The sequence below is a fragment of the Niameybacter massiliensis genome (genome assembly GCF_001282685.1).
In the GTDB taxonomy this organism is placed as follows: domain Bacteria; phylum Bacillota; class Clostridia; order Lachnospirales; family Cellulosilyticaceae; genus Holtiella; species Holtiella tumoricola.
In genome coordinates, this window is sequence record NZ_LN875034.1 from 170875 (window position 1) to 228545 (window position 57671).

A 57671-nucleotide genomic window follows, 5' to 3' on the forward strand; every position below is an offset into this window, starting at 1 on the left:
CAAGAAGTTAATAGTTCTACCAACGAAATTAAGGCAATGACGGAAAGAACAAATGATGCTACACAACAAATAGCCCAGTCTATAGAAGAAGTCAATTCAAGTATAGGCATCTTAGCAGACAAAGCTATGGAAGGAAATATAAATTCAGAGCAAATTAAAAATAGAGCAGTACAAATCAAAGAAGATATTAAAGCAGTAACTGAACGTACCATAAGCTTATATGATAATGTAGAAAAAGAAATACTAGAAGCTGCCCAAAAAGGTAAAGTGGTAAGTGAAATAGTAAATATGGCTGAAACAATAGAAAATATTGCAGCTCAAACGAATCTTCTTGCTTTAAATGCAGCAATTGAAGCGGCAAGAGCAGGAGAACACGGAAGAGGATTTGCTGTTGTTGCAGAAGAAGTAAGAACACTCGCAGAGGCATCTAAAGAAGCTGTACAGAAGGTTAAAGTAACTATAGAGGAAGTACAGGGTGCATTTGGTCTTATGGAAGAAAGTAGTAGTAACTTACTTAAGTTTATGAATGATGAAATAAAAGAAGAATTCTATAACTTTGTTAAAATAGGTAATCAATATGAACAAGATGGTGTGTTTATGAATGCCATGAGTGAAGATGTAGCGGCAATGAGTCAAGAGATTACAGCAATCGTATCACAAGTGAGCGAAGGTATACAAAATGTTGCTAATATGGCTCAAACATCTTCAGAAGGCATAACAACTGTTAGAGATAATAGCAATGAAGCAGTACAAGTTATAGAGCAAATTGCTGAGACAGCACAAGAACAAGCTGGATTAGTACAAGAAGTACAAGGTATTATATCAAGATTTCAAGTTTAGAGAACAATGAGAAAGCAGCTACCTTTATGAGGTAGCTGTTTTTTAAATAGCAGCTACATAAATTTTTCAAGAATACCATATAGAATGATAGAATAAAGAAAGATCGTAATGAAAATATAGGAGGTAGGTACATGGCACAGCAATATACTAGAAAAGTAATACGTGATGCATTTGTTCAGATGCTGAATGAACGTCCTTTAAATAAGATTACAGTGAAGGACATTGTTACAGTATGTGAAATCAACCGAAATACCTTTTATTACTATTATCCAGATCTATATGCTTTATTAGAAGAGCTATTTCAGACAGAGTTTCAAAAGGTGAGGGAAGAATATAATGCTTCTCTATCCTGGGAAGAGAGCTTCCTCGTTGCAACCCATTTTGCGCTTCAAAATAAAAAAGCTATCTATCATGTCTATAATTCCCTTCAAAAAGAAGAACTAGAAAAATACTTATATAATGTAGCAGAAAATGTCATGAGTCGTTATGTAGAAGAGATGAGCCGCGATATACCAGCAGCGGATAGTGACAAGCGTCTGATTGTAACCTTTTATCAAAGCGCGCTAACAGAAATGCTACTCCACTGGATTGGCTCAGGGATGAAAGAGGACCCAGAAAAGGTGATTCATAGAATTGGTTTACTCTTTGATGGCAATATTGCTTTATCTCTTCAAAGAAGTGCAAGCTTAAAAGATAAGTGGTAGAAAAAGATACAGACAAAAGTTATCAAGTGCCTAAAATTTCATCAAATTAAAAGTGGTGTTCGAAGTTTGAACATCGCTCTTTTGTTGTCTGTTGTGACCGAATACATAAATTGATAAAGTTAATTTATAAGCGAAATAGATGAATTAACAAATAATAGATAAGAAGTTTAGGGAGGAATGTTTATGTATTATGGTAGTGGTAATTATGAAGCTTTTGCACGTCCTTTAAAACCAGAAGGTGTTGATAATAAATCAGCCTATCTTATTGGGTCAGGTCTTGGTGCACTAGCAGCAGCTTGTTACTTAGTACGTGATGGTCAAATGAAAGGTGAACGTATTCATATCTTAGAAAAAGACCCTATTCCAGGTGGTGCATGTGATGGCTATGAATATCAAAATCTAGGTTACGTTATGCGTGGTGGACGTGAAATGGATAACCACTTTGAATGTATGTGGGATTTAATGCGTTCTATCCCATCTATTGAAACAGAGGGCGTTAGTGTTTTAGATGAATATTACTGGCTTAACAAAAAGGATCCTAACTACTCATTAATGCGTGCAACCATTAATTGTGGTGAAGATGCACATACAGATGGTAAATTTGGTTTATCAGATAAAGGTGCTATGGAGATTATGAAATTATTCTTCACACCAGATGAAGCCCTTTACAACAGACGTATTGATGAATTATTTAGCGAAGAGGTACTCAACTCTAACTTCTGGTTATATTGGCGTACAATGTTTGCTTTTGAAAATTGGCATAGTGCATTAGAAATGAAACTTTATATTAAACGTTTCATTCACCATATTGGTGGATTACCAGACTTTAAGGCACTTAGATTTACAAAATACAATCAATATGAATCAATGATTTTACCAATGGTAAAATACCTTGAATCACACAATGTTCAATTCCACTATGAAACAGAAGTAATCAATGTAGAATTTGATATCAGACCAAGCAAAAAAGTAGCTAAACGTATTATCTTCGTACATGATGGTGCAGAAGATGCCATTGATTTAAGCGAAGATGACTTAGTCTTTATTACGAATGGTAGTTGTACAGAGTGTTCAACACTTGGAGACCACCATACTCCAGCACCATTTAACTATGAAATCAAACCAGGTAAATGTTGGGATATGTGGCGTAAGATAGCAGCCCAAGACCCTTCATTTGGTCATCCAGATAAATTCTGTACAACACCAGATTTAACAAACTGGATGTCAGCTACAGTGACAACACTAGATGATAAGATTCCTCCATACGTTCAAAAGATTTGTCAACGTGATCCATTTAGTGGAAAAGTCGTTACAGGAGGTATTGTTACAGCTAAAGACTCTAACTGGTTACTTAGCTGGACATTCAACCGTCAACCACAATTCCGTACACAACCAAAAGGTCAGTTAGTAGGCTGGATCTATGGATTATTCAGTGATAAACCAGGTAACTTTGTAAAGAAAACGATGAAAGAATGTACAGGTAAAGAAATCTGTATGGAATGGTTATACCACATGGGTGTACCAGTAGATCAAATTGAAGATTTAGCAGAAAATAGCTCAAATTGTATTCCTTGTATGATGCCTTACATCACATCATTCTTCATGCCACGTGAAGCAGGAGATAGACCAGATGTAGTACCACAAGGTGCTGTAAACTTTGCTTTCCTTGGACAATTTGCAGAAACAGAACGTGATACAATCTTTACAACAGAATACTCTATGCGTACAGGTATGGAAGCAGTATACACATTACTTAATGTAGATCGTGCTGTTCCAGAGGTATGGGGAAGCGTGTATGATGTACGTGCACTTTTAAATTCAACAGTACAGTTAAGAGATGGCAAGAAGGTAACTGAAATGAATTTAGGCCTTAAAGAAAAAATGGTTATGAAAGATGTGCTTAAGAAAATTCATGGTTCAGATATTGAAAAATTACTCAAAGAATATAATCTAATCTAGAACGAGAAGGGCAAGGTGAAAAATACACCTTGCTCTTTTTAGAGTGTAAGAAGGTTACCTTTTTGAAAATGTGAAAAGTAAAGTTGAGGTAGTGTATTTCTTGAAAGCATTGGAATGAGTGGTTTTTTTGCGAAAGTGAGATGATGAGGAAGTGTATTTGTTATAAGTAAGATGAATAGATATAAGGTGAAATAAATGAAAATATAAATTCTTTAAAAAGAATATTCAGAATTAAAAGATGTAAACTAATGACAATAGATATATAGATAAATACATATAAAAGCTTAAAATTAATGATTTTATAATAAATGTATTTACATGTGTTGAAAAAATAGTTATGATTAACAAGAAAGATAATGAAGTTTAAAGGGTTAAATAAATCATTTGGGTTAAAAATTAAGAAATTTAATAGCTTAGAATCTACTATTAATGACTGGAGATGATAACATGAATAATGTGTTAAACAAGATGGTATTACCAATAGAGGTATTAGAATTATTAAGTGAACAGTCAAATCTTATTGTACCTAGAAATAGAGAACACTTACTAGAACTAGCATTAGGGGAAAAAGATAATAAAATATTTGAAGTCGCATACCATGTTCCAGAGATGGGCCAAGTTGTAGAAGCGGAAGTTGTAAAATGTAAAAATGGTGTGGCAGTTAACTATAAAGAAATGTATATGAGACGACGTGACCCTCACTGTATGGTCATAGCAGACCATAAACCAACAGATAAACCACGCTATAAAGAAAAATATGGGGAAGAATTTGATAGAACAAGGGAACTTACCTTTGAATGGTTAGGTAGCCAAGAATTAATGGTTGTACCATTTATGGCAGGGGGCCATGAACGAGGCTATGAAGCAATACTTATTGCACCTAAAAATGCAGGATTCTTTGCAGCAGCTTTAGGAGACCTTCAAGGATTAGTACCTGCAGATGAGGTAAGAGATGGGTTTAAACCAAGATCTATTGTATACTTAGCACCTCCTTTTAGACATACACACTTTGATGGGAAACAAGTCGTTGTGCATAATAGATTAGAGGGTGTACATGAAGTATTCTCCTATAACTTATATCCAGGTCCAAGTGCTAAAAAGGGAATGTATAGTGTATTACTGGATATTGGTGAAGAAGAGTCATGGGTAACCTTACATGCTTCAACCGTTAAAGTGATTACACCATACGAAAATGTATTAACCATCATGCATGAAGGTGCAAGTGGTGGTGGTAAAAGTGAAATGGCAGAGTACATTCACAAAGATGCAGAAGGGCATATTTTACTTGCTCGTAACACCGTTACAAGAGATAAAACTTATATTGACCTTAATGCAAATTGTGAACTTCAACCTGTAACAGATGATATGGCAATGTGCCATCCAAGTGTGCAAGGGGATAGTAAGAAGCTTGTGGTAGCAGATGGTGAAGAAGGCTGGTTCCTTCGTATGAATCATATTACAGAATATGGTACAGATCCACATTATGAGAAAATGTGCATTCATCCAAAACAACCACTTATTTTCTTAAACATGCATGCAACGCCAGATTCAACATGCTTAATCTGGGAACATACTCTAGACGAAGAAACGGGTAAACCTTGTCCGAACCCACGTGTAATTATGCCTAGAAGTTATGTGCCAAATATTATTAATGAACCTGTAGAAGTAGATATTAGAAGCTTTGGGGTAAGAGCTCCTATTTGTACAAAAGAAGAGCCAAGCTATGGTATCATGGGGATGTTCCATATCCTTCCTCCAGCACTTGCATGGTTATGGAGATTAGTTGCACCAAGGGGACATGCTAATCCAAGTATCCTAGATAGTGAAGGTATGGTAAGTGAAGGGGTAGGATCTTACTGGCCATTTGCTACAGGTAAAAAAGTAGACCAAGCAAACTTATTATTAGAACAAATTATGAGAACACCAAGTACAAGATACATCCTTATACCAAATCAAAATATTGGGGCTTATGAAGTAGGGTTCATGTCTCAATGGATTGCTAGAGAATACTTAGCAAGAAGGGGTAGTGTGAAGTTTAGAACAGAGCAATTAGAAGCATCTAGATGTCCACTATTAGGTTACTCCTTAGCAAATCTTAAAGTTGATGGTATGGATTTACCAAAAGTACTACTTAGAACACATTTACAACCTGAAGTAGGAACTGAAGGTTATGACAAAGGGGCGACTATCCTAAATGATTTCTTTAAAGAAGAACTCAAGAAGTACTTATCTCCAGAACTTCATCCATTAGGTAGACAAATTATAGAGTGCTGTTTAAATGACGGAACGTTAGATGATTATATTGAGTTAATGCCAATCAGATTGTAATAGAGTATATGATTAATAAATAAAAAAAGCCTCCTAGATTAATTCTAGGAGGCTTTTTTATTTATTATTTAAGCTTTTAATAATTCATATTGTGTTGTGTAAAGGTGACAGTAGCCACCACCTTGGGCGATAAGCTCATCATGTGTACCCATTTCAAGGATCTTACCATCTTGAATGTAGATAATTTTATCTGAGTTCTTGATAGTAGAAAGTCTATGAGCGATAACAAATGAAGTTCTACCTTTAAGGAGCTCATCAAGCCCTTGTTGAAGAAGTACTTCAGTCTGACTATCAATACTTGAAGTTGCTTCATCTAAGATAAGAATCTTAGGATTTGCAAGAAGTGCACGGGCGAATGAGATAAGCTGTCTTTGACCTACAGAAAGTCTATCACCACGTTCATTAACTACTGTTTCGTAACCTTGTTCAAAGCTCATAATGAAGTCATGGGCTTTAACAACTTTTGCTGCAGCGATAACTTCTTCATCTGTTGCATCTAAGTTACCGTAGCGGATGTTATCCATGATGGTACCTGAGAAGATGAATGAGTCTTGCATCATGATCCCCATTTGCCCACGAAGTGACTTAAGGGTTACTTGACTGATATCATGACCATCGATAAGGATACGACCGTCATTAATATTGTAGAAGCGGCTAATAAGGTTGATGATGGTTGTTTTACCTGAACCCGTTGGTCCAACAATGGCAACACGTTCACCAGGTTTAGCTGTGAAACTTACACCTTTAAGAATCATTTCATCATCTTCATAAGCAAATTTAACATCTTCGAATTCTACAAGGCCGTTAATTTGAGGAAGCTCAGTTGCACCAGGTGCATCTTGAACAGTTGGTTCTTCATCCATAAGTTCGAAGATACGCTCAAGGTTTGCCATAGCATTGATGATTGTGTTATAGAAGTTACCAAGGTTTGTGATAGGACCCCAGAAACGCCACACATAAGCAACAAAGGCAACAAGTAAACCAACAGTGATATTATCTACAAAGATAAATACTGCACTACCATATACAAGGGCAACAGTTAAAGTTGCTACGTTATCCATAATAGGCCATACAAGGAAGTTAAGTTTAACAGCACCAAGCCAAGCGTTGCTGTATTCTTCACATACGTGCTCATTAACACGCATACTTTCTTCTTCGTGAGCAAAGGCTTGAGTAACGCGCATGCCATTAATACTTTCACTTACATAAGCGTTCATATTAGATTGCTTTGTACTAAGCTTTTGATGTGCTTTTCTTTGAAGGGCTTTAAGTGGGTACATGAAAGCCATAAGAATAGGAACACCGATTAAACTTACCCAAGCAAGTCTAGCATCTAATACAAACATAAAGACCATAGTAAGAATAATACTAAAGATATCTGCTACTAAATTGACAAAACCGTTACTTAATAAATCACTTAAAGAGTTAATGTAGTTTACAACTCTTACTAAAATTTTGCCGTGAGGTCTAGTATCATAATATGTAAAAGGAAGTCTTTGTAAGTTCACAAAGAGGTCATGACGCATATCGATAAGAATGTCTTGCCCTACGCGTCCCATTGTTTTAATACGATTTTGCATAATCCAACTGATACCAATCAATGAAAGGATGAAAAGTACAGTTGCACCTGTAAGACCTGCAATATTTTTATTTGGAATATAGTCATCGAGTGCTACTTTAATAATATAAGGACCAAGTAGGCCTAGTATACTTGAAATAACCATGAGGAACATACAGAAGAAGATTGGTTTGTTGTATGGTCTCATATAGTCATAAAGGCGTTTTACATGGTACATGCTAAACCCTTGTTCTAATGTTTCGTCTTGATCGAAGGTATTACGTGCCATTTAGTTCGCCTCCTTTTGTGTAAAATCAGCAAGTTCTTGATCAAAGTCACCAAATTGTGTTTCAAATACTTTGTAGTAATGACCTTTAAGTGCCATAAGTTCATCATGTGTGCCTTGCTCAATAACACGGCCACGTCTAAGAACTAAAATAAGGTCAGCAGCTTTAACTGAAGAAATACGGTGAGCAATAATGAACGTTGTACGTTTGCGTGTTGTTTCATTAAGCTTTTGTTGAATACGCATCTCTGTTTCCATGTCTAGAGCTGAAGTTGTATCATCTAAGATTAAAACTGAAGGATCTTTGATGAGTGCACGAGCAAGCGCAATACGTTGTCTTTGACCACCAGAAAGGCCTACACCACGTTCACCAACAACAGTGTCATATCCTTCTGGCATACTACGGATAAAGCTATCTGCTTCTGCCATAGCAGCAAATTGTTGAATTTGGTTAGATGAAGCTCTTGGTACTCCGTAGCGGATGTTGGCTTCAATTGTATCAGAGAAGAGGAATACCTCTTGCATAGCCATGGCAATACTTTCACGAAGCTTTTTAAGACTATAGCTACGAATATCTTTTCCATCGATTAATACTTGACCGCTTACAGGTTCGTAGAAACGACAGATTAAGTTGATTAAAGTAGATTTACCAGCACCAGTATGGCCGATAATACCTATTGTTTGACCAGGCTTTGCTTTAAAGGAAACTTTTCTAAGTGCATCTGTATCTTCAAAGCTGAAAGATACATTTTTGAACTCTATTTCTCCTTTAATACGCTCAGGTTCTTGTGCATCTTCTTGGTTTTGAATCTTAGATTCTGTAGCAAGAAGCTCACGGATTTTTTTAGAACTTGCAATGAAACGTTGTGTATCATTGATAAGGTATCCTGCAGAACGCATTGGGTTATTAAGTGCCCAAAGAAGTCCATTGAATGCCATTAAGTCACCGATAGTCATTTGATCTTGAATAACTAAGATTCCCCCAATAAAGATCATAACAACTGTTAGGAAGCTTGCTAAGAATTCTAAAATAGGAATATAGTGTTGAGTGACCTCAATGGTGTCCATATTTGCTTCCTTATAAAAGGCATTTTGTCTATTAAATTTTTCAATCTCATAGTCTTCTTTAGAGAAGGCTTTAACAATACGATTTCCACTAATGTTTTCTTGAACGACTGAGTTTAATCTTGAATAAGCTTCACGTGCTTTGTGGAAAGTAGGTCCGATACGTCTACTCATCTTTTCTGTAAAGAATGCAATAAATGGGCATACAATGAGCATAGCGATTGTTAAAGTTGGATTAATAAACCACATGCAAAGTAAGCCGAATACAAATACACTTACGTTATTTAAAATATTATAGATAACCCATGCGATAAAGTGTCTGAGGAGATCTGTATCCCCAGTAATACGTGCCATAAGGTCACCTGTTTTCATCTGTTTGTAAAAGTCTACGTCTAGAGTAAGAAGCTTATCGAATAAGTCTTTTCTAATACGTATTAAGATGTTTTGAGAAATACGCTCAAAACTCATCTGATAAGTATATGCTACTATGTTTTTAACAAGAGCAGTAACGATAGTGATGAGCAAGATAGGTATAAGGATATTGGTTTCTCCACCCTCTAATACCCTATCTACAATAATCCCACCGAGAATAGGATTGATCATACTGATTAAAGCTGCTACAAGTACAAGTACTAAGCAAAAGCCATATTTGAACTTATAGTCTTTAAGGTATCCCCATATCCACTTAAATGTCTCCATAATGTCCCTCCTAATAGGTGATTTCAAACTAACACTCTTCATTATATAAAGATTAAAGAAAATAAAAATGTATTATATTAACCTATTGATGGATTTTCTTATAATGGTATACAATAGAAGTAACGATATTTAAAAGAGAGTAGAAGAGGTTTGCTATGTTAATTCCTATACAGTGTATTGATTCGTTCAACCCACATGTTCTATTTATTATAAATGCAGTAACCAATAAAGATAATTTATATCCTACAACTTACCATGATCATGATTTTGTAGAATTATCAATTGTAACATCAGGACAAGTGAACTATTTAATAGAGGACAAGAAATACGTACTTAAAAAGGATGATGTAATGGTATTTAACCCAGGCGTACATCATCAAGCATTATTAGATGCAAATACAACATGTACAGAGCTACATATAGGTATAGGGAACTTACACATAGATTGTACATCCCCTAACTATATGAAATCTTTGAACTGGCCGCCTATTGTATCTATACAAAAATATAAAAATGAATTTATGGAGTGTTGTAATGAAATTGAACAAGAGCAACGCTTAAGACCTTTAGGACATAGCTTTGTCTTAAAGGCATTAGTGATGAAGCTTATCCTTATTATCTATAGGGAAATGGATGAATGCAGTTCACCAACATCATTACAAGCTTCTCAATTTGCAAACCGTGATAAGAAGGTAATTGTTCAAAGCTTGATTGATTACATGCGTTCTTATTACATGGAAGACATTTCTCTTGATAATATTTCTAAAAACATGTATTTAAGTCCAGTTTATATTTCTAAAATTTTCAAAGAAGAAACGGGAACTTCACCTATTAATTATCTGATTCAAATTAGATTAGAGAAAGCAAAAGAAATATTAGAAAAACATGATATGCCTATTAATTTAGTAGCAAAATCTGTAGGTTATGACGATGCTTACTACTTCAGTAAGCTATTTAAAAAGTACTATGGAAGCGCTCCTTCTGCATATATTAAACAAAAGAGAAATCAAATCAAAGAATAAATTGTTTAAAATAAATAATATTTATTGAAAAAATTAGAAAAATATATTGAAATGGTACGAATATCCATATATAATAATAGTAACGATACCGGAACTGATTCCAGTGTCTATTCCAGGAGGTGAGGCATTGCCTAAAAAGAAACTCATTTTTCTAGGAAGTACTGTTATTGTAGCAATATTAGTTGGTGCATTTATATGGAAGGTGATGACGCCTAAAAAAGTAGAAACAGCTTACAAGAACTATGAAGGTCGTGTGTTTTATGAGATTTTTGTAAGGGCATTTAACGATTCTAACAATGATGGAATTGGAGATTTAAAAGGCATAACAGCTAAGCTAGACTATTTGGAGGATTTAGGTATAAGAGGACTTTGGCTTATGCCAATTACAAAGGCAACAAGTTACCATGGATATGATACGGAAGATTACTATCAGATTGATGAAGACTATGGAACACTAGAGGATTTGAAAGAGTTAATTAAAGAAGCACATAAACGTGATATTAAAGTTGTAATGGATCTAGTCATTAATCATACATCTAGCCAACATCCCTATTTTAAAGAGGCAAGTAAAGATGAAAAGAGTGCTTACAGAGATTACTACATATGGACCACAGATATGAGTAAGGAGTTTGAAAGATCCCCAATGGCAACAATGGCATGGGCAAGAAATGGAACAAAGCAAGAACTGTACTATGCAATGTTTGATAAGGGTATGCCAGAGCTCAATTACGATAATCCTAAGGTTGAAGAAGAGATGAAGCAAGTGGCTAAATACTATCTAGATATGGATATTGATGGATTCAGGTTGGATGCAGCTAAGTGGATCTATAACGAGAAGGAAAAAAATATCGATTTTTGGAACCGATTTCAAGAGTATGTCCATGAACAAAGTCCAGAAGCAATCTTAATAGGAGAAGTATGGGATGCGCCTTACAACATCTGTGAATATGCAGGTGTATTAGATTCTTTCTTTGATTTTAATGTAGGTGAAAGTATTTTAAATGGTATTAATAATGGAAGTCTATCCAATGTAGTCTATAACTACAAAATGATAGAAGAGATGTATAAGGAGGAAAAGGCAAGTTTTGTCCTTGCACCGTTCCTTACCAATCATGATCAAAATAGAGTAATGAATATATTAAGAGAAGACACAGACAAAATGAAAGTAGCAGCTGCTATTTATCTGACTCTACCAGGTACACCTTTTGTATATTATGGTGAGGAGATAGGCATGACAGGTGCTAAACCAGATGAGCATATAAGAGAGCCATTTATATGGAGTGGAACAGATAGGGAGCAAAATACGACTTGGATAGATTCTACTAATGATGTAGCAAAAGTGGCTTTAGATACTCAAATAGAAGATAGTGGGTCGCTTTATCATTTATATAGGGAAATTATTCATTTACGAAATACTTATCAAGCATTAAGTATTGGGGATATAGAAGAGGTAAAGACACCTAATGGTAAAGTATTTGCAATGAAAAGGGCTTATGAGAATGAAGTAATTTACATAGTAGCAAACTTGAATAATGAACAGCAGGAGGTAATACTTGATGAAGGTACTTATAAGGCTTTATTTTCAAGTTTAAATGACCAAGGACAATTAGACACTCAATATAACAACCAAGTGACATTAAAGACAGGCGAGATATTAATAGTATTAAAGCAAAATTAAGCAATCTATTTATCTGCTGTAGAAGCCTTCAAGGCTTTTATATAATAAAAACGAATACTAGGGGGTTATTTTAATGAGTAAAAGAATAAAGTTCGCAGCTGCAATGACAGCTATGATTTTAACAACAGGTACAATGTTTGGATGTAGTAGTGCACCAGCAACGACAGATACACCAACAACTGAGCCAACTAAAACTGAAGAAACGGCTAAGACAGAAGAACCAGCTAAAACTGAAGAGTCAACTGAAAAACAAACACTTACAGTATGGTCTCATCTTACTTCACCAGAAGTAACAGCTATTGGTGAACTTGCTAATAAGTGGGGAGAAGAAAATAATGTAGAAGTTAAAGTGTTAGAAGATCAATCTGATATGCAAGGTTTCTTACAAGCTGCAAATAGTAAAAATGGTCCAGACGTGATGTTTGGTTTACCACATGATAACTTAGGTACATTCCAAAAAGCTGGTTTACTTGCAGAAGTACCAGCAGGTAAGTTTGATAATAGTGCTTATGCATCACAAGCTATTGTTGATGCAGTTACAATCAATGGTACACAATATGCAGTACCTCTTGCTCAAGAAACAATTGGTCTTTTCTATAACAAAGACTTATGCAGTGAAGCACCAGAAACTTGGGATGATCTCATTGCAGTAGCTCAGGAAAAAGGCTTTATGTATAACGTAAATGACTTCTATCTTTCATATGGTATCGTAGCTGCAAACGGAGGTTATGTATTTAAAAATAATGCAGGAACACTTGATCCAACAGATATCGGTTTAGGAAATGATGGTGCGATTAAATCTTATCAATTCCTTCAAGATCTTATTACAAAATATAACTTTATGCCAGCAGACATCAATGATGATATTGCAAAAGGTGAATTCCTTTCAGGCAATACAGCATTCTATATTTCTGGTCCTTGGAATGTAGGAGCTGCAAAAGATGCAGGAATGAACTTTGGTATTGCACCACTTCCAAAGATGGGAACAAACCCAACACCTTCTTTCTTAGGCGTTCAAACAGCCTTTGTAAGTGCTAAATCAGAAAAGCAAGACCTTGCTTTTGAACTTGTTAAATATTTAAGTGAAAACTCAGGGGAAACACTTTATGATATGGGAAATAGAATTCCTGTTTTAACAAGTGTACTTAACAGTGATAAAGTATCTGCAGATGCATATACACAAGGTTTTGCAGCTCAAGCTGTTAATGCTAATCCAATGCCAAACATTCCAGAAGTTGCTGCTATGTGGGCACCAGCTGCTGATAACATTAAACTTTTAACAGCTGGTCAAATTGATGCTGCAACATGTGGTAAAACAATTGCAGATCAAATTGCAGTAGGTATTGCACAACAAAAATAAATAGGAAGATAAGAGGGGTTATTACACTAAGTGCTCTCCTCATAAGTAGATGGATGTAGTTAGTTGTGTGTGGAACTCCAACAGCTTCTTCTTCAATAGTACTAAGAATGTGTAAATTCGGTATGCTCAAGAACGCCACAAACTCGCATGCGCTCAGACATGTGGCTAAAACCCTTGATCATCCACTCATTAACGCATTCTAAGTACTACCTCAAGGAAGCTTAAGGAGCATCCACCCCCACCTACCTACATGATAAACGTACGAAGGAGAGCAGGATAAAGGTGTGATAACCCCTTTATTAGAAGAAAGGAAAAGGGCGAATAAGAAGTGCAATAGCCTTTTATTAAAAAAGAGGAAAACCAATAAGGGTGTAACGACCTCTTTATAAGAGGTGGAAGAAAGAAAAAAGATGCACAAGGTAAAAGAATGAAAAGGAAGAGTGTGGAGGGGGATTTTATGCGTAGACAAGGGCGAGCGCTTACGTTTAGGAAGAGTATGACAGGGTATAAATATTTAGCACCTGCTTTAATATCTATTTTTATTTTAACTTTTTTGCCAATAGTATATACTATTTATATCGCATTTACTGATTACACAATATATTCTCAAGGGGAATATAACTTTGTAGGGTTCCAGAACTTTGTTGATGCAATCAATGGGCCATTTAAGGATGTTTTCTTCCCTGTATTTGGATGGACAATTGTGTTTGCAGTAGTTTCAACAGCGGGATGTTTTATTATTGGTCTTATTTTGGCCTTATTATTAAGCAACAAAAATATAAAGGAAGCAGGGTTTTATAAGGGGATATTAATCTTACCTTGGGCACTTCCAGTTACTGTTGCCATTCTTTCATGGCAAGGATTATTTAACTCTAATTATGGCGCAATCAATTCAATGTTAATGACATTAAATATTATACAAGAACCTATTCAATGGCTGATTAGTCCGATGTGGGCGAGAATAGGTATTCTCATTGCAAATATTTGGCTAGGCTTCCCTTACATGATGAATGTATGTATGGGTGCTATTAGTGCTATTCCAGATGATTATTACGAGGCAGCACAAGTAGATGGAGCGAGCAAGTTGATGCAATTTGTTAAGATTACGTTACCTTCTATTGCACAAACAGCTTATCCACTTCTTATCTCATCTTTCGCATTCAACTTCAACAACTTCGGATCTGCATACCTTATTACAAAGGGTGGGCCAGCAAGACTGGGAAGCCAATTTGCAGGGCATACAGATATTTTAGCTTCAACAGTTTATAAACTATCAACTACCTTTGGTCGTTATGATATGGCGGCTACACTGAGCATTATTACATTCTTAGTAATAGGAACCATATCCTTTATTCAAATGAGGGCATCTGGCCAGTTTAAGGAGGTAGATTAACATGGAAGAAAGAATGAATGTAAAAACAATGAACGCTGTTCAAGAACAGGCAAAGTTCAAAAGTGAAATTTCAAAAAGAGATAGAATGGGTGCTTGGGCAAGCAGAATTATTATATGGGCAGTTATTCTAATTACCCTATTTCCTGTTATAGCAGTTGTATCTGCATCTATGGCAGGAGGAGAAGTATTTGTGCAAAAGACAATTTTCCCAAAGGTATGGACGTTATCAAACTACAAAGAGGTTATTCAAGATACCAACTTCTTACAGTGGATGAAGAACTCTCTTATTGTATGTACGACAGTAGCAGTTATCCAACTTTGTTTGGCAGTACCAGCTGCCTATGCTTTTTCAAAATTAAAATTCTTAGGACGTAGAAATGGTCTTATGACGTTAATGCTTCTTCAAATCTTCCCAACAACAATGGCTTTACCAGCTATATTAGGTATCGTTTATCGTTTTGGAGGAATGGATAAATTATGGGTACTTATCTTAATTATAAGTGGTGGAAACGCTTATAATATTTGGTTACTTAAAGGTTACATGGATGGCATTCCAAAAGAACTGAGTGAGGCTGCTTTAGTAGATGGTGCTTCTACATGGCAAGTGTTTACAAGGATTATCTTGCCACTTACAAGGAATATGCTTATTGTTATTTTCTTATTCTCATTTATTGCACCATACAGTGAATTTATTTACTCAGCAGCATTAATCAAAGACCCGTCCAACTTAACCTTACCATTAGGTATGGAACAATTTATTAAAGACAAGTTTGCAACAAACTGGTCTCAATATTCAGCCGCAGCTATTATGTCTTCTCTTCCAATTGTTGTGCTCTTTATGGCATCACAAAAATATATTGCAAAAGGTATAACAGCGGGCTCTGTAAAAGGGTGATAGATGTGAACATTAAAGATATAGCAAAATTATCGGGAGTGGGTGTGAGTACTGTTTCTAGGGTACTTAACAACCACCCTGATGTAAAAAAAGAAACAAGAGATAAAGTTTTAGAAGTGATTAAAGAATGTAACTATGTACCTAATAATAGTGCAAGAATCTTAAAGAGTAATAATATGAAGCATATTGGCGTGCTTGTAAAAGGTATCTTTAACCCATTTTTCTCTGAAATGTTAAAGATCATAGAAACTGGAATTAATGATATAGGTTACACCATGATTTTGCATCATTATGATACCAATAGTTTAGGAGGGAATGAGGGAGAAGTACTTATTTCTTTTATCAAGGAAAAGCGTCTACAAGGTGTCATTTGCCTAGGAGGTAATTTTTCAAAGATAGAGGAAGAGCGTTTTGAAGAGATAGAGATTCCTATTGTTTTGACTTCTGTAGATAGTCACATGAAGATTAATACAAAGCTCTTTTCTAGAGTATGTATAGATAATAAGAAAGCGGCTTATGAAGCCACAAAGTACCTCATTGAAAAAGGACATGAACATATTGCAATTATGCTAGGGGATGAATTTGATGCAGGTGTCAGTAACCGACGTGTAATGGGCTATATGGAGGCATTAGATGAATATCATATACCTATCAATAAAAATTATATTGTAATGGGAGGTTATGATTTTGAACCAGCCTATGAAAGTGCAAAGAAATTATTAACGGCATCGCCAGAGGTCACGGTACTATTTGCTATCTCAGATATTATGGCAATAGGTGCAGGGAAAGCAATGAGCGACTTAGGATTCACGGTAGGTAAAGAAATTTCATTATTAGGATTCGATGGTTTAAACATAGGCAAATATTATACCCCAGCGCTTACAACAATTGAGCAACCTGGAAAGCAAATGGCAGAAGATTGCATTGATCTATTAGTACAACTAATAGAAGAAAAAGAGGCTAATCAAAATATTATTTTGGAAACAAGATTAATTGAAAGAAAGTCTGTATGTAATTTGAAGGGGTGATAGGTATGGATAGAGGAAGTGGCATATTAATGCACATTTCATCTTTGCCGGAGTTATATGGAATAGGAACACTAGGAAAGTCAGCATACCTTTTTGCTGACTTTTTGAGACAAAGCGGACAAAAATATTGGCAGATACTCCCACTAGGTCACACAGGATATGGGGATTCTCCTTATCAATCCTTTTCTGCCTACGCAGGTAATCCTTATTTCATAGATTTAGCAACCTTATATCAAGATGGGCTTTTAACTAAAGAAGAATTAGAAGCACTAGATCCCGAAGAAAATAGTGAAAAAGCAGACTATGGAAAGCTTTTTAATACACGCTATCCAGTCTTAAAAAAGGCATACAAACGAGCTAAAGTAACATTACATGAAGAAATTGAAGGGTTTATAAGTAGGAATAAAGCTTGGCTAGACGAATATACTCTTTATATGGCTGTAAAAGAAGAAAAGGGAAATAAGAGTTGGTTGGAGTGGGATGAACCGATTAGGTTACGACAACCTGAAGCAATCAAGTATTATAAAGAAAAACTAAAAGAACAAATAGAATTTTGGGCATTTATTCAATATGAATTTTACAAACAATGGAATAAATTAAAGGCGTATGTTAATACTCTAGATATACAAATTATAGGGGATCTACCTATATATGTAGCAGTAGATAGTAGTGATGTGTGGGCACATCCAGAAGTTTTTAGATTAGACAAAGATCATAAACCTATAGTAGTAGCTGGTTGTCCTCCAGATGCTTTTACAGAGGATGGACAGTTATGGGGTAATCCTATATATGATTGGGATTACTTAGAGCGCACTGGGTATGCTTGGTGGATTAATAGAATGCAAGAGGCCAGTAAGCTTTATGATGTGATTCGTATTGATCATTTTAGAGGGTTTGAGTCCTATTGGGCAGTGCCTTATGGTGATCAAACAGCCAAAGGTGGCAAATGGGTAAAAGGGCCAGGTATTAAGCTATTTAATGCAATAGAGAAGGCTTTGGGTAAGCTTAATATTATAGCTGAAGATTTAGGGTTTATGACAGATGAAGTCCTGAAGTTTAGGGAAGAAACAGGGTATCCAGGTATGAAAGTTCTCCAATTTGGATTCGATATAGATGGTAAGAGTGATTATATTCCACATAATTGTGGCAAGAATTCAATTATGTACACAGGCACACATGATAACAACACAATAAGAGGATGGTTAGCATCTGCTGAAAATAAAGCACAAGCAGAACATGCTAAGAAGTATTTGAAACTAGATGAAAAAGAAACATATCACCTAGGATTTATAAGAGGAGCGTGGGCAAGTACATGTGTATTAGCGCTTACTCAAATGCAGGATGTATTAGGACTTGATGACAATGCACGTATGAATACACCGGGCACAATGGGCGGCAACTGGATATGGCGTATGAAAAAAGATGTGCTTACTGACGAGTTATCTATGCATATAAATGAAATAACAAAGCTTTACGGAAGGAGCTTAACATGATCGAAAAACAATCTATTAAAGAATATATGGAAATGTATTGTAAAATGACCTATGGAAAAACTGTAAAACATGCGACAACGGCTGAAGTTTGGAGTGCATTAAGTACAGCTATTATGAGTCAGATTGTAGATAGATGGTATGTTACGAATAAAGCCTATAAGTCACAAAAAATGGCTTTTTATATTTCAGCGGAATACTTAATGGGAAGAGCACTTGGAAATAACTTAATTAACTTACAAGAATACGATCAAGTTAAAGACTTACTTAAAGAACTCAACATCAATTTGAATGAAGTAGAAGAGATGGAGGAAGATGCAGCACTAGGAAATGGGGGCCTTGGAAGGCTTGCTGCTTGCTTTATGGACTCTAGTGCTACCATGCATTTACCTGTGCAAGGTTATGGCCTTAGATATCGTAATGGACTCTTTAAACAACGTTTCAAAAATGGGGAGCAAGTAGAAGAGGCTGATGAATGGCTTAAATATGGTGACCCTTGGAGTATAAGAAAAGATGCAGATATGGTTTATATTAACTTTTCAGATATGAAGGTTAAAGCTATTCCTTATGATGTACCGATTATTGGGTTTGGTGGGGCGACTATCAATACATTAAGGCTGTGGCAAGCAGAACCTTTATGTGAATTTGATTTTAACCTTTATAACAATCAACAGTATGATAAAGCCTTAGAGCAAAAGAATCGTACGGAGGATATTACAAGAGTACTTTACCCAAATGACTCTACAGAACAAGGAAAGTTATTAAGACTTAGACAGCAGTACTTTTTAGTGAGTGCATCTGTTCAAGATATGGTACGTGACTTTAAAAGACGTCATGGAAATGTTTTTGATGATTTTGCAAAATGGCATGCAGTTCAACTAAATGATACACACCCTGTACTTGCAATTCCAGAGTTTATACGTATCTTAGTAGATGAAGAAGGCGAAAGCTTTGAAAACGCACTAGGGACAGCAAGAAAGGTATTTGCTTATACGAACCATACGATTTTACAAGAAGCCTTAGAAAAATGGGATGCTTACTTGATGCAAAAGCTTTTCCCACGCATTTATCAAATTATAGAACAAATCGATGCTGCACTTGTACAAGAACTTAGAGAAAAGGGATACAGTGATGACCGCATCAATATGTATCACATTATCAAAGAGGGTAAAGTGCACATGGCACATATGGCAATCTACGTTGGTTTTGCAATCAATGGTGTTGCTAAGCTGCATACAGAAATTTTAAAGAATACAGAGCTCCATCATTGGTATGAGCTCTATCCTTATAAGTTCCAAAATAAGACCAATGGTATCACACCAAGAAGATGGCTGGTACTTGCAAATCAAGAGCTTTCAAGTCTAATCACAGAAAAGCTTGGAAGTAATGAATGGATGATGGATTTATCTTTACTTAAACAGCTTACAAAGTTTGTTGAAGATGATGAAGTATTAGAGCGCTTACAAAGTATCAAATACACAAAGAAATGTCAGTTAGCAGAGGCTATTAAAGCAAGAGAAGGGATAGAGATAGATCCAAATTCTCTTTTTGATGTTCAAGTTAAACGTTTACATGAGTATAAGAGGCAGCTCCTTAATGCCATGTATATTTTAGACTTATACTTTAGACTTAAGGAAAATCCAAACTTAGATATTCCCAAGGTAACCTTTATCTTTGGTGCTAAAGCCTTCCCAGGTTACTATAGAGCGAAGAGTGTTATTAAACTTATCTTAGCTATAGGAGATTTGATTAATAGGACACCAGAAGTTAAAGATAAGATACAAGTCGTGTTTGTAACGAACTATAGCGTATCTTATGCAGAGCGTATTATCCCAGCAGCAGACTTATCTAAGCAGATCTCAACAGCAGGTAAGGAAGCATCTGGTACAGGGAATATGAAGCTTATGCTTAATGGTGCCCCTACATTTGGCACTTATGATGGTGCAAATGTTGAGATTGTAGCAGAAAGTGGTGAGGAGAATAACTTCATCTTTGGCCTAAGAGTAGAAGATATTAATAACCTTAGAAATAACTACAATCCAAAAGAATACTATGACAAGAATCCTGATTTAAAACGTGTACTAGATGCCTTTGTAAATGGTACATTAGATCCCGCGAATACAGGATGCTTTAGAGACTTATACGAAGCACTATTAGTAGGTAAGAACTGGGAAAGACCAGATCAATACTATCTATTAGCTGATTTCAAAGCCTTCAAAGCAATGCAAGATAAAGTGTTTGAGTGTTATAAGGATAGAAGAAAATGGGCTCAAATGAGCTTGATGAATATTGCCAATAGCGGAGCATTTTCAAGTGATCGTACCATTATGCAATATGCAAGTGAAATCTGGGGTATTAGTCCTATAAGCTAAGATGTAAAAAAGGAGATATAAAACTAGCTAGCTAGTTTTATATCTCCTTTTTCCTTAGGTATAAGTCGGGACAATGTCCCTTTTTAAAATCGGGACATCTCATTTATTGTTGCAGTTCTCAATAATAAATATAATAAATGTATTAATATAAAAAAATGAGATAAAAATATAAAACTAGAAAAGGAAATAAATAATGAATAAAAAACTTATCGCATCACTTGTGGCAAGTATGATGATTATGGGGCAGATGCCAGTACAGCTTTTAGCTCAAGATGCTTCACCAAAATTAGTACAACTTGCTGGGGATCAAGAAGTTAAAGAAATTATTGAAAAGGTTACACTCTATAAGCAGGATAGTGCAAAGCCTAGTGATCGTAACTACTCATTTAATAATACCTTACATTCTAATGAACCTTTAGGAATAGAAGTATTAGGAGAAACGACAGTTGAAATTTTAGTAAGAGGTGAAAATGTTACTGGAGGTGCAACACTTAATTATCATGATGTGGGACATCTAAGAAAAGGAACAGATCTTAAAGTAGGAGAACCTATAAGAATTACTATTCCTAAAAAGGGACAACTATTTTTAGATGTAGCTAACTTAAAACATTCCCAGAATCCAGACACACCATTTTCTATAGATGTCCAAGTGACTCTCATTGAGGGGGACTATAAACTCTCACCAACTTATGATATAAGAGCAAATAAAGGTTTTGAACATGCAACATCAGATTCTGAAACTTTTAAGGCACTTGCTCTTGCTCCTGAAAATGCAGAAGATGGAAGTATCTTGATTTCAGAAAATACGAGAACATATATTCCAAAATCAAAATTTATTCCTAAGACAGTGGACCCAAGTGGCGTACTGACTCACCAAGAGGCCATGCTTAAAAGTTACAATGAACTTGCAGATACACCAGATCGTGCAGGATTTATTCTTATGACGGGTATAGAGGAAATAGGTGGTTATATGGCTGCAAGTAGCTGGGCACTTGTTACACGACCTAAAGCTATACTTGAATACTTAAAGCTTCCTAATGAAGATGCATGGGGGATGTACCATGAGTTTGGCCATCTTTATGAACAAGGGTGGGGGTATGTAGAATATTGGAATAATATTTATGCAAATATGTTAACACGTGAACTTCAGAATCGTCCATCAAACTGGACATGGCTCTATGGCAATAATGAAGAAAGCTATGAAACTAATACAGTTGTACCAAGTTTTGAAGGCTACTTAAAAGAAGCTAAGCTTGGGAGCATCCATCCTATGTATTATTTTGTAAGTATAATGGATCACATGGATTCAGAATTTATGGGTAAAATCACTCATTTATATAATAAAGATAAAAAATACAAGGGTGCAGAATACGTTGCATACTTTGTAGCAAAAGAATATGGTATCAATATTATTCCATATTTAGAAGCTGCGGGTCACGCTATTACAAATAGGGATATTATTGAAGATATTATTCTAACAAGTAATGAAACACGTATCCATGTTGAACCAGGTAATATAAGATTTGAAGGAATTGACCAAATTTCAATGCCTCCTACGATGATGACTGGCTTCTACAATCAACCTCTTAGAGGGATGAGTAATCCAAATGCAACAATTATTGTAGATATTGAAGGGACAGAATATACAACGACTACAGATGAAAGAGGACAGTTTGAATTTGACTGGCCAGTATCTGTTACAAATAAAACAGCTATACGTGTAGCGTCAATTGAAGCAGGAAAAGCGAAAAGTTTTTATAGAGATGTTATAGTAGAAGACACAGAGAATCAAATTGTTTTTAAAGGTTACAAAGATGAAGTATTCTTAACTGTAGATATTGATGAAGCAAATCAAGCCTTTCATGCTGTTTCAAGTGGTAAAGTAGCAAATCAATTCTATAATGGACAATATGCAAAGATAGAGCAATTTAATAAATTTGGTGAGCGTAAAAATATCATTTCTATGAATGGTGGAGCAATTGCTGATAAAATGGCTGAAGCACTTAACGGATGGACTTATGAAGCGGGGGACTATTTAAAACTTTATCATCCAGAACAAGGAAGAATTTCTCTTCAAGGTTATGTTGAAAACGATGTTAATAAGCTTTATGCAAATATGAATGCTATTAATATGAATGAAAGCTACTTCTATCTAACAGGTGAACATGTCTTATATTCAAATAGTCAATTAGAGCCTCAAATAACAATTCTTGATCTTCAAGAAAAATTAAATAAATTTAAACAGTTACAATCCAATGATTATACACCATCTTCTTGGGAGCTATTCCAAACTAAGATTCAAGCTGTAGAAAATGCTATTTTAGATTCAAATACTACACCGGAAATATTACAACAATTATGGAGAGATATAGATACTTATGAAGGTCTATTAATACCAGTAAGTGTAATTGTTGTTAAAGGATATAATAATCAAGTTGCACTTCGCATAGGATTTGATCTAGAAACAGGTAAACTTGTAGCTAAATCCACTGGTGTCGCAGCCAATATATATCATGGTGGAAATATTTACTTTAAACTTGAAGTTCTATCAAGTACGGGAGCAGTTGAAGCAACTTATAGTTTAAGAGGTCAAGAAAATGCTGATGCAATAGCAACAGCTATTAATACACTTTCACTTCAAAAAGGGCAAAAACTAAGACTTAGCCATTTAGAACCTCAGCGTTTAGCTGTTGAAGGGTATGTTATTGATGCGCCTTATGATCTAAGTACAGGGCTTCGTCAGCTTGACTTAAAGAATACATACTTCTACTTATGGGGTGAAAGTTTAGCCTATACAGATCAGTTAGAAGAAATAGTTAAAGTAGATAAAACAGCTTTAAAAGCAACTATAGATGAAGCTTTAGCACTGGATGAAGAAGTGTATACAAGTGAGACATGGGCAAATCTATTAGGACATTTAGACTATGCGCAACAGGTATATGCAATAACTGATTATACGCTTACTCAAGAAACTATAGATCAAGCAAATGAACAGTTACGTGAAAGCATTCAGCAATTAGTGGTAGCGCCAAAGTTAGACTATAATGAGCTTGACTTACTTATTCAACAGGCAGATGAATTAGTTACAGGTGGTCAAGGTAACTATGAGGAAAATAGATGGAATAACTTATTATGGGCATTAGATTGGGCAAAAGAAATGCGCCAAGATAAGTCACTTACTCAAGAAGAAATTAATCAAGTAAGTATCTACCTAAAAATAAATATTAATGATGTACTTGAATACCAACAAACAGATAAGACAGCTCTTAAAGTTGCTATAGATGAAGCATTAGCATTAAACGAGTCAGACTATACAGTAGAATCTTGGGCAAACCTGATACATGCTTTAGAAAATGCTCAGCTTAAATATGAATTAGTTGGGACAACTGTTACACAAGAATCAGTAGATAGAGTAACACAAGCATTACAAAATAGTATAAAGCAATTAGAAAAACTATCAAAACTAGATTATATCAAGCTTGATTCTATTATTGAGCAAGCAGATGAATTAGCTAGTGGTGGTCAAGGTAGCTATGAACAAAATAGATGGGATGGTTTTATCTGGGCATTGAACTGGGCAAAAGAAATGCGTGTAGATACAACACTTAATCAAGAACAAGTAGATCACGTAGGTCGCTATTTAGCAATATGTATGAATGATGTCCTTGAGTATCAATCAGTAAAAGAACTTTCTACTGAGGTAAATAAAGTACTAGAAGATGAAGTTTTAAATGATGAAGTAGAAATTTAGAAGAAGTATTTACTTATAAAAAGTAGAGGAAACTTAATAAATAGTTTTCTCTACTTTTTAATACTGTTAAATAAATTAATTATTGATTTTATGATAAACGTGGCTGATGAGTTCAATTTGTTTTCTTTGATTACACTCTACATCGTTAAGCCATTCGAGTGCAGCGCCTATGACAAAGCCAAGGAACATGTTAAGGATACCAAGACCAACTAAACCAACACAAATGATAAGACTTAACATATTTTGACCAGCATAAAGTGTAAGGCCTCCACCGGCAAATAGGGCAAGTCCAAAGAGTACACCAAGAATCTTACTAATCACTTTAAGTCTAGCTAAAGAGCCATATTTAGGTGTAATACGTACAGGTGTGCCAGGTCTTGGTGGAGAAGTTGTAAGTGATGGGACAGGTGTTGTAGGAAGTGGTACACCTGTTGTAGCAGCTTCTTGGTTAGCAAGTGTTGCATCTTTAGAAGAAGCTTGTCCATGATTTACATTTGAAGTTGATACTATAGCATCATCAAATGAACTAGGCTCATCTGATTGGGTAGGTTTACGGATAAAGTCTGTGATGTTTGTATTTGAATCAAATACAGGATTTGGCTGAGGTATAAGTTCATCACTTTCTATTTTTGCTTTTAAAATGTGAAACTCATCTTTTGCAGTTGAAGCAGTATCTTTAGAGACATTTTTATTTGTAGATGTTTTATTATTGTTGGTTATTTCTCTATTTATGGATGGGCTATCATCTTTAGTAGTTTCTTTACTTGTAGATGAAGTATCATCTTTGATTGCTTCTTTGTTTGTAGGTACTTTATCATTTTTTTCTATTTCTTTATCTGTAGATACTTTATCGCTTTTGGTTATTTCATGAGTAGTTGATTCCTTAGAGAGTGTAGCTTGTTTTTTAGCCTTTGTTTTTTGAGTAGATTTGCTAGTAGGTGTACTCGCAGTATCCTCTTCGGTCGTAGTTGTATCAGATAGCTTGTCTACATTCTCAGTAGTAGTATTTGACTCTGTAGATTGGTTTACCTCTTTAGTCTCTATGGCAGGATTGGTTTGGTCTGATGAATCAGTAGGTAATAAGGAACCGCATTTAAAGCAGTTACGATCACTATCTATATTTGGAAAGTTACAATTTGGACATCGTTTCATTTTTATTCCCCCTCCTAAAAAATTACATATCTACCTTTATTATAACTTTAAATTCTAATTTTTCCAATAAAAATTAAATAGAATTGCTTTTGTATAAAAATTAGGGTATAACAAGAGGAAAGGAATGGAGGAGCTAGCATGTATACATTATTAATTTCAGGATATGGCACAGTACCAGAAAAGACACTTAAAGTGTATCAGTTTAATGAGGAAACAAAAAGTATTACAGAAGTATTTGGAGAAAGTTTAGCTAATCCATCTTATGCAGTTATTGAAGGTGCTCTTATCTATACAATGAGTGAAGTAGAAGATGAAGTACCATTAATGAGTTATAAGCTTGATAATCAAGGATTTATGAAACTTGCACAGCAAAAGTTTGAAGGTGGAGGTATAGCTCATATAAGTTATTCATCTACTCATAAGGCCTTATTTGGTGCATGTTATCAAACAGGGGATGTACTAAGTATTGGTGTAGAGAAAGGACAATTTTATGGAGTAAAGAGCTTTATTTCTCTACCTAAAGGTGAAGGAGACATTTCAAGAGCACACTGCGTTCAGTTAGATGCAAAAGAAGAATACCTTTATGTGACCAATATTCATACAGATAAGATTTATTGTTTTAAAGTAGACCAAGGAACACTACACTCTAACGAGGCTTTTGAAGCTTTACAGCTAACAAAAGGGATAGGACCAAGAGATATTGTCTTTCATCCTAGTAAGCCGGTAGCTTATATTACTGGAGAGTATAGTAATCAAGTAACTGTAGTAAGTCAAGATTCAGTAACGGGAAGACTTCAGGTTATTCAACAACTAAGTGCACTAGCAGAGGAGTATACAGGGGAGAGCTATTGTGCTAATGCAGTTGTTACACCAAATGGAAAGTATCTATTTGTAGCGAATAGAGGGGCGAATAATGTGGCAGGATTTGAGATACAAGAAGATGGCACATTAAAGGTAGAAAGCTTTACTTGTGTAGAAGGTAATTGGCCAAGACTGATCACTTGTACACCAGATGGTAAGTATATACTTATCTGCAATCAACGTTCAAATGAAGTAGTTATTAAGTCACTTGACCAAGAAATTGGTGAAATAGGGGGACTGGTTGCGGCTATCCCATTTAATGAACCAGCCTTTGTTAAGACGATTTAAAATAGATATTTTATAGAATGAGGATAAAGGGAGCAATACAAAAATGAGTGAATGTGTATTTTGTAAAATTATTAATAGAGAGATTGAATGTAAGGTAATATATGAAACAGAGTCAATTATATCATTTTTGGATATAGACCCTATTAATGAAGGCCACGTGTTAATTATACCTAAAACACATGTTGATTCACTTGAAGAAGTATCTTCGGATATGCTAAATGAAATGTTAATTTTAGCACAAAAAATAGTAATAGCTTATAAAAAAATATACGATATAAAAGGTTATAGTATAATGCAAAATGGAGGAGGATTTTGTGATTTTGGACATTTTCATCTTCATATATTCCCTCGTTATTCAAATGATGGTTTCGGATGGACTTATCCAGAAGGACCATTTGAATACTCCCAAGAAGTTGCTAACAAAATCAAAAAGGAATTACAACCCCAAAATTAGTTATTCTAAAAGTTAAAAGAGGATATCACCATACCATCTTGGTCTAGTGATATCCTCTTTTTTAGATTTATAATCCGTGTGAAACTACGTTTTGTGATGCCATAGTAGCATATTGATCATGGTTCAGCATACCTTCTTCTGTATGCCAGCCTAGGTGGAAAGGAAGACGATCGCCGTCTAATTCTTCAATATGGTCAACCTCACCATTTAAGTAGCTATTTACACGGTAGATAGCTGTTTTGGCACGTCCAATAATACCGTTTAGACGTACATCTAGAATTTCAAATCCGTTACCTTTGCAGTCTGTATACCATATAGTACGTAAGGCTTCTATGAAGTCTTCTACATCACCGATAAGCATAGGAAGGACTTCTTCAGCAAGCATAGCAAGGGTGTCGTGGTCTTCTTCAAGGTAAGCTTGACGAAGTTCAACACCAATGGTTGCTTTAGTAGCAAGTACAGTACTTAAGGCTGCATACATTTTAAACATGGAGCTATAAGCACAGCTTTTGTATGAGATTGCCTCATATTTATCAGCTAAGTTAGAGTAGAATGTTGTAAGGTCAAGATCCTCAGCATAGATGTCAAAAGCACCAAGTAAGATGTCTTGGTATAAGAAGTATTTTGAAGGATTGTAAGAGTTAACATTTGGTCTGTCCACACCTTCTACTAAGTTCAGTTCTTCAGGACTTCTAAGATCTTCTAAGCTAAGGCCGGTTAAGTATTTACAACGTCTATCAATCCAAGCATCATCTACATCTTGAAGGTAGCTATGTTCTGCAAAGAAGATAAGGCCTAAAAGGGATGTATCGATAGGTGCTTCATCCCCATCATCTCCCCACATTGTAGCAAGGACTTCTTGAATGCCTTGTTTCTTACAAATGTTAAGTGCTGCCTTGGTTGTAAGGAAAGTACGTTCATAGTTTGGTGCATAACCTACCCATTTCCACACCCCACCTGCAAAGATAAGTGGTTTATTGAATTTTTTCTTTAAGTTAATAGAAGCATCGTAGAAATCTTCTTCTAAGTGGTAGTAATCCCAATAAACAAGGCTCATCTTATCTGGAATGCTCTCAATAACACTTTGATCAAGTTCAATGTTTAAGTCGTAGTGGTCTCCAGAAGGCGTAGCAGCACGCATAAACATATCATCCCACATCATTGGTTCAAAGTTGTATTTATCCAGTAGCTTACAAACCTCTTTAAGGTGCATCGCCATAAGCTCTTGATGATGTTTGTAGCCATTTACTTCAATAGAGCGGCCAAGACCTAAGTCCCAAGCTTCATCCATACCAATATGGATACGGTTTGTTCTAAATGTAGCACGAAGGGATTTGAACATATTATCTAGGAACTCGTAAGTTTCTGGCGCACCCACTAAAAGTACATCTGATGTATCTCTAAATTTAAGGGCATAGTTCCATTTAAGTGTTTGTTTAAGGTGAGCAAGTGCTTGAATACAAGGAATAAGTTCAATGCCTAATTTATAAGCGTATTCATCTAATTCTTTGATTTCCTCTTGTGTATAACGACCACGCATGTAACCAAAGTAAGGATACTCCGGAATGGTATATGTATCTTCACTGTAAAGCATACATGTTGAGTGACCCATCATAGCAAGATGAACAAGGAGTTGTTTAACCTTGTCTACTTTATACACACTATTACGTGAGACATCAAACATTGCACCTGATACAGGAATATAAGCTTTTTCTTCATAAGTAAAAGTAGCTTGTCCTTCTTCTACAAATTGCATATAAAGGCTTAACCCCCTAAAGAAGTGGTGCTTCTTTTTGTATGCAATGCTATTTTCTTCCCCACGAATAATACGTAGGCATATTTCATCGTTTTCATCTAATTGAACAACGTTAATATTATCTTCTAAAGCAAGATTAAAGTAATTTCTAATCTCATTTAAGCCAAATTCTAAATCTAGTACTTCCCCAGAAAAATTCATAGTCTTCCTCCTTAGTATGAGCTGAGTTATTCATTTAATAAAACAGTATATAAGAAGTATTTTAATATACTTTTTTTGGAGAGTATAGTGTATATTTTTGAAAATTATTTCAAACAATGGAGTATAAGAAAAAAATAATCAGCGAGGTGTGCTATGGCTAAATTACAAGAGATGATGAGCATCTATATTGTGCTTGTCATGCTAGGAGTAGGGCTGAACATGGCGTTCTTGAGGTATAAGACCTTTAAGCAAGTCAATCACTTAGAAAGAGAGGCACAATTTTCTAGAGTAGTAGGCTATATTTATATTGCTTTAGGTATATGTAGTGCTATTTTCTTAATAATAAATTAGAACACTAGAATGAGACCAATGACAAGAGAGGGTGACCTAAAATGGATAATGTAAAGCAAGTCAATGAACCTAGTCGTGAAGATGCTTTTCATGATAAGGATAATAAACTCATCATTCCATTCGAAGAATCATTAGATAAGAATATAGATAACATTACTTATTTATTTAAAAATTGTACAGATGTGGTCAAGCGAGAAGTGAATATAGGAATGCTAACACCTATTCGTATATATGGTGTTTACATCGATGGGATGGTTAATCGTGATGTCTTAGAAAATTTCTTCTTAAGTCGTATCATTGATTACAAGAATTTAAATGGTGAACGCATTCCAATGACAGGTCCTAAGACTCAGATTATTATGGATCATTTTTCTGCAACTTTTGATATCAGAGAAGCCCAGAACATGGATCAAATGGTAAGTGGAATCCTTTCAGGTGATGCAGCCATCTTTATAGATGGTGAAAAGAAAGGACTTATTATTGCTTGCCGTAGTTGGCCAGTACGTGGAGTAGGTGCACCAGAGACAGAAGCGGTTGTAAGAGGACCAAGAGATGGATTTGTAGAAACCATACGTTTTAATACAGCGCTTATTAGACGTCGTATTCGTGATACCAAGTTAAAGGTAGAGATGACTTCTGTAGGGACAAGAAGCCGTACAGATATTGCTATTATGTATATGGAAGACATCGTAAGACCAGAGCTTGTAGAAGAAGTTAAAACACGTCTTGAAAAATATAAAATAGATGGTGTCTTTGATAGTGGCTATATTGAACAACTGATAGAAGATAGTTGGAAGAGTCCTTTCCCACAAACCCAATCAACAGAAAGGCCAGATAAAGTAGCTTCTAGCTTAATGGAGGGGAAAGTGGCTATTGTAGTGGATACCTCACCGTTTGTTATTGTTGTACCGACGACACTCAATACCTTCTATCAAGCATCTGAAGACTACTATCAACGCTGGCAGATTATGAGTTTTACAAGAATTTTAAGATACATTGTATCCTTCTTATCTTTCTCGTTGCCAGGTTTATATATTGCAACCATCAACTTCCATCCAGCTATGCTGCCCACATCCATTGCTGTGTCCTTAGCCGCCTCCCGGGAGGGGATTGTCCTGGCAAGTGTGATGGAGATGTTGGTCATGGAGATGGCATTCGAGCTGTTGCGGGAAGCTGGTATTAGGCTTCCAGGTCCAGTAGGACATGCTCTAGGTGTAGTAGGTGGTATCGTTATTGGGCAAGCTGCAGTAGATGCTAAGCTTATAAGTCCGATGATTGTTATTATTGTAGCCATTACAGCGGTAGCAACCTTTGCCATACCAGATTATGGTTTAACAGCAGCTTATAGATTGTTGCGCTATATATTCTTATTTATTTGTGCCCTATTTGGGTTATATGGGTATTTAATTGCCTTTATTTTATTGCTTGCCCATTTATCTTCATTAGAAAGTTTTGGAACACCATTCTTAGCACCCTATACAGCAGGTGACCAAAATGATTATCGGGACTTTAGGGATACCCTTATTCGCTTCCCTATCTTCTTGCAAAATCGTAGACCACGTTACGCAAGAGAACATCAAAAAACACGTATTCGCTTAAGTGATGCAGATAGTGTAACAGAAACACCACCAGGACCTGATAGTGCACAAACAGCTACAGATATCCAAGGTGAACCAAGGGAAGGAGATGAATAAATATGTATACACATAATGCTAATGTATCTGTAAGACAAATGAAAATTTTATTCATCCTCCAGATGTTTAATATGTCTATGGTGATTTTGCCACGTATAGCAGGTAAAATGGCAGGGCATGATGGTTATTTGCTCCCTATATTAGGCTTTGGCTTTGGAGCAATCTATGTATGGAGTATTGTATCTTTATTAGAACGTTTTCCAGGTGAAGGCTTAGATACAATCGCACCTAAACTGATTACAAAAGGGTTAGGGTGGATTTTAATTGGATTATATGTCATTAAAGTGCTTATAGGAGCAGGGCTAGAAGTACGTATGTTTGCAGAAATGGTGTCACAGGTGTTATTACCTAAGACACCTTTACCAATCATTATTTTAATTTTACTTTTTGCTGTTCATTATTTAATTAAGTCAGGATTAGAAGCAAGTGGACGTATGGCAGAAATTGTAGCCTACTTTGTGTTTGTTCCATTAGCCTTTGTCCTTTCAGTTGTAGCTATCAAAACAGATTACAAGCAACTTATGCCTTTTATGACAGCTAAGCCAGATGGATTTATTAAAGGGGCTTACTTTGTAAGTATGACCTTTATGCCTTTAGAATTTCTACTCATTATAGGTAACCTTGTAAGTAAGCCTCATAAGCTTAAACATATAGGCCTCTGGTCAATAGGTATCATAAGTGTACTAGAAATTATTTTAATTGGTTTAACCTTTACAGGTGTAGGTATGGTGACTTCAACGAAACAAATCTGGCCAATGCTTACTTTAATGGAAAGTATACAGCTACCAGGTTCATTCTTTGAAAATCAAGAAATTTTCATGATGTCTTGGTGGATCCTAAGTGTATATATGTATATCTGTGGCTCTATGTATGTAGCCAGTCTAACCATTAGTAGATTAGCTCACTTTAATAGACAAAATGTTACTATTCTACCACTTATACCAATCGTATTCTTGATTAGTATGTATCCAGGAAGTTTAACAGAAGCGTATAGATACTTATTACACTTCAATGGGAAATTTGGCCTTCTTTTCTTATTCGTTGTACCTATTGTACTTATTGTAATAGCTAAGTTAAGGAAAAAGGGGGGTGAAGGTAATGCCTAAAAAGATTGTAAAATTAATGCTTTTGATAGGCTTATCATGTTTGACCCTTACAGGATGCTGGGATAGTACTGAGGTAAATAATAGATCTATTATCTTAGAGTTAGCAGTAGATAAGAATACGGACTATGCGTATGATACGACCAAGCTTATAGATGATCAACCAATCTATGATATTTACTATGCTATTCCTGATTATGGTAAGCTATCAGGAACCAATACTTTAGCAACCAATGTAGAAACCAATATTGAGGTTCAAGCACCTACAATAGGAGCAAGTATTGATGATTTAGAAACCAAAAATAAAAATTCAGTAAGCTTTAGTCATGTTAAAGCACTCTTGCTAGGAGAAGAATTACTTAAAGATCCTGAACTCTTTAAGCGTGCAATGGATTCGGTATCTCGTGATATGCTTATCGCAAGGAATGTACCTCTACTCGCAGTGAATGGTGATGCTAAGCTAATTACTAAAGTAGAAAGTGAAGAGCAACCTATATTAGGGTTATACATTATGGATTACTTTAATAATGGCGAGCGTGCTTCTAGTTTTTTCAAAAAGCAGTTAGTAGGTAATTACATTAGAGAAATGGATGACACAGGTGTATCAACCTTGCCACTATTCCATACAGAAAAGATAGATACTACTGACCCAGAAAGTAAAAGTACAGAGATTGATATAAGTGGTGCAGCGGTGATTCATGATTATGAATTAGTAGGTTATTTAACTAAAGAAGAAGTGCGAAGTCAACTTTATATAGAGGGTCAAATCAAAAATACACCAGTTGTGATCTCTGATGAGGGTACCCTGCTTAGCTATACTGTAAAAAGGCAGCAAAGTAAGCTTAAATTTGGAGAAACACAAACAGGCCCATGGTGCTTAATAGAAATAGAAGTAGAAGGTAATATCTCAGAATACCTCAGTGAAGAAGAATCCAAACTTATCAGTCCCCAAGGATTAGAAGAAGTTAAGCAAGCCATCGCAAATGAAATCATTAAACAAATCAATGTAGGTATTAACAAATCAAAAGAAATGAATATGGATTTCTTAGGAATAGGTGAAGCCTTCTATAGACAGCACCCAAAAATGTGGATGAAGTATCAACCAACTTGGCTTTCTACAAGCTATAGGAATCTACCTATTAGTATAGGCGTTGATGTATCTATACAAAGTACAGGTATTTCTGAATAAAGAATGGGAGTGAAAACTTATAGTACAAGAGAAGGTCCGGGCAGCGCTATGCATGTGTCCTCTCTTTCGCTTTTGCTCAAATGGACTAAGAAGCTGTAAACTCATACTCAGGTAGAAAGCGCGAAAACTCGGCTACGCCTCAAACACTCGCGCAACCCCCTACCTTCATATTCGTTAACACCTTCTAAGACCACTCTCGAAAAAAGCTACAGTGAGGTCACCAGCATATCTTATGCCCTATTCTACTTGTAAGATGAAATTTTCACTGTGTAGAACACACCGGTAGAAGGGGTAAAGTTGAACCTCAAAGAAAGGGCAGATCTTCCTGTAACTTTCTTAGCTTGTCTGAGCAAAAGTGAAAGGGAGATGGTACACACAGTGGAGCCTTTCCGTATAATATAAACAGTATTTACTTATCAAGGCAAAAGAGCACCTCAGTTTATGAGGTGCTCTTTCTATGTCCAGGGTATTAAGATTGCTTATAAAAAACTAAAGTTTAAAGTGATCGTACATAACTTGTAATTCTTTAATTGTTTCATTAAGTGTTGTAGAACGGTCACTGATTTGGTAGGCATAACTTGTTTGTTGTGAGCTTTCTGCATTTACTTCTTCAGTTACGCTTGTAGAATTTTGGATAACTTTTGAGATATCTTCTAAGTTACCATATACAGAATTTTTATCTTCTTGAACTTGTTGAAGAAGGTGATTTACTTTTTGAATTTGCATGTCTACGTTGTGCATTTGATCTTGGATGTTAAGGAAAGTTTGGACTGTTTCATTAACAACAGGAATTTGGTTATCGAAAACTTTCATTGCTTTTGTTACTTCTGTTAAAGCAATTTCTTTTTTCTCTATAATGCATGCAACAGTAGATTCAATCGTTTTAATTGCATTACTTGTTTGTTCAGAGAGGTTACGAATTTCTCCAGCTACGACAGCAAAGCCACGCCCAGCCTCGCCAGCACGAGCAGCTTCAATTGAAGCATTAAGGGCAAGTAAGTGGGTTTGTTTATTAATATTTGTGATTAAAGTCATGATTTGATAAATATTGCTTGCTTCTTCACCCAGTGATTTAACTTGATCAAAGATGTGCTGACTCATTCCAAGACTATTTTGAGCTTGAGTGGTAAGTGTATCAAGATGTGTTTTAGTATCTGCACTCATCGTCATTGTATCATGAGAAGCAGATTGAACAGTGACAAGCATTTCATTCACATCATCAATGTTGGTTGAAAGTGTATCCATAAAGGTGAGAGAATGCTCAATACTTGCAGCTTGTTCACTAGCACCGATAGCAATACTATCAATGGCATCTTGAACTTGAGCAGCAGAAGATGCTGTACTTGTTGAAAGTGTTTCTAGAATATTAGAGTTTTCTTGTACTCTAGTAGTTACATGTTTAGCTTGAGAAATAATAGCTTTTAAAGTGTGTAACATATCTAAGAATCCATCTAATAACAGCTTTGTTTCGTGGTTCCCCAATTTAACCTTAGAAGTAATTTCATCTTCTAAATCTAGATCTCCTTGTTTAATACGTCCCATGTAGAATGAAATTTGGTTAAGCGCTCTTGTGATTTCTTTACTAATTAAGATACTAAGTGCAACTACAATCAGGAGCATTACTGATACAATGACACCAATTTTAATATAACCGCCATAAACATCTTTTAATAAAAGTTTAAGTGGTGCATCAATGATAATGTTCCAACCGTTTGAACATTGGGTAGTGCTGAGTAAAGTATTATGATTAGTTAAGCCAGTAGATTTCTCCTGTGCTATAAAATCATTTACAGAATCAATGATTTTATCATCTACAGATGTACCAATAAGCTCTGCTTGACTAGAAAGCATAATGTTGAAGTTATTATCTGTGATCATAAAAGGAATTTCATCATCAATATTAGCCACACGTAGAAGGTCTTGATAGAAGGTTGTATCAAGGCTGAATATTGCTATACGGTCAGACTTATCTGTATGTCCAGGGACTGTTTTTGCAATAAAAATATTAGATATTTTATAATCTGGTTCATTCACCCAAAACCAAGTGATTTTGTTTGAATCGACTATCTTTTTATAGTGTTCGGAGCTTTTAAAGTCTGAAGATGTAAAGTACTTTGAAGCAACGAGTAACTTTTGAAAACTACTTGTATCATGAATATAAGGTGTTTCATCTCCTGCTAAGATCATTAGGCCTTCTAGGTATTGATCAGTTGTTAAGAGACTATTCATTTCCGGTTTAAGGTTAATGGCAAGCCAAGTACGGTCAGCATCAGATAAGTTATCATATTGACTTGCATATGTACTAAAGTTGGTGTTAGATAAAATGCTTCCCATTTTTAATTGAACGGAGTTAATAGAATAGTTAACATTATACGTAAGTTGATCAACTATTTTTTGTGAGTACATACTGAGTGAGTTTTGCATAGATTGCATAACTGTTGAATTTGAAAGATTAATAAGGATTAAGCAAGGTGTAATGGTTAAAATTAAAAAGAAAGCAATAAGCTGATGAGACAGCTTGAATTTAACAGAAATGTTTCTGAAGTGCTTAGACACATTGCTTGTTTTTAAATTATTAGATTTATTACTTTTGCTAAATTTGGAAAAAATATTAATCTTTTCTCTTCTAAACTGAAAAAGATTTGGTTTGATATTAAATTTAGTTTTCATCAAAACTCTCCTAAATAATATAATTAAATAATATAATAATTGTACTACTTGTTTAAAAATAATTCAACAAAAGTATAAAAATGATTGAAAAGGTAACTAAATGATGCAAAATTAATATAATCTACATTAAAGTGGTATAATCTAATTTATGAGATTAATAAAAGGAAGTGAAATAAATGAGTTTGGTAAGTATTATTATTCCTATATATAACGTTCAAAAATATTTATCAAGATGTTTGGACTCCCTTTTAGCACAGACGCTAAAAGATATAGAAATTATACTTATTAATGATGGTTCTAGAGATAATAGCCTTACAATATGTGAAGCTTACGCTGAAAAAGATAAAAGAATTATTGTTATTGATCAAATTAATCAAGGTGTATCCGTAGCTAGAAATACAGGAATAGCAAAAGCTACAGGTGAATATATAGGATTTGTAGATCCAGATGATTGGCTAGAGCCTAATATGTATGAGTTAATGGTAAATAAAATCAAAGAATCAGATTGTCCAATCTGCTTTTGTAATTATTATAAAGATGAAAAAAACAATAGTGTCCCAAAGGATTTTAAAATTGAGAAGGATCTTTTAGATAAGGAAGAAATAACAGACGTAATCATAAGTAATATGGTGGGAGCAGATGATATTATGCCACACTATAACTTTGTTATGGGATGTGTTTGGAGAGGCCTCTATAAAAAAAGCTTTATGGATGAATATGGACTAGACTTTGAGCCAGGAGTCAATATTATGGAAGACTTAGTGTTCAATATTAGAGCATTGCTGAAGGCAGATAAGCTTTGCATTGTACCAGATCACCTTTATCATTATGTACAAAATCCAACATCTATTTTACACAGCTATAAAAAGAATATGTGGGAAGATCAAATGAGAGTACATGAACTCTTAGAACAATACATTATAGAAGCAGGTCTAGAGGAGAAAATGAGAAATCGCCTAGACATGCGTTATGTAGGTATGGCCTTTAGTGCTATCTATAATGAAGTACAGGCTAAAAATAAAGAAGATATGCGTAACAAGATGATTAAAGTCAAAGAAATCTGTGCGGATGAAAAGTTTAAGATGAGTTTAGAACGCATACGTCCTATTAGAGGTAGTGAAGCCTCTGGTAAGGAAGAAGAAATCAGTGAAAAGAAAGTAGTTAACAAGCGTAACAGTAAAAAGGGCATTAATAAAAAGGAAATAATTAAAAGGGAAGTAATTAAAAAAGAAATGCCCAAAAGAGAAATAACTAAAAAAGAAGTTAAGAAGAAAGAAAGTAATAAAAAAGAAACGACTAAAAAAGAAATAAACAAAGAAACTCAGCGCCGATTTATACAGATTATTAATAGAAAAATAGATAAAGAAGAAAATAAAAAAGAGCTGGCAGCTCAAGATACAACTGCCAGACGTCTTAGTGTAAAAAAGAAATCAGTAATAAAATAAATTATAATAGCCCATGACAAGAGCTGCCAGAGCAGGAAGGTAGAGATAAAGAAAGTATTAATAAGAGGTTGTAGCGCATATACACCTACAAGACATAAGCCCATCCATGCAATAGAGAAAGGCAGGCAAATGAGACCTTGAAAGTTGGGGCGCACATTGGAGTAATCCCAGTACAAGATCCCCCAGAAAGATTTGATTAAAAAACCGCTCATATACTCTACGGCAGTAGGTACAATCAGAGCGAGGACAAGCATAATAAAAAAGTTAGAACCAAGTACATCTTTAAAAAAGACTAATAGTGTCATAGCAAAGCCATACATTGGTTTAAAAGGTCCGTATAAGAAGCCTTCGCTTTTGAAGTGCTTACGTGTAAATAAGGCATAAAACTGTTCAATCACATAACCTAAAAAAGAGTATAGTAAGAAATTGAACAATAAATAACTCCACATCATGAATACCCCTTTTCCCATAAAATAGATAATTTTAATATCTACTAAAAAAGGGAAAAATATGCATTAATTATTTTTGATAGGTGTATAAAATAAGTTTAGAAGGCAATACTCCTCATAGATAGATTTGAGGAGGATAAGGCCATGACAAAATGGGTTAATAAATATTGGTTAGAAGTTATTTACATATCAAGTGTTTTATGCTTTGTAGGAGTATTTGCACTACTCTCTATGTCGGAGTATGCAACGACCATGTCGCAAGGACTTAGTGAGAGTGTGATTCGCTTCCACGTACTTGCAAATAGTGATACCAAAGAAGATCAGTTACTTAAGGAAAACGTAAGAGATGCAGTCCTTCTTTATATGGAACCTATTCTTAAAGATTCTCCAAGTATTGATGAGACACGTAAACGCATCAATGCACATTTAGAAGAGATTACACAAGTAGCTGAGCAAGTGATTGCAAACTGGGGTAAGGACTACAGTGTTTATGTAGAACTTAAACATGAGGACTTCCCAACAAAAACCTATGGAGATATTATCTTCCCAGCAGGTAACTACGAAGCATGCCGCATTGTAATAGGAGAAGGTGCAGGACAAAATTGGTGGTGTGTTATGTTCCCACCATTATGCTACGTAGATGCAGCGACAGGCGTTGTACCACTAGAAGGTAAGGAAGAACTTAAAGAAAACTTAACAGATGAACAATATGAGATTGTAGCATTTCAAGCGGACAAACCTTATGATGTAAGATTTAAAATCGTAGAATGGTTTAATAAATAAAGGTCGTTATCAAACGACCTTTTTGTTTGCAATAAATAACATATAATCTTTTAAAGTTTTTACAAAGGCCAAGTTTCGCAAATAGGCAAGTCTTGAATATTTATAATAAAAGTAATACAATTAACTTTAACTGTAGGAATGAAGGGAGAAAGAGGTATCATGAAAGAAAGTATATTAGTGTTATTTGGAGGGCAGTCTTCAGAGCATGAAGTTTCTTTAAAGTCAGCAACTACGATTATTAATCATATGGATACAGATAAATTTGAGATTTACCCAGTAGGGATTACAAAAGAAGGTAAATGGTTACTCTATACAGGTAATAACCTAGACTTTACAGCAAATAGATGGCAAGAAGTAGGTATTCCTGCTGTTCTAAGCCCAGATGCGACAACAAAAAGTTTAGTGGTATTAAAAGAAGAAGAGCCACCAGTGTATATCAGAATCGACAAAGTATTCCCAGTGCTTCATGGTAGAAATGGAGAAGATGGAACAGTACAAGGTCTTTGCAAATTAGCAGAAATTCCATTTGTAGGTTGTGGTGTACTTGCTTCAGCTGTATCTATGGATAAAGCTTTCACTAAGATTGTAGTGAAAGAAAAAGGTGTACCACAAGCTGATTTCGTGCTTGTGTATGAAAGAGAAATGAAAAATGCAGATCAAGTTGTAGCAAAAGTAGAAGGTGCTTTTGGTTACCCATACTTTATTAAACCAGCCAATGCAGGTTCATCTGTAGGTATTTCAAAAGCGCATAATAAAGAAGAGCTCATTGCAGGTATCTTAGAAGCGCTTAAACATGATACAAAAGTACTTATTGAAGAGACAATCATTGGACGTGAAGTAGAAACAGCTGTACTTGGAAACGGCGATGTACAAGTTTCGGGTGTAGGTGAAATTCTTGCTGCGGCAGAATTCTATGATTTTGATGCAAAATACAATAATGCAGAATCTAAAACAGTTGTAGATGCCAATTTAGATCCAGCAATCAAAGAACAAATTAGAGCATACGCAAGAGATGTATTTGAAGCAGTAGAAGGTAAAGGTATTTCTCGTATCGACTTCTTCGTAAAAGAAGATGGTAGCATCATCTTTAACGAAATCAATACATTACCAGGATTCACTTCTATCAGTATGTATCCAATGCTCTTTAACGCAGCAGGTACCCCAACACGTGAGCTTGTAACCAAATTACTAGATTTTGCAAGCCTTTAAGGAGAACATTATGGACAATAGACCTATAGGCATATTTGACTCGGGCGTAGGGGGACTTACAGTAGTAAAAGCAGTGATGGAACGTCTAAAACATGAGTCCATTGTGTATTTTGGAGATACCGCAAGAGTACCTTATGGGAGTAAATCCAAAGAAACTGTGACTAAGTTTTCAGCACAAATTATTCGTTTCTTAGAAACACATGATGTAAAAGCCATTGTTATTGCATGTAATACAGTCAATGCAAACTGTATAGAAGAGTTACGTGCTATGTTCCCACACCTTCCAATTGAAGGTGTGGTAGAACCTGGCGTACGTATGGCACTTAAGGAGACACGTAATAATCGTATAGGCATTATTGGAACAGAAGCAACTATTGCAAGTGGTAAATACCCTTACTTATTAAAACAACAAAATCCGAATCTTGAAGTATTCGGTAAGGCTTGTCCACTCTTTGTACCGCTTGTAGAAGAAGGATGGGCAAACCATAGCATTACCAAAGAAGTTGTGCAAGAGTACTTATTACCACTAGCAGAAAAAGATATTGATACCCTTATATTAGGGTGTACCCATTATCCAATGCTTACTCAGACTATAGGAGAAGTATTAGGAGATGGGATTACACTCATTAACCCAGCTACAGAGGCAGCCTTTAGCCTCAAGCGTCTACTCAAAAGCCGAGATATGCAAACAGAGCATACAGAGGCGACGTACAAGTTTTATGTAAGTGACCACACATGTCGTATGCAAAAAATGGCGCAAGTCTTTTTAGACTACCCAGTAGAGTATGTAGAAAAGGTAGACATTGAAGCCTATTAGATAGACAACAGCAAAACTCCCAAGTTATTGAGTATCAATGGCATGGGAGTTTTGTTTCAAGGATATACTATAGACAAGAATAAACTACAATAATTTTATTAAAGTGATTGAAGGAGACATAAGATGGAAACTAGAAAATTTAAATTAGTGACAACGCAAAAGTATGAGTCACATGATAATGTAGATGAAATGATCGTAGAGGGTGTAGTGGCTGAACGTAATGGTAGCCAGTACATTAAATTTGACCAAAAAGATGCAACCCATAATATAACAGTGAATAACCTGATTAAACTTAAAGATGGTGTTGTAACCATTAAGCGCTCAGGTGCATTATCTTCAAATATGGTTTTTGATACAGCTAAGCCTTATTCAACAAGTTATGAAACAGAATATGGACAACTTGATCTATTAGTGACGACTCACGAGATCAAAAGTCAATTTGGTGAGGATGTAAGCCTTATGATTCAGTATGAAATGATGATGCAAGGAAGAAAAATAAGTGATAATATATATTTTATAGAGAGTACAAAATAATAGTTGCACTTTAAAAGTCGAAAGGGGTTTGGACATGAAAATTAAAAAAGCTATTATACCTGCAGCAGGTCTTGGGACAAGATTCTTGCCTGCAACAAAAGCACAACCTAAGGAGATGCTACCAATAGTAGATAAACCAACGATTCAATATATCGTAGAAGAAGCTGTAGCTTCTGGTATTGAAGATATTGTTATCGTAACAGGTCGTACGAAAAAAGCTATTGAGGACCACTTTGATAAGTCTGTAGAACTAGAAATGGAACTTGAGAAACATGGGAAAGATGAGTTGCTTGAGATTGCAAGAGATGTGTCTCAAATCGCAAACATCTATTATATCCGTCAAAAAGAGCCTAAAGGGCTTGGACATGCAGTCCTTACAGCAAAGAACTTCATTGGGGATGAACCTTTTGCTGTCCTTTTAGGAGATGATGTCATTACATCTGAAACACCTTGTCTAAAACAAATGATGGACATGTATGAAAAATATGATTCAACCATTTTAGGTGTACAGACAGTAGCAGATGACCAAGTTAACAAATATGGTATTGTGCAAGGCGATAAAATTGCCGATAGAATGTATACAGTGGAAAATATGGTGGAGAAACCAAGTATTGGTGAAGCACCTTCAAATGTAGCTGTACTTGGTCGTTATATCATCACTCCAGCCATCTTCCCTCTTCTTGAAAAACAAGAAGCAGGAGCAGGTGGAGAAATTCAACTTACTGATGCCCTTTGTAAATTAGCACAGCAAGAGAAGATGTATGCATACGACTTTGTAGGTAGACGCTACGATGTAGGAAGCAAACAAGGATTCTTGGAAGCTACTGTAGATTTTGCATTAGATCGAGCAGACTTACGTGATGAATTCATGGCTTATTTACAAGAAGTTGTGAAGAGAGGGTAAGTGCTAAAGGGAGGCAGCGCATTGAAAAGAGCAATACGCGTGGCAGTTGCAAGTTGGCTTATATTAGGGTCAGCTTGCACAACTTTTGCCATGGATCATAACTATCTTACACAAGAAGAATACGAAAGCTTAGAAAGTTCAATTGTCTATTCAGATAAAGGTATCGTTGTAGAGAATGAGCCAGGACTGGGATATCTTGTATACAGAGATGCAGCAGGAACAGAAAAAGTAGCTAAATATTATAGTGGTGAGATAAAAGTAGAGAAACAACCTTATTATGATGAGGAAGATAGAATCGGTTATATCGACCAACTCTTCCCTACTTTTAACTTTGATAATCGTGATACAACGATAGGTAATATAAAACCAGGCGACAATATTTATATCCAGTTTGATAATGAAGGTTACATACAATACATAAGTGCATACAATGACTACATTGTACGTTACGGAAAAGTACATACATTTAATATGGGTGCGAATAGTATGAGAAGTTTAGTACTAGAAGATAGTACAGGTAGACTCTATCACTATAGTATTGGTCAAGATACACCGATTAGTAAAGCTAGTGCACCTTACTCTTTAGGAAAACTTAAAGAAGGTGAATGGGTAAGATTACTTGTTAACCAACGTATACTCGGTGCAGGTCAAATCGAAGAAATCGTAGAAGAGATTGTTGTAGATCCAGATAGTAAGGTCATATCTGGGATTTATAGAGGTGAATTGGTAAGCGTGAATCCTTATCAAAATACTATTGGGATTAAGAATAACCAAGTTCTACAAAAAAATGGTTGGGGCATGTATGAATCTATCAATCAGCTTCGTGTAGAGCCAAAGACTGTAGGTACCTATTACCTGGGAAATGCAGTATCCTTTGACTACATCAAAAACAGAATTAAAAGCTTAGATGGTTATGTGTATGCAGCAGTAGAATCTTTTAGAGGTAAAGACGAAGCGGTTAAGCTCAACTTCCAAACCAAGAAACAAATCACTTTAGAGCCTACAACAGTAACCTATGCTTCACCAGGGGTGGTTAAGCTCTTAACAGGAGAACAAATCTATCTTGCAGATGATGCCATCATTGTGAGAGAAAATCGTCTAGTAGGTCCAGCAAGTATTATGGTAGGGGATCGCATTCAAGCAACTATTACAGGTGAGAATAAACTTGCCGCTGCGAATATCCTACAAGGGGTAGCAGAAGGTAGTTTAGAAGTTTATAGAGGACGTATTAAACGTATTGATAATTACCAAACCTTTGAAGTAGAAACATTCTCCCTTTTAGAAGATGGTATATGGTATTACCATCCAACACCACAAACCTTTAGTATTCAAGCAAATACCAAGTTCTTAACAGAAGCGGGTATTCAAATGAATGGTATAGATGAGTTCTTAACTTATGGAGATAACTCTAAAGAGAGTGAAGTCTATACAATCATTGCAAAAGGTGGAGAAGCAGTAGCCATTAGTAGTATGCCATATAGCAAGGAAGCCATAAGAGGAGAGGCATATCTTACCTCATCAGGAGATATCCGCCTTAAAGACACTTATTACTATGACCGTACGAAGAAACGTTGGTCACTTTTAAGCCGTAAAAATGCAGCTGTGAACTTAGAACTTTCACCAAATACAGTAATCGTGAAAGAAGGACAGCTTGTATCAGCTAAGGCTATCAAACCAGGAGATAGTTTAATGGTTATGATGGAAGAAAGTATCCAAGATCAAAATAAACAAGATAATTATACAGCCAAGTCTTATATTGTTATCGTAGAGTAAGGAGACAAGATGAGAAAATTTGCAGCATTTATATTAACATGGATTATAGCAACGACACCTCTTCTTGCCTATGAAGGAGAGATGGGGTATTTTGGAGGCACAGTGCCTGGACAGAAGCTACTTACAACGACTGAAGCAGCAAATACCAAACGTAGTACTTCAAAAATTACTTTACCTTATAAAGAAACCATCTATTTAACAGGGGAACCAGTAGTGGTAACAGGTACCATTCAGTTTAAACCTAACGAAATAGATAAAGAAAAAGGTTCTGGCAACTATACAGAAAGCTATGTGATTAAAGCAGAAGATGCCAGTGGAGAAAGTAAGATTACACGTACCATTTCATTAGAAACCAATTACTTATATGACCCTGTAGCAAGACAGACGACTAAAACAACCGAGATGAAAAAATGGACAGAGTTAGCTGTAGTAAATGGTAATACCTATCAGCTAGACAGCAAACAGTCCTCTTTTTCTAAAAGTATGATAGAGGACTACACACCAGGTGCAACTTACTATAGAGGTGATGTGAGTTATGAAGCTGTCTATAAAGATGTAACAGGTGGTGCAAACAATGTAACAGTTACTGTGAATGGACCAATCTATGGCTATGAACATAACTTTGCAAAGACAGAAACACAAAAACGAAGTATTACCATTGAAAATGGTAAACAAGGCTATTACATAGAAGAAATGCCAACCTATACAGTTCATAAAGAACTTCAATATGGAGCCAATGAGCCAGATGCCATCAGCTTTGCAGGTAACTACAAAGAGATTATTAGAGGTGAGGGGTCTAATACCTACAATATTATTGCAGGTAGTCCAAACCTTTATGATAATGAATCAGTAGGGAGTTATAATGTATTAGACACACCAAAGATTGAACAACTTTCTGCCGTAAATCTTTCGAAATTCAAAGGGCATCCAGCAGAATCAGACATTAGAAAAATGTATAGCCTTAAGATCTTTACAGAAGATATCAATAGCTTCTCACCAGATAAAGTTGTTACAAGAGGTGAATATATTAAGATGCTTGTAAATTCACTAGGTATAGAAGTACCAGATACCGAGGAGAAGAAGTCTAATAAGAAGAAGGATGAAGAAGAGGTTGTAATCTTTACAGATATCTCTAAGACAAGTCCATATTATCCATATGCAATGGCGGCCTACAATGCAGGCCTTATAAGTGGAGGGACATTCTCAGCGAGTACCCCTCTTACAAGAGAAGCGATGATCCAACTCAATGTAAAGGCAGTAGGACTAGAACGATTAGGTACAGGTGCAACTCAAACTTCTTATATAGATGATGATAAAATTGCTGTATGGGCCAAACCAGCAGTTTATGCTGCAGCGCAGCTAGGCATTGCGCCAGATAATAATGATTACTTCTTACCTAAGAAGCAAGTAACTTATAGCGAAGCAGCAGCCATGATGAATCAATATTTAGACTACCTACGCTATGAACTACAAAAAGATTATAACGATAAAATGATGCCATAAGACATGATTGCCTATAAGGGAGTAACACAGAGAAGAGACTGTGTTACTCCTTTTTGCTATTAGAAAAGAGATGTTTTAAATGTAAAAGAGTAGGTGTAGATCATAAGGGGTTGATTAAGGTAGTAAAGCGGCTGTAAGTTGATGAAAACATAGTCAGTATAAGGGGTACAGCAGTAAAGGTATAATATGGATAAATATAACCCGGTTTAATATTTTAACTAAATATTAATAAATATTAACTGAAATGAGGGTGCAGAAAAAATTTCCATATTGTTCAAGGGTAGGGTACAAGCCTTGGGAATACAAGAAAGAACCATGTTTGTATATTTCTGTAAGATTACACTAACATTACAAACGGATAAAAACACTTGATAACACAAGGAAATGTCTTGTATAATCATCATGTAAACAAAAACGAAGAGCAACGACGGTAGGCGTAACCACTTATTAAAAGTATATTAAAAAATATTAAATAAGTATTACAAAACATTACATACACATCAGCCGAGTCGTTGACTTAAGACAACTTAGGGAGGCTTTATTATGAAATTACGTCAAAAATTAGCTGTAGTTTTAGCTTCAGCAATGATCATTACAGCAGTACCAGTAGTAACAAGTGCCGCATCAACAAACTCATTCAACAAAACTTTATCAATCGTAGCTGATAAAGAAATCACAACAGCACAAGGTTTAAACCTTACAGTAAAATACGATGATAGTGCAGTAAAAACAATTGCGAATGGTACAAAAGATACTTTCTTCGTAAATGCAACAGATTTCAAATTCTTAAATGACACAAACGTATACACAGGTGTTGAAAAAGACGGTGTTACAATTACTCGTTTATCTGATACTCAATTAAAAGTTGAAGTTAAAGCAGGTACAAACCTTACAGGAAAAGAATTAGAAATCGCTATCGCAGGTACACCATCAAAAGGTACACCAGCAATTATCGTAGATGCAGAAGATTCATTAGCTACATCAGGTAAATATGCACTTTCAAACTCAGAAGTTGTAACAGATAAAGTATTAACTGCTACAGCTGGTGATGTTAAAAACATCTCTATCGATGGATACGGTTCAATCGCTGATATTACAATTGAAGAAAAAGCTGCAGATACATTATTAGAAAAAGGTGAAGTAACTATTACATTACCAAACAGCTCAGAATTAAACTTCAATAGCACATATAAAACAGCTCAAGAAATTGAAATTGCTGCAAATAGAGGTCTTTCATCAGCATCTATTAAAGCAACAGCTAAATATTTCGAAGATGCAAACGGAAAACAAGATAGCAAAAAACTTGTAATCACTCTTACAGGAAACAAAACAGCAAGTAGAGGTTCTGTAGTACTTAAAGGAATCAAAGTTGAAGCTGAAGACAAAAAAGCTGATGTAGCTACAGGAGAAGTTAAAGTAACTGTTAAAGCTAATGGTATGGAAGATACTAAATTAGTAGTTGCAAACGTAGCAGATTTTGGTGTTAAACTTAATGTAAAAGAAGAAGTAGAAGTAGTAGCTGGTAAAGATGGCAAAACAGTAAAAGTAACATTAGAAGAAAGTGCAATCGACAGCTTAAACAAAAAACAAAACGTTTACTTCACAGTAGATGGCGCTAAAATTGATGCATCATCTCTTAAAATTGTAGAGGGTGCAAAAGACATCATTACAGCTGCAAAAGCTGATGATGAAGTAGAACTTACTTTAGATGCATCAAAACTTACAGCAGATGCAATTAACAAAGTTGTATTTGAATTTGCTGTAGAAGGTAAAGCTGCTAACACAGGAGATATCGTTTTAAAAGCAGAAAGTAGAGCACTTGAAAATGATATTGAAGTTAAACTTGGTACAGTTAAAGAAGCTGTTAAAGTAGAAGCTCAACCAATGACAGTTAAAGTTGGTCTTAAAGGTCAAAAAGGTGGTCAAGTTGTTATCACAGAAACAGATGCTGAAATGTTACCACGTGGTGAACAAATCATCGTTGAAGTTGCTAAAGATAGCACAAAAGGTATCAATGTAACAAATGCTACAGTAGAAGCTAAAGATGTAGAAATCAAAGATGTTAAAGTAGAAGACGGTAAAATCTTCTTCACAATCGCTAGAACATCTGAAGAAGCTGGTTCAATCACAATCAAAGATATCACTGTAGATACAGATAGAACAGTTCCAGAAGGTTCATTCGATTTAGTAATCGGTGGTAAAGCGATTTCTAAAGATAACACAAATAAAGTTTCAGATTCAAAAGATGCTAAATACTTCGAAGATGCAATCACAGTAGCTGATTTCTTCGTAGTAGGTACACCTAACACAGAAGACAATGCTGCAAACGGTCTTAAAAAAGGTACAGGTATCTTCAAAGTTGGAGAAAAATCATACACAGTAAATGGTGAAGCTAAAGAAATGGACGCAGCTCCATACATTGCAAAATCAAACCGTGTAATGGTACCAGTAAGATACGTATCAGATGTATTCGGTATCAATGGTAACGATGTACTCTTCTCTAACGAAAATGGTGGAACAATCACTATCTTTGCTGGTAATAAAGTACTTCAAGTAGTTAACGGAAGCAATATTGCACTTGTAAACGGTGTTAGAGTTCCTATGGACGAAAAAGTATCAATCGTTGATGGTAGAACATACGTACCAGTTGGTGAAATGGGTAGATTATTAGGTGTTGATGTTGAGTGGTCAAACGAAACAAAAACAGCTACATTCTCAAATAAATAATTCAAGATAATAAATTCATCTATTAACATTCCCCTAAAAAGGTGGCATAGTATACAGACTATGCCACCTTTTTTACGTTATGATTACGAATAACACTAAAGGATTGTATTTAAAAAACAAAGGTCTATACTAAAAATGTAGACATATATCAAAATATAATCTAAAGGAGAATATAAGATGAAAAAAAGAAATAGAAAAATACTATCCTTTATCCTATTAAGTTGTATGACTTTAGTGAGTATGCCGGTTGGTTTAAGTGCCAAATCAACTAACAGTTATAATAAAGAGATTTCTGTTGTTCAAGGAACAGAAGTAAATACACAAAAAGGTCTTGTGTTTAACATGGCTTTTAAGGCTGGAGAATTACAAAGAGGCACTAAGTTTGAAATTCAAGCAAAAGATTTTGACTTAGATCGTAGAGCGTATAATGGAATCAAAATTCAAGGAGCAACAGTTACTTATCAATCAGGTAATAGCCTGAAAGTAGAAATAGATAAAACATCAAAAGAAACAATGATTAGTATTCCTGTCTATGGAACAGTTTTAAAAGGAACGCCAAGACTGATTGTAGAAGGAGAAGATTCAGTTGCTACACCAGGTGAATATATTATTGGACGCAATGAGCAAGTAGATCGTTATGGTCTAACTGTAATAACAGGGCAAGTGCCAAATATATCAGATACGGCTAATGGACAGTTGGCGGATATTATCATAGAAGAAAAGGCAGCAGGAACATTGGTATCGGGAACTAAGATTAGATTAAGATTGCCAAGTGCAACAAATTTAAAATTTAGATTACCTGATACAGATTCGAAAGGGTATGCAACATCTATCAAGGTAGAAGGATTAAGAGGTTTAAGTAGTGAAAATATTAAAGTTAAAGCAGAGTATATAGGTAATAATAGCAATGAATTATTACTCACGTTAGTAGGTATACAACCATCTATAGCTAGAGGTGGCATTCAGATCAAGGGTTTAGAATGTCAAGTTGATAATAAAAATAGTCAAGTAGGTTATGGCCCGGTACAGGCCACCATTAGACTAGATGATGCAGATACAACAACACTTACTGTTGCGAATGTTAGTGGAGAGGGCATTAACCTAAAGGTTAAACAGCCTATTAAGTTGACTGCAGGCAAAGGAAGCCAGACTGTAGAAGTGACGATGAGTGAAAATGTTGCAGGAAGTTTGAGTAGACGTAACGATGTGTATTTTGAAGTAAAAGGTGCACAGATAGTGCCTGGTACACTTAGAGTAAATAATAGTACAACAGCTACAATTAAAGAGGATAAAGATTCTAAAAATCAAGAGGTTATAGGATTTACGTTAAATACTAGAAAAATAGATCCAACACGTATTAACACAGTGACATTCTCTTTTGATGTACAAGCTGAGGCAGGAACAGAAGGTGCCATAGAGTTAATAGCAGATTCTATGAAATTAGAAGAAAAAGTTACAATTGGTCAAGTAGGATCGGCTCTTGCAGTTACAATGAATACCATCAATCTTAAGCCAGCGCTTAAAGATCAAGTTGGTGGTAGTATTACAATAAAGGAAATGAGCTCAGGCATATTCGAGCGTGGCAGTCAACTTGTTGTCTCTATAGGTAGAGGTGCAAGAGGCATTAGTTTTACGGATGCTAAAGTAGAAGTTGAAGATATGAAATTGGGTAATATGAAAGTAGAAAACGGAAGTATTATACTAGATATTGATAGGGGATCAGATGAGGGTGCTACCATTAGATTAACAGATCTTGAAATGTATGTTGATGCACTAGTAGAAGAAGGAACCTATGACATTGTTCTGAGTGGTAGTGCAGTTTCTGATAATGAAAAAGATAGAATCGTTCTTAAAGATAAGATTAAGGTAGCTAAACAAGCGAATTCTAATAATCAACAAGAATCAAATGGACTAGCTAAAGGCACTGCATCTTTTAAAATAGGTGAAAGAAACTATATTGTGAATAATAAAGTGAAAGAAATGGATGCAGCATCTTATTTATCATCTTCAAATCGTGTAATGGTACCTGTTAAGTATGTATCTGATGCTTTTGGTATTACAGAGGATAAGATGCATTTTGATAAGGAAGATGGAAAAAGTGTTGTTATTATAGAAGCAGGTGAACGTACACTTAAACTTATAGATGGTAGTAATTTAGCAGAAGTGAATAATGTAGTGAAACCAATGGATGATAAAGTAACCATCTTAAATGGTAGAACTTATGTACCTGTAGGAGAGATGGCTAGGATGTTAGATATAGATGTAGAGTGGTCTAATGAGACAAAGACAGCTATTTTTACTAATAAATAAGAAGATACAAAGTGTTATTAAATGGTAAAATTTATGTTACTGTAATATTACTTTAAGATTAAGAAATGAATACAGGTGTTGAAAGTTAATTTGAAGAGTCATATACTTAAATAAATAGAGAAATTAAACTTAGTTTTACATAAGGGAGGATATAGTGATGAAATTAAGAAGTAAGAAAATTTTAGCTGTACTCTTAGCAGGGAGTATCGGTACAGGTGCATTTGCAGTAGGTGCTGCAAACTTAACAAAAAATGTACAACTTAGATATAACAACATTGCAGTTAAAGTAGATGGGCAAGTGAAACAACCAAATATGGAACCATTCTTCATTGGAGACTCTGTTTATGTATCACTTCGTGATGCAGGTCAGTTAGTAGGGAATCAAGTTAATTGGAATGGCACAACACAAACAGTAGAAATCAATACAAATACAACATCTAACTCAATTATTGAGCAAGACCTTGCGAACAAAAATCATCAATTAGCAGTTGCTAACTCAAAAATTAAAGATATGGAAGCTAAAATTGCTAAATATGAAAAACAACTTGGCATAACAGATGGCAAAGAAGATAGCAAAGATGATGATAAAGATACAAGTACATCTAAAGAATTAGATCTTAAAGCAACACTTAAAAAACTTGAAAAATACTATAGTGATAAATATGATGTAGAGTGGACTTTCCGTCTTAAAGGTGATGAAAGTAAATTAACCTTTGAAGTAAGATATGATAGTAAGAAAGATGGTAAATACTTCAAAGAAATTTCTAAATCTACACTTGAAAAGTTCACAAAAGATATGGTGAAAGATATTCAAACAGAATGTGGATCAATCAAAGTAGTGGGTGAAGTTTATGATACTTATGATGAAGTAACAGTGGCAACATTTGAGATGTCTACAAAAGGATCATTCGACTTTGAATACAAACGTAATAGCAATTACAAACAATCTGACTTAGATGATTTTGCAAAAATCTTAAAAAATAAATTTGGCACCTTCCCAAGACTTGACTTAGGAAGCATGTTTGATGGAAGCTCTATTCGTGTTAGAGATATTAAACTTGAAGCGAATAATGATGTGATTGAATTCTCAATCTATACAGATTATGCAGATATGACAGTAGCAGATAGTGCTTGGTATGAAATGAATAGTACACAAAAAGATAAATTAGAAACTTATTTAAATGATATGCAGGATTATATTGAAGATGAATTTGATACAAAAGCAAAAGGTTATGTATATAACGAAAGTAAAGAAATCATTGCAAAATATGATAGCAGTTTAAAACTTAACTAAATAGAATAAGAGAATTTGTTACAGGAAAATTACAAATCTATTTAGAAAGTTGACTTTGAATATATACCATTATATAATTTAACATGAAATGGAAAGTTATATATTAAATTAAATTATAATTATGAAGGGGGACGTTAATAATGAAATTACGTCAAAAATTAGCAGTAGTTTTAGCTTCAGCTATGGTTATCACAGCTGTTCCTGTAACTACAATGGCTGCTTCAACAAACAGCTTCAACAAAACTTTATCAATCGTTGCTGATAAAGAAATCACATCAGGTCAAGATTTAATGTTACAAGTTAAATATGCAGATAACGATGTTAAAGCTGCAAAAGGTGATGTATTCTTCATCAATGCAACAGATTTCGAATTCACAGAAAAAGCTTACAATAAAGGAACAACAGTTGGTCATACAAATGACAAACATGTAGGTGCAGAAGTTGAATTCTTATCAAAATCTCAATTAAAAGTAACAACAACAGCTACAGATGGTAAAGTTGAAATTGCTATCGTTGGTACTCCTAAAAAAGGTAACCCAGCTGTTACTGTAGATGGTGAAGATTCACTTGTAACTTCAGGTAAATACTCACTTACAGGTGCAGAAGTTGTAACAGATAAATTATTAGCAGCTACAGCTGGTGATGCTAAAAACATTTCTGTAGATGGATACGGTTCAATTGCTGATATCACAATCGAAGAAAAAGTTGCTGATTCTTTAAGCAAAAAAGAAGTTACAATTACATTACCAAATAGCTCAGATTTAATCTTCAACTCAAAATATGCAAAAGGTGCAGAAGTAACAGTTGAAGGTAAAAGAGGTCTTGCTGGTGAAGTAACAAAATTAACAGCAAAATACTATGAAGATGAAAAAGGCAATGTAGACAATAAAAAACTTGTTGTTACATTCCCAGAAATGAAAACAGGAACAAGAGGTTCTGTAGTACTTAAAGGTATCGAAGTTCAATCTGAAGATAAAAAAGGTGACGTAGGTACTGGTGAAGTTAAAGTAACAGTTAAAGCTGAAAAAATGGAAGATACAAAATTAGTTGTTGCTAATGTAACAGAATACGGTGTATCATTCAAAGTTGACGAAGTAGAAAAATTAGTTTCAGGTAAAGGTTCAAAAGAAATCGAACTTGCAATTAAAGAAAATGCTGTTGACAGCTTAGATTCTAAAAAAGATATCTACTTCACAATTGAAGAAGGTTACTTCGATGTTGAAAGCCAAGCTAAATTCAACGAAGCTAATGCAGAAAAAGGTCTTTCAATCAATAAAGATTTAGATGAAATCACACTTGATTTAGGTCATACAAATACAAAAGATGGTAAAACTACACCAATCTTTACAGCAGATAAAATCAATGAATTCAAATTCAAAGTAAACGTTGCTACAAAAGCTGAACAAAAAGGTCCAGTAGTAGTTGTTGCATCAAGCAAAAACTTTGAAGAAGACATGAAAGTAGAAGTTGCTACTGTAACTCCAGCTGTTAAAGTTGAAACAGAAGCTATCACTGTAAAAGCTGGTCTTAAAGATCAAGTTGGTGGTAAAATCGTAATCACAGAAACAGAAGAAGAATCACTTGAAAAAAATAAAGAAATCCGTATCAACTGTGCAGAAGCTAAATACGGTTTCGATGTTAAAGATGCAAAAGTTAAAGTAACAGGTGGAGATATCCAAATCGATTCAGAAGTTAAAAATGGAGAAATCATCATCAAAGTAACAAGAACATCTGATGAAGCTTCAACAATCACAATCAGTGATCTTGAAATTACAACAGATAGAACTGTTCCAGAAGGTACATTTGACTTCCAAGTTGGTGGTACAGCTATCTCTACATTAAACAACAAAAAAACAGGCGAAGTTAAAGATGGTAAAGATGTATACACAAGCCAATACAAAGATGCTATTGAATTAGCTGATTTCGTTAAAGTTGGTACAAAAAATACAGAAGATCTTCCAAACGCTGCTGTAGCAAAAGAAATCGTTTTAACAGCTGGTAGCATGGCTTACACAGTAAATGGTGAAGCTAAAACAGCTGACGCTGCAGTAACAATTAAAGATGCAAGAACTATGGTACCAGTTCGTTTAGTAGCAGATGAATTTGGTAAAGTTGATTTCGGTACAATCAATGGTGTTGGTACAGTAACAGTATTCAAAGATGGTAATGTACTTCAATTCCAAAATGGTTCAAACATCATGAACAAAAATGGTATTGCTATTCCTATGGATGCTAAATGTGAAATCGTAAATGGTAGAACATTTATTCCAGTTAAATATGTTGCTGATGGTCTTGGAATCAGCTACACATGGGATGCTGCAACAAAATCAGTTACATTCACAAACTACGCTAAATAATTTGTGATTTTTATAAAAAAAGCAACTCCTTCGGGGGTTGCTTTTTTATTTTTGATGATTATTTTACTCTACATATGCTATAATACAAATTATGAGGTCATACAGAATAAGAGGTGAAATATGATTGAAAAGGAAAAAGAAGTTCAAGGTAAATATGCCTTTAATTTTGCATGGATAACATTTGTTCCTATAATGTTATTATTGGGGATAGTACCCCTTATAGTAAGACTTGTAAAGACAGATATTCCGGCTGAATATATACTTTATGTAACAGGTAATAATATCGACTTCTTTACTCAATTTAAGGCACAAGCGATAGTTGCCTTAGTAATTGTCATGGGAATAATTTTATTCTTAACATGGAAGAAAGAATATCTAAAAAGAGATAAAATATCTTATATTTATTATGGTATGTCAGTGATATTTATCCTTATGACATTACTATCAGGCTTTTTATCTTCTTATAGAGAAGTAACAACGTGGGGACTTCCAAATCATGCAGAGGGCATGGTAATTTTAGTATGTTATATTGCTATGATGCTTTATACATACTATTGTGTGAAAGAAAAAAAAGATTATAAATTTATCCTTATACCTTTAGCGTTTTTAGTAGTGTGTACAACAGTACTAGGATTTTTCCAATATATTGGTAAAGATTTATTTATGACAGAATTAGGGAATAAGATTATTATCCCTGAGCATTATGCAGAGGATAGAGGAATATTAACAGGCCTATATGAAAGTAAGCGTATATATGGGACCATGTTCCATTACAATTATGTAGGTAGCTTTGCTGCAATGATGGTTCCACTATTCTTAACTTTGACTTGTTTAATGAAAGGGTATAAGAGTAAATTAGCTTTTGGATTTTTAAGCCTATGTAGCTTATTCTTACTTTTTGGTAGTACATCTAGAGCAGGTCTTATAGGTTTTGCTTGTAGTATTGTTGTATTTATTATTTTGTTTGGAAGAAGTTTCATGAAGCATTGGAAAGGACTACTAATAGCAGTTGTTATAGGAATTATAAGTGTTATAGGATTGGATATAGTTACTAATGGAAGTATCTTTTCGAGGGTGCCAGCCTTAGTAGCAGATATAAAAGGAATGTTTCAATCTACACCACAAGATTTTAATTACAAAGCTAATTTACCTATTCAGGATATTGTTCAAGAAGATAACAAAATAACTTTCCAGCTCAAAGGTAAGTCACTGACAGTAAGCATGACAGAAGATGGACCTAAATTTGAAGATGAAGTTGGTAATGAGATTGTATATATTTATATGGATTTAGGTCAAGGAGCCAGATACTTTACTCAAGAACCAAAGTTTGAAGATGTGATTTTCCATGTAAGACAAGTTGAAAATCAATACTACTTAATTCTAGCTTATCAAAATACAAAAGTATTAACGTTGGGGATGAGTAACGATGGTATTCAATTGGTAGATGATTATACTTATGAGCCTAAAGAATTCGTTGAACCACCTGCTATTGGATTTAAAGGTAAAGAAAGGATGGGGTCTGCAAGGGGATACATTTGGTCCAGAAGTTTACCACTTTTAAAAGATACCTTATTCCTGGGATTTGGCCCGGATACCTATGCGTTTGAATTCCCTCAGGATGATATATTAGGAAAATGGTGTGCATATGATTCACCTAATATTGTGGTTGATAAACCTCATAATTTATATTTACAAATTGCTCTCAATGAAGGTGTGATAGCATTAATAGCCTTTTTGGTATTAGTTGGAACTTATGTAGTACATGCTATTCAATTATATGGATTTAAAAAGGGTTATAGTGTCATAGAAATACTAGGGAGTGCAGTGCTTCTTGCTATTATAGGTTACTTAGGGGCAGGTATGTTTAATGATTCTGTTGTACCAGTAGCACCTATATTTTGGATACTTCTAGGAACGGGTATGGCAACTAACTTTATGGTAGCAAAAGAGCAAAAAGGAGCACGTGCAAACATGCCACACGCTACAATTAATATGAAGACAAGAAAGCATGTATAGATAGGATTCTACTTTATGTGTTTAAAATAGAAAGATAAAAATAAGGGTTACCTCATGTGATAATGAGATAACCCTTATTTTAATATGCATTTTTATTAACGAAGCCTTTAAAGATAGTCAGTAATATAATTTTTAGGTCAAAGCTAAAAGTCCAATTTTCAATATAATATAAGTCATGTTCGATACGACCTTCTATAGAAGTATCTCCACGATAGCCATTAATCTGTGCCCATCCTGTAATGCCGGGGCGGACTTGATGTTTGATCATATAACGTGGAATGGTTTCTTTGAACTGATCGACAAAGAAAGGTCTTTCAGGTCTTGGACCTACAACAGACATATCACCTTTTAATACATTGAAAAATTGAGGGAGTTCATCAATACTTGTTTTACGCATAAAGCTACCCCACTTAGTTTTTCTAGGGTCGTTAGGTGTAGTCCACTTAGCTTTTTCTTCTTCTTTTGTTTGGACACGCATGGAACGGAATTTATACATATTAAAGTTTTTGCGGTTAAGGCCTACACGCTCCTGTTTATAAATAATAGGGCCAGGAGAAGTAAGCTTGGTCATAAGTGCTGCGAAAAGTAAAAGTGGACTTGTAAGAATAATGGCAACTAGAGCAAAAACAATATCAAAACTACGTTTTATAAAGTTTTTAAATACATTATCAAGAGGAACATGACGAATATCAATAACTGGTAGTCCATCTAGATCATCCATATAAGGTTTAGCAGGTATATACTTATGATAGTAAGGGATGATCTGAGTTTTAACACCTGACTTTTCACAGACTTGGAGAATATGTGAAAGTTCACTAAGATCGGCACCTGATACTCCTATAATTACAATATCAATAATTGATTTAGAAAGGAGAGTTTCTAAATCATTAACATGACCTAATACTTCATATCCCTTAAAGTTTTTTATATGATTATCATTAGAAGTAATAATTCCTGCAATATTATACCCCCAATGAGTATGCTTCTTTGTTTTATCTAAGAATAAAGCGCTGCTATCAGTTGTACCTACAACTAAACAATGTTTTAGATTATACCCTAATCTACGATACTTCTTCAAAACTAGGCGAATACCTATACGTGTACTAATTGTTAAGCAGGTATTAATAATAAAAAATAGAATCAGTGTAAGGCGAGAAAAGTCTATAACTTTAAAAGTAAAGAGGCCTACCATAAGTATAATGCCAGATAGAATATTGGTTTTAACAATAGCAGATATCTCTATGTGGAGGGGTTTTGTACGTCTAGTACTATAGATATCAAATATATTATATAAAATGAAATATGTAGGGATACATAGTAAAATTGGTTTTAAAGAAGTTGTCAACGACAATGTAATTGTTCCTGAATCCAGTATGTAGAAACGAATGCCATAAGCTATCATG

At 34.9% G+C, this 57671-nt stretch carries 38 protein-coding genes and 1 pseudogene (2 of these 39 only partly in view); 32 read left to right on the plus strand and 7 right to left on the minus strand.

The window, feature by feature from the left end:
- The 4 genes from BN2390_RS03305 to BN2390_RS03320 all read left to right on the plus strand — a co-directional run.
- Positions 1 to 840, plus strand: the final stretch of a protein-coding gene (locus tag BN2390_RS03305) for a methyl-accepting chemotaxis protein (protein ID WP_053982925.1). 873 nt of this gene lie to the left of the window's left edge; 840 of the gene's 1713 nt are visible here — the last part of the coding sequence; the start codon falls outside the window, past its left edge; its stop codon occupies positions 838 to 840.
- Positions 841 to 971: 131 nt separating this feature from the next.
- A complete protein-coding gene (locus BN2390_RS03310) occupies positions 972 to 1544 on the plus strand; it encodes a TetR-like C-terminal domain-containing protein (protein ID WP_053982926.1) in 573 nt (190 codons plus the stop codon).
- 183 nt (positions 1545 to 1727) lie between these two features.
- Entirely contained in the window at positions 1728 to 3503 is a 1776-nt protein-coding gene (locus BN2390_RS03315) for an oleate hydratase (RefSeq protein WP_053982927.1), read from the plus strand.
- Between the two features lie 447 nt (positions 3504 to 3950).
- Entirely contained in the window at positions 3951 to 5831 is a 1881-nt protein-coding gene (locus BN2390_RS03320) for a DUF4914 family protein (RefSeq protein WP_082238560.1), read from the plus strand.
- A 68-nt stretch (positions 5832 to 5899) separates the two neighbouring features.
- Here BN2390_RS03320 and BN2390_RS03325 read toward each other — a convergent pair whose 3' ends face one another.
- Both BN2390_RS03325 and BN2390_RS03330 read right to left on the minus strand, forming a co-directional pair.
- Positions 5900 to 7678, minus strand: coding sequence for an ABC transporter ATP-binding protein (locus BN2390_RS03325; protein WP_053982929.1), 1779 nt, complete (start codon positions 7676 to 7678; stop codon positions 5900 to 5902).
- The gene (locus BN2390_RS03330) at positions 7679 to 9439 is read right to left on the minus strand and encodes an ABC transporter ATP-binding protein (RefSeq protein ID WP_053982930.1); all 1761 of its coding nucleotides are present in this window, start codon (positions 9437 to 9439) and stop codon (positions 7679 to 7681) included.
- Positions 9440 to 9594: 155 nt separating this feature from the next.
- Between BN2390_RS03330 and BN2390_RS03335 the strand changes: the two genes are divergently transcribed.
- The 9 genes from BN2390_RS03335 to BN2390_RS03375 all read left to right on the plus strand — a co-directional run bounded on the left by BN2390_RS03335 (position 9595) and on the right by BN2390_RS03375 (position 24428).
- The gene (locus tag BN2390_RS03335) at positions 9595 to 10461 is read left to right on the plus strand and encodes an AraC family transcriptional regulator (RefSeq protein WP_053982931.1); all 867 of its coding nucleotides are present in this window, start codon (positions 9595 to 9597) and stop codon (positions 10459 to 10461) included.
- A 127-nt stretch (positions 10462 to 10588) separates the two neighbouring features.
- Positions 10589 to 12139, plus strand: a complete 1551-nt coding sequence (locus tag BN2390_RS03340; protein ID WP_053982932.1) for an alpha-amylase family glycosyl hydrolase — start codon at positions 10589 to 10591, stop codon at positions 12137 to 12139.
- A 73-nt stretch (positions 12140 to 12212) separates the two neighbouring features.
- Positions 12213 to 13499, plus strand: a complete 1287-nt coding sequence (locus tag BN2390_RS03345) for a sugar ABC transporter substrate-binding protein (RefSeq protein WP_053982933.1) — start codon at positions 12213 to 12215, stop codon at positions 13497 to 13499.
- Positions 13500 to 13956: 457 nt separating this feature from the next.
- Entirely contained in the window at positions 13957 to 14892 is a 936-nt protein-coding gene (locus BN2390_RS03350; protein ID WP_053982934.1) for a carbohydrate ABC transporter permease, read from the plus strand.
- Position 14893: 1 nt separating this feature from the next.
- Complete coding sequence (locus BN2390_RS03355; RefSeq protein ID WP_053982935.1) at positions 14894 to 15787, plus strand: sugar ABC transporter permease; 894 nt, start codon at positions 14894 to 14896, stop codon at positions 15785 to 15787.
- 5 nt (positions 15788 to 15792) lie between these two features.
- Positions 15793 to 16815, plus strand: a complete 1023-nt coding sequence (locus BN2390_RS03360; RefSeq protein WP_053982936.1) for a LacI family DNA-binding transcriptional regulator — start codon at positions 15793 to 15795, stop codon at positions 16813 to 16815.
- Positions 16816 to 16820: 5 nt separating this feature from the next.
- Positions 16821 to 18308 (plus strand): 4-alpha-glucanotransferase, encoded by a 1488-nt coding sequence (gene malQ, locus BN2390_RS03365; protein ID WP_053982937.1) that lies wholly within the window; start codon positions 16821 to 16823, stop codon positions 18306 to 18308.
- Positions 18305 to 20677, plus strand: a complete 2373-nt coding sequence (locus BN2390_RS03370; RefSeq protein WP_053982938.1) for a glycogen/starch/alpha-glucan phosphorylase — start codon at positions 18305 to 18307, stop codon at positions 20675 to 20677. The genes malQ and BN2390_RS03370 overlap by 4 nt, the downstream gene beginning before the upstream one ends.
- A gap of 193 nt (positions 20678 to 20870) precedes the next feature.
- Positions 20871 to 24428, plus strand: a complete 3558-nt coding sequence (locus BN2390_RS03375; RefSeq protein ID WP_053982939.1) for a putative mucin/carbohydrate-binding domain-containing protein — start codon at positions 20871 to 20873, stop codon at positions 24426 to 24428.
- Positions 24429 to 24503: 75 nt separating this feature from the next.
- On the opposite strand, the gene BN2390_RS03380 is transcribed toward BN2390_RS03375, so the two are convergent.
- On the minus strand, positions 24504 to 25580 hold the full coding sequence (locus BN2390_RS03380; RefSeq protein WP_053982940.1) for a hypothetical protein: 1077 nt from the start codon (positions 25578 to 25580) through the stop codon (positions 24504 to 24506).
- A 138-nt stretch (positions 25581 to 25718) separates the two neighbouring features.
- Here BN2390_RS03380 and BN2390_RS03385 point away from each other — a divergent pair, with 138 nt between their 5' ends.
- Positions 25719 to 26729: a lactonase family protein gene (locus BN2390_RS03385; protein ID WP_053982941.1), complete on the plus strand. Its 1011-nt coding sequence runs from the start codon at positions 25719 to 25721 to the stop codon at positions 26727 to 26729.
- A 31-nt stretch (positions 26730 to 26760) separates the two neighbouring features.
- Positions 26761 to 27183: pseudogene (locus tag BN2390_RS03390) on the plus strand (HIT family protein); the annotation flags it as partial.
- A gap of 67 nt (positions 27184 to 27250) precedes the next feature.
- On the opposite strand, the gene BN2390_RS03395 reads toward BN2390_RS03390, so the two are convergent.
- Positions 27251 to 29140, minus strand: coding sequence for a beta-N-acetylhexosaminidase (locus tag BN2390_RS03395; RefSeq protein ID WP_053982943.1), 1890 nt, complete (start codon positions 29138 to 29140; stop codon positions 27251 to 27253).
- Positions 29141 to 29293: 153 nt separating this feature from the next.
- Here BN2390_RS03395 and BN2390_RS03400 point away from each other — a divergent pair, with 153 nt between their 5' ends.
- The 4 genes from BN2390_RS03400 to BN2390_RS03415 are packed head-to-tail and all read left to right on the plus strand — an operon-like array spanning position 29294 to position 33477.
- A complete protein-coding gene (locus BN2390_RS03400) occupies positions 29294 to 29491 on the plus strand; it encodes a CLC_0170 family protein (protein ID WP_053982944.1) in 198 nt (65 codons plus the stop codon).
- Between the two features lie 41 nt (positions 29492 to 29532).
- Positions 29533 to 31185 carry a spore germination protein gene (locus BN2390_RS03405; protein ID WP_053982945.1) on the plus strand — a complete coding sequence of 551 codons (1653 nt, stop codon included), beginning with the start codon at positions 29533 to 29535 and terminating at the stop codon, positions 31183 to 31185.
- A 2-nt stretch (positions 31186 to 31187) separates the two neighbouring features.
- Positions 31188 to 32291, plus strand: coding sequence for a GerAB/ArcD/ProY family transporter (locus tag BN2390_RS03410; RefSeq protein ID WP_053982946.1), 1104 nt, complete (start codon positions 31188 to 31190; stop codon positions 32289 to 32291).
- Positions 32284 to 33477 carry a Ger(x)C family spore germination protein gene (locus BN2390_RS03415; RefSeq protein WP_053982947.1) on the plus strand — a complete coding sequence of 398 codons (1194 nt, stop codon included), beginning with the start codon at positions 32284 to 32286 and terminating at the stop codon, positions 33475 to 33477. The genes BN2390_RS03410 and BN2390_RS03415 overlap by 8 nt, the downstream gene beginning before the upstream one ends.
- Before the next feature lie 489 nt (positions 33478 to 33966).
- Here the strand turns inward: BN2390_RS03415 and BN2390_RS03420 are convergent, their stop codons facing one another.
- Positions 33967 to 36147, minus strand: coding sequence for a methyl-accepting chemotaxis protein (locus BN2390_RS03420; RefSeq protein ID WP_053982948.1), 2181 nt, complete (start codon positions 36145 to 36147; stop codon positions 33967 to 33969).
- Positions 36148 to 36323: 176 nt separating this feature from the next.
- Here BN2390_RS03420 and BN2390_RS03425 point away from each other — a divergent pair, with 176 nt between their 5' ends.
- Positions 36324 to 37592, plus strand: a complete 1269-nt coding sequence (locus tag BN2390_RS03425; RefSeq protein ID WP_053982949.1) for a glycosyltransferase — start codon at positions 36324 to 36326, stop codon at positions 37590 to 37592.
- Here BN2390_RS03425 and BN2390_RS03430 read toward each other — a convergent pair.
- Positions 37538 to 38041, minus strand: a complete 504-nt coding sequence (locus BN2390_RS03430) for a putative ABC transporter permease (protein WP_053982950.1) — start codon at positions 38039 to 38041, stop codon at positions 37538 to 37540. The genes BN2390_RS03425 and BN2390_RS03430 overlap by 55 nt on opposite strands.
- 144 nt (positions 38042 to 38185) lie before the next feature.
- Here BN2390_RS03430 and spoIIR point away from each other — a divergent pair, with 144 nt between their 5' ends.
- The 12 genes from spoIIR to BN2390_RS03490 all read left to right on the plus strand — a co-directional run bounded on the left by spoIIR (position 38186) and on the right by BN2390_RS03490 (position 56268).
- Positions 38186 to 38824, plus strand: coding sequence for a stage II sporulation protein R (spoIIR, locus tag BN2390_RS03435; protein ID WP_053982951.1), 639 nt, complete (start codon positions 38186 to 38188; stop codon positions 38822 to 38824).
- Between the two features lie 159 nt (positions 38825 to 38983).
- Positions 38984 to 40033 (plus strand): D-alanine--D-alanine ligase family protein, encoded by a 1050-nt coding sequence (locus BN2390_RS03440; protein WP_082238562.1) that lies wholly within the window; start codon positions 38984 to 38986, stop codon positions 40031 to 40033.
- A gap of 10 nt (positions 40034 to 40043) precedes the next feature.
- Positions 40044 to 40850: a glutamate racemase gene (gene murI / locus BN2390_RS03445; protein WP_053982953.1), complete on the plus strand. Its 807-nt coding sequence runs from the start codon at positions 40044 to 40046 to the stop codon at positions 40848 to 40850.
- A 123-nt stretch (positions 40851 to 40973) separates the two neighbouring features.
- On the plus strand, positions 40974 to 41384 hold the full coding sequence (locus BN2390_RS03450) for a YwiB family protein (RefSeq protein ID WP_053982954.1): 411 nt from the start codon (positions 40974 to 40976) through the stop codon (positions 41382 to 41384).
- A 34-nt stretch (positions 41385 to 41418) separates the two neighbouring features.
- Complete coding sequence (gene galU, locus BN2390_RS03455) at positions 41419 to 42288, plus strand: UTP--glucose-1-phosphate uridylyltransferase GalU (RefSeq protein ID WP_053982955.1); 870 nt, start codon at positions 41419 to 41421, stop codon at positions 42286 to 42288.
- Positions 42289 to 42309: 21 nt separating this feature from the next.
- The gene (locus BN2390_RS03460) at positions 42310 to 44061 is read left to right on the plus strand and encodes a hypothetical protein (RefSeq protein ID WP_053982956.1); all 1752 of its coding nucleotides are present in this window, start codon (positions 42310 to 42312) and stop codon (positions 44059 to 44061) included.
- Positions 44062 to 44070: 9 nt separating this feature from the next.
- The gene (locus BN2390_RS03465) at positions 44071 to 45564 is read left to right on the plus strand and encodes an S-layer homology domain-containing protein (protein WP_053982957.1); all 1494 of its coding nucleotides are present in this window, start codon (positions 44071 to 44073) and stop codon (positions 45562 to 45564) included.
- A 543-nt stretch (positions 45565 to 46107) separates the two neighbouring features.
- The gene (locus tag BN2390_RS03470; protein WP_053982958.1) at positions 46108 to 48291 is read left to right on the plus strand and encodes a copper amine oxidase N-terminal domain-containing protein; all 2184 of its coding nucleotides are present in this window, start codon (positions 46108 to 46110) and stop codon (positions 48289 to 48291) included.
- A gap of 177 nt (positions 48292 to 48468) precedes the next feature.
- Positions 48469 to 50601 (plus strand): copper amine oxidase N-terminal domain-containing protein, encoded by a 2133-nt coding sequence (locus tag BN2390_RS03475; protein WP_053982959.1) that lies wholly within the window; start codon positions 48469 to 48471, stop codon positions 50599 to 50601.
- Positions 50602 to 50758: 157 nt separating this feature from the next.
- Complete coding sequence (locus tag BN2390_RS03480; protein WP_053982960.1) at positions 50759 to 51895, plus strand: stalk domain-containing protein; 1137 nt, start codon at positions 50759 to 50761, stop codon at positions 51893 to 51895.
- Between the two features lie 140 nt (positions 51896 to 52035).
- Positions 52036 to 54252: a stalk domain-containing protein gene (locus BN2390_RS03485; RefSeq protein WP_053982961.1), complete on the plus strand. Its 2217-nt coding sequence runs from the start codon at positions 52036 to 52038 to the stop codon at positions 54250 to 54252.
- Positions 54253 to 54372: 120 nt separating this feature from the next.
- Positions 54373 to 56268, plus strand: coding sequence for an O-antigen ligase family protein (locus BN2390_RS03490; RefSeq protein WP_053982962.1), 1896 nt, complete (start codon positions 54373 to 54375; stop codon positions 56266 to 56268).
- 79 nt (positions 56269 to 56347) lie between these two features.
- Here BN2390_RS03490 and BN2390_RS03495 read toward each other — a convergent pair whose 3' ends face one another.
- Positions 56348 to 57671 carry the 3' portion of an undecaprenyl-phosphate glucose phosphotransferase gene (locus BN2390_RS03495; RefSeq protein ID WP_053982963.1) on the minus strand. The gene runs 74 nt beyond the window's last position, so 1324 of the gene's 1398 nt are visible here — the last part of the coding sequence; the start codon falls outside the window, past its right edge; its stop codon occupies positions 56348 to 56350.

Excerpts from the sequence above, each read along its gene's own strand:
- BN2390_RS03490 (WP_053982962.1), top strand. The coding sequence starts at position 54,373 with ATGATTGAAAAGGAAAAAGAAGTTCAAGGTAAATATGCCTTTAATTTT.
- BN2390_RS03470 (WP_053982958.1), top strand. The coding sequence starts at position 46,108 with ATGAAATTACGTCAAAAATTAGCTGTAGTTTTAGCTTCAGCAATGATC.
- BN2390_RS03400 (WP_053982944.1), top strand. The coding sequence starts at position 29,294 with ATGGCTAAATTACAAGAGATGATGAGCATCTATATTGTGCTTGTCATG.
- BN2390_RS03440 (WP_082238562.1), top strand. The coding sequence starts at position 38,984 with ATGAAAGAAAGTATATTAGTGTTATTTGGAGGGCAGTCTTCAGAGCAT.
- BN2390_RS03425 (WP_053982949.1), top strand. The coding sequence starts at position 36,324 with ATGAGTTTGGTAAGTATTATTATTCCTATATATAACGTTCAAAAATAT.
- BN2390_RS03310 (WP_053982926.1), top strand. The coding sequence starts at position 972 with ATGGCACAGCAATATACTAGAAAAGTAATACGTGATGCATTTGTTCAG.
- BN2390_RS03375 (WP_053982939.1), top strand. The coding sequence starts at position 20,871 with ATGAATAAAAAACTTATCGCATCACTTGTGGCAAGTATGATGATTATG.
- BN2390_RS03345 (WP_053982933.1), top strand. The coding sequence starts at position 12,213 with ATGAGTAAAAGAATAAAGTTCGCAGCTGCAATGACAGCTATGATTTTA.
- BN2390_RS03385 (WP_053982941.1), top strand. The coding sequence starts at position 25,719 with ATGTATACATTATTAATTTCAGGATATGGCACAGTACCAGAAAAGACA.
- BN2390_RS03415 (WP_053982947.1), top strand. The coding sequence starts at position 32,284 with ATGCCTAAAAAGATTGTAAAATTAATGCTTTTGATAGGCTTATCATGT.
- galU (WP_053982955.1), top strand. The coding sequence starts at position 41,419 with ATGAAAATTAAAAAAGCTATTATACCTGCAGCAGGTCTTGGGACAAGA.
- BN2390_RS03355 (WP_053982935.1), top strand. The coding sequence starts at position 14,894 with ATGGAAGAAAGAATGAATGTAAAAACAATGAACGCTGTTCAAGAACAG.
- BN2390_RS03320 (WP_082238560.1), top strand. The coding sequence starts at position 3,951 with ATGAATAATGTGTTAAACAAGATGGTATTACCAATAGAGGTATTAGAA.
- BN2390_RS03315 (WP_053982927.1), top strand. The coding sequence starts at position 1,728 with ATGTATTATGGTAGTGGTAATTATGAAGCTTTTGCACGTCCTTTAAAA.
- BN2390_RS03485 (WP_053982961.1), top strand. The coding sequence starts at position 52,036 with ATGAAATTACGTCAAAAATTAGCAGTAGTTTTAGCTTCAGCTATGGTT.
- malQ (WP_053982937.1), top strand. The coding sequence starts at position 16,821 with ATGGATAGAGGAAGTGGCATATTAATGCACATTTCATCTTTGCCGGAG.
- BN2390_RS03380 (WP_053982940.1), bottom strand. The coding sequence starts at position 25,580 with ATGAAACGATGTCCAAATTGTAACTTTCCAAATATAGATAGTGATCGT.
- BN2390_RS03450 (WP_053982954.1), top strand. The coding sequence starts at position 40,974 with ATGGAAACTAGAAAATTTAAATTAGTGACAACGCAAAAGTATGAGTCA.
- BN2390_RS03335 (WP_053982931.1), top strand. The coding sequence starts at position 9,595 with ATGTTAATTCCTATACAGTGTATTGATTCGTTCAACCCACATGTTCTA.
- BN2390_RS03350 (WP_053982934.1), top strand. The coding sequence starts at position 13,957 with ATGCGTAGACAAGGGCGAGCGCTTACGTTTAGGAAGAGTATGACAGGG.
- BN2390_RS03465 (WP_053982957.1), top strand. The coding sequence starts at position 44,071 with ATGAGAAAATTTGCAGCATTTATATTAACATGGATTATAGCAACGACA.
- BN2390_RS03475 (WP_053982959.1), top strand. The coding sequence starts at position 48,469 with ATGAAAAAAAGAAATAGAAAAATACTATCCTTTATCCTATTAAGTTGT.
- BN2390_RS03395 (WP_053982943.1), bottom strand. The coding sequence starts at position 29,140 with ATGAATTTTTCTGGGGAAGTACTAGATTTAGAATTTGGCTTAAATGAG.
- BN2390_RS03410 (WP_053982946.1), top strand. The coding sequence starts at position 31,188 with ATGTATACACATAATGCTAATGTATCTGTAAGACAAATGAAAATTTTA.
- BN2390_RS03430 (WP_053982950.1), bottom strand. The coding sequence starts at position 38,041 with ATGTGGAGTTATTTATTGTTCAATTTCTTACTATACTCTTTTTTAGGT.
- BN2390_RS03330 (WP_053982930.1), bottom strand. The coding sequence starts at position 9,439 with ATGGAGACATTTAAGTGGATATGGGGATACCTTAAAGACTATAAGTTC.
- BN2390_RS03370 (WP_053982938.1), top strand. The coding sequence starts at position 18,305 with ATGATCGAAAAACAATCTATTAAAGAATATATGGAAATGTATTGTAAA.
- BN2390_RS03405 (WP_053982945.1), top strand. The coding sequence starts at position 29,533 with ATGGATAATGTAAAGCAAGTCAATGAACCTAGTCGTGAAGATGCTTTT.
- BN2390_RS03325 (WP_053982929.1), bottom strand. The coding sequence starts at position 7,678 with ATGGCACGTAATACCTTCGATCAAGACGAAACATTAGAACAAGGGTTT.
- BN2390_RS03420 (WP_053982948.1), bottom strand. The coding sequence starts at position 36,147 with ATGAAAACTAAATTTAATATCAAACCAAATCTTTTTCAGTTTAGAAGA.
- spoIIR (WP_053982951.1), top strand. The coding sequence starts at position 38,186 with ATGACAAAATGGGTTAATAAATATTGGTTAGAAGTTATTTACATATCA.
- BN2390_RS03480 (WP_053982960.1), top strand. The coding sequence starts at position 50,759 with ATGAAATTAAGAAGTAAGAAAATTTTAGCTGTACTCTTAGCAGGGAGT.
- murI (WP_053982953.1), top strand. The coding sequence starts at position 40,044 with ATGGACAATAGACCTATAGGCATATTTGACTCGGGCGTAGGGGGACTT.